This window comes from Micromonospora sp. Mcm103 (assembly GCF_024519755.1).
Lineage (GTDB): Bacteria > Actinomycetota > Actinomycetes > Mycobacteriales > Micromonosporaceae > Micromonospora > Micromonospora aurantiaca.
Map to the genome: position 1 here is coordinate 57,299 of NZ_JALJRJ010000021.1, position 55,794 is coordinate 113,092.

Annotated in this window: 56 protein-coding genes (2 of these 56 only partly in view); 35 read left to right on the top strand and 21 right to left on the bottom strand. The window is 72.8% G+C overall.

Annotated features, from left to right (window positions below; translation table 11 throughout):
* Both OC439_RS23735 and OC439_RS23740 read left to right on the top strand, forming a co-directional pair.
* Positions 1–721: the 3' portion of an SDR family oxidoreductase gene (locus OC439_RS23735; protein WP_262015360.1), read on the top strand. The gene continues 2 nt to the left of window position 1, outside the view; 721 of the gene's 723 nt are visible here — the last part of the coding sequence; its start codon straddles the left edge of the window (only 1 of its three bases is visible, at position 1); it ends in the stop codon at positions 719–721.
* 1 nt (position 722) lies between these two features.
* Complete coding sequence (locus OC439_RS23740; protein WP_262015361.1) at positions 723–1,145, top strand: Atu4866 domain-containing protein; 423 nt, start codon at positions 723–725, stop codon at positions 1,143–1,145.
* A 54-nt stretch (positions 1,146–1,199) separates the two neighbouring features.
* Here the strand turns inward: OC439_RS23740 and OC439_RS23745 are convergent, their stop codons facing one another.
* Positions 1,200–2,027 carry a TrmH family RNA methyltransferase gene (locus OC439_RS23745; protein WP_262015362.1) on the bottom strand — a complete coding sequence of 276 codons (828 nt, stop codon included), beginning with the start codon at positions 2,025–2,027 and terminating at the stop codon, positions 1,200–1,202.
* A gap of 128 nt (positions 2,028–2,155) precedes the next feature.
* Between OC439_RS23745 and OC439_RS23750 the strand changes: the two genes are divergently transcribed.
* Both OC439_RS23750 and OC439_RS23755 read left to right on the top strand, forming a co-directional pair.
* Positions 2,156–4,330, top strand: a complete 2,175-nt coding sequence (locus tag OC439_RS23750) for an acyltransferase family protein (protein WP_262015363.1) — start codon at positions 2,156–2,158, stop codon at positions 4,328–4,330.
* A 43-nt stretch (positions 4,331–4,373) separates the two neighbouring features.
* Complete coding sequence (locus OC439_RS23755; protein WP_262015406.1) at positions 4,374–4,982, top strand: DUF3592 domain-containing protein; 609 nt, start codon at positions 4,374–4,376, stop codon at positions 4,980–4,982.
* 43 nt (positions 4,983–5,025) lie between these two features.
* On the opposite strand, the gene OC439_RS23760 is transcribed toward OC439_RS23755, so the two are convergent.
* Positions 5,026–5,646, bottom strand: coding sequence for a pyridoxamine 5'-phosphate oxidase family protein (locus tag OC439_RS23760; protein ID WP_262015364.1), 621 nt, complete (start codon positions 5,644–5,646; stop codon positions 5,026–5,028).
* A gap of 165 nt (positions 5,647–5,811) precedes the next feature.
* On the opposite strand from OC439_RS23760, the gene OC439_RS23765 reads away from it, so the two are divergent.
* The 3 genes from OC439_RS23765 to OC439_RS23775 are packed head-to-tail and all read left to right on the top strand — an operon-like array spanning position 5,812 to position 8,022.
* Complete coding sequence (locus tag OC439_RS23765; RefSeq protein WP_262015365.1) at positions 5,812–6,318, top strand: DUF2231 domain-containing protein; 507 nt, start codon at positions 5,812–5,814, stop codon at positions 6,316–6,318.
* Positions 6,315–6,851 (top strand): Hsp20/alpha crystallin family protein, encoded by a 537-nt coding sequence (locus OC439_RS23770; RefSeq protein ID WP_262015366.1) that lies wholly within the window; start codon positions 6,315–6,317, stop codon positions 6,849–6,851. The genes OC439_RS23765 and OC439_RS23770 overlap by 4 nt, the downstream gene beginning before the upstream one ends.
* Positions 6,852–6,858: 7 nt before the next feature.
* A complete protein-coding gene (locus OC439_RS23775; protein ID WP_262015367.1) occupies positions 6,859–8,022 on the top strand; it encodes a glycosyltransferase family 9 protein in 1,164 nt (387 codons plus the stop codon).
* Here the strand turns inward: OC439_RS23775 and OC439_RS23780 are convergent.
* Both OC439_RS23780 and rfaE2 read right to left on the bottom strand, forming a co-directional pair.
* On the bottom strand, positions 7,997–8,869 hold the full coding sequence (locus tag OC439_RS23780) for a glycosyltransferase (protein ID WP_262015368.1): 873 nt from the start codon (positions 8,867–8,869) through the stop codon (positions 7,997–7,999). The two genes, OC439_RS23775 and OC439_RS23780, sit on opposite strands and share 26 nt — an antisense overlap.
* On the bottom strand, positions 8,866–10,692 hold the full coding sequence (gene rfaE2, locus OC439_RS23785; protein WP_262015369.1) for a D-glycero-beta-D-manno-heptose 1-phosphate adenylyltransferase: 1,827 nt from the start codon (positions 10,690–10,692) through the stop codon (positions 8,866–8,868). Before rfaE2 ends, OC439_RS23780 begins: the two co-directional genes overlap by 4 nt.
* 120 nt (positions 10,693–10,812) lie before the next feature.
* Here rfaE2 and OC439_RS23790 point away from each other — a divergent pair, with 120 nt between their 5' ends.
* Complete coding sequence (locus OC439_RS23790) at positions 10,813–11,370, top strand: type 1 glutamine amidotransferase domain-containing protein (RefSeq protein WP_194798915.1); 558 nt, start codon at positions 10,813–10,815, stop codon at positions 11,368–11,370.
* 53 nt (positions 11,371–11,423) lie between these two features.
* On the top strand, positions 11,424–13,091 hold the full coding sequence (locus OC439_RS23795; protein ID WP_262015370.1) for an MDR family MFS transporter: 1,668 nt from the start codon (positions 11,424–11,426) through the stop codon (positions 13,089–13,091).
* A gap of 7 nt (positions 13,092–13,098) precedes the next feature.
* On the opposite strand, the gene OC439_RS23800 is transcribed toward OC439_RS23795, so the two are convergent.
* Positions 13,099–13,590, bottom strand: a complete 492-nt coding sequence (locus OC439_RS23800) for an NUDIX domain-containing protein (protein ID WP_018785677.1) — start codon at positions 13,588–13,590, stop codon at positions 13,099–13,101.
* A 100-nt stretch (positions 13,591–13,690) separates the two neighbouring features.
* Here OC439_RS23800 and OC439_RS23805 point away from each other — a divergent pair, with 100 nt between their 5' ends.
* Positions 13,691–15,325, top strand: a complete 1,635-nt coding sequence (locus tag OC439_RS23805) for a fatty acid--CoA ligase (RefSeq protein ID WP_262015407.1) — start codon at positions 13,691–13,693, stop codon at positions 15,323–15,325.
* A 180-nt stretch (positions 15,326–15,505) separates the two neighbouring features.
* Here OC439_RS23805 and OC439_RS23810 read toward each other — a convergent pair whose 3' ends face one another.
* The 4 genes from OC439_RS23810 to OC439_RS23825 form a co-directional block, all read right to left on the bottom strand.
* Positions 15,506–16,519 (bottom strand): NADPH:quinone reductase, encoded by a 1,014-nt coding sequence (locus tag OC439_RS23810; protein WP_262015371.1) that lies wholly within the window; start codon positions 16,517–16,519, stop codon positions 15,506–15,508.
* Positions 16,520–16,570: 51 nt separating this feature from the next.
* Positions 16,571–17,239, bottom strand: coding sequence for an HAD family hydrolase (locus OC439_RS23815; RefSeq protein ID WP_262015372.1), 669 nt, complete (start codon positions 17,237–17,239; stop codon positions 16,571–16,573).
* A gap of 31 nt (positions 17,240–17,270) precedes the next feature.
* The gene (locus OC439_RS23820) at positions 17,271–18,119 is read right to left on the bottom strand and encodes an SCO6745 family protein (protein ID WP_262015408.1); all 849 of its coding nucleotides are present in this window, start codon (positions 18,117–18,119) and stop codon (positions 17,271–17,273) included.
* A gap of 139 nt (positions 18,120–18,258) precedes the next feature.
* Entirely contained in the window at positions 18,259–19,008 is a 750-nt protein-coding gene (locus tag OC439_RS23825; RefSeq protein WP_262015373.1) for an FKBP-type peptidyl-prolyl cis-trans isomerase, read from the bottom strand.
* Between the two features lie 63 nt (positions 19,009–19,071).
* Here OC439_RS23825 and OC439_RS23830 point away from each other — a divergent pair, with 63 nt between their 5' ends.
* Entirely contained in the window at positions 19,072–19,464 is a 393-nt protein-coding gene (locus OC439_RS23830) for a PPOX class F420-dependent oxidoreductase (protein ID WP_120572015.1), read from the top strand.
* Between the two features lie 49 nt (positions 19,465–19,513).
* On the opposite strand, the gene OC439_RS23835 is transcribed toward OC439_RS23830, so the two are convergent.
* On the bottom strand, positions 19,514–20,521 hold the full coding sequence (locus tag OC439_RS23835; protein WP_262015374.1) for a Ku protein: 1,008 nt from the start codon (positions 20,519–20,521) through the stop codon (positions 19,514–19,516).
* Between the two features lie 87 nt (positions 20,522–20,608).
* On the opposite strand from OC439_RS23835, the gene ligD (OC439_RS23840) reads away from it, so the two are divergent.
* From ligD (OC439_RS23840) to OC439_RS23875, 8 genes are all read left to right on the top strand, one after another.
* Positions 20,609–21,547 (top strand): non-homologous end-joining DNA ligase, encoded by a 939-nt coding sequence (gene ligD / locus OC439_RS23840; RefSeq protein WP_262015375.1) that lies wholly within the window; start codon positions 20,609–20,611, stop codon positions 21,545–21,547.
* Positions 21,537–22,451 carry a non-homologous end-joining DNA ligase gene (gene ligD / locus OC439_RS23845; protein ID WP_262015376.1) on the top strand — a complete coding sequence of 305 codons (915 nt, stop codon included), beginning with the start codon at positions 21,537–21,539 and terminating at the stop codon, positions 22,449–22,451. Before ligD (OC439_RS23840) ends, ligD (OC439_RS23845) begins: the two co-directional genes overlap by 11 nt.
* Positions 22,452–22,560: 109 nt before the next feature.
* On the top strand, positions 22,561–23,259 hold the full coding sequence (locus tag OC439_RS23850; RefSeq protein WP_262015377.1) for a TIGR03089 family protein: 699 nt from the start codon (positions 22,561–22,563) through the stop codon (positions 23,257–23,259).
* Positions 23,260–23,570: 311 nt separating this feature from the next.
* Positions 23,571–24,428 carry a GNAT family N-acetyltransferase gene (locus tag OC439_RS23855; protein WP_262015378.1) on the top strand — a complete coding sequence of 286 codons (858 nt, stop codon included), beginning with the start codon at positions 23,571–23,573 and terminating at the stop codon, positions 24,426–24,428.
* Entirely contained in the window at positions 24,421–24,720 is a 300-nt protein-coding gene (locus OC439_RS23860; RefSeq protein ID WP_262015379.1) for a hypothetical protein, read from the top strand. Before OC439_RS23855 ends, OC439_RS23860 begins: the two co-directional genes overlap by 8 nt.
* 92 nt (positions 24,721–24,812) lie before the next feature.
* Positions 24,813–25,154, top strand: a complete 342-nt coding sequence (locus tag OC439_RS23865) for a type II toxin-antitoxin system HicB family antitoxin (RefSeq protein ID WP_262015380.1) — start codon at positions 24,813–24,815, stop codon at positions 25,152–25,154.
* A 144-nt stretch (positions 25,155–25,298) separates the two neighbouring features.
* On the top strand, positions 25,299–26,255 hold the full coding sequence (locus OC439_RS23870; protein ID WP_262015381.1) for a zinc metalloprotease: 957 nt from the start codon (positions 25,299–25,301) through the stop codon (positions 26,253–26,255).
* Between the two features lie 150 nt (positions 26,256–26,405).
* Positions 26,406–29,312 carry a hypothetical protein gene (locus tag OC439_RS23875; RefSeq protein WP_262015382.1) on the top strand — a complete coding sequence of 969 codons (2,907 nt, stop codon included), beginning with the start codon at positions 26,406–26,408 and terminating at the stop codon, positions 29,310–29,312.
* Between the two features lie 47 nt (positions 29,313–29,359).
* On the opposite strand, the gene OC439_RS23880 is transcribed toward OC439_RS23875, so the two are convergent.
* Positions 29,360–31,039 (bottom strand): DNA repair helicase XPB, encoded by a 1,680-nt coding sequence (locus OC439_RS23880; protein WP_262015383.1) that lies wholly within the window; start codon positions 31,037–31,039, stop codon positions 29,360–29,362.
* Positions 31,040–31,255: 216 nt separating this feature from the next.
* On the opposite strand from OC439_RS23880, the gene OC439_RS23885 reads away from it, so the two are divergent.
* Together OC439_RS23885 and OC439_RS23890 are read left to right on the top strand one after the other, a co-directional pair.
* Positions 31,256–32,131 (top strand): L,D-transpeptidase family protein, encoded by an 876-nt coding sequence (locus tag OC439_RS23885; RefSeq protein ID WP_262015384.1) that lies wholly within the window; start codon positions 31,256–31,258, stop codon positions 32,129–32,131.
* Positions 32,132–32,276: 145 nt separating this feature from the next.
* A complete protein-coding gene (locus OC439_RS23890) occupies positions 32,277–32,513 on the top strand; it encodes a hypothetical protein (RefSeq protein ID WP_262015385.1) in 237 nt (78 codons plus the stop codon).
* 1 nt (position 32,514) lies between these two features.
* Here OC439_RS23890 and OC439_RS23895 read toward each other — a convergent pair whose 3' ends face one another.
* Positions 32,515–34,977, bottom strand: coding sequence for a helicase C-terminal domain-containing protein (locus OC439_RS23895; protein WP_262015386.1), 2,463 nt, complete (start codon positions 34,975–34,977; stop codon positions 32,515–32,517).
* A 37-nt stretch (positions 34,978–35,014) separates the two neighbouring features.
* Here OC439_RS23895 and OC439_RS23900 point away from each other — a divergent pair, with 37 nt between their 5' ends.
* Complete coding sequence (locus OC439_RS23900) at positions 35,015–35,638, top strand: HAD family hydrolase (protein WP_262015387.1); 624 nt, start codon at positions 35,015–35,017, stop codon at positions 35,636–35,638.
* Positions 35,639–35,666: 28 nt separating this feature from the next.
* Positions 35,667–36,053: a cold-shock protein gene (locus OC439_RS23905; RefSeq protein WP_026267952.1), complete on the top strand. Its 387-nt coding sequence runs from the start codon at positions 35,667–35,669 to the stop codon at positions 36,051–36,053.
* On the opposite strand, the gene OC439_RS23910 is transcribed toward OC439_RS23905, so the two are convergent.
* Positions 36,014–36,844: a 1,4-dihydroxy-6-naphthoate synthase gene (locus OC439_RS23910; RefSeq protein ID WP_262015388.1), complete on the bottom strand. Its 831-nt coding sequence runs from the start codon at positions 36,842–36,844 to the stop codon at positions 36,014–36,016. The two genes, OC439_RS23905 and OC439_RS23910, sit on opposite strands and share 40 nt — an antisense overlap.
* A 34-nt stretch (positions 36,845–36,878) precedes the next feature.
* Entirely contained in the window at positions 36,879–37,589 is a 711-nt protein-coding gene (locus tag OC439_RS23915; RefSeq protein WP_262015389.1) for a TetR/AcrR family transcriptional regulator, read from the bottom strand.
* Between the two features lie 116 nt (positions 37,590–37,705).
* On the opposite strand from OC439_RS23915, the gene OC439_RS23920 reads away from it, so the two are divergent.
* Positions 37,706–38,689 (top strand): NAD(P)-dependent alcohol dehydrogenase, encoded by a 984-nt coding sequence (locus OC439_RS23920; protein ID WP_262015390.1) that lies wholly within the window; start codon positions 37,706–37,708, stop codon positions 38,687–38,689.
* Positions 38,690–38,746: 57 nt separating this feature from the next.
* Here the strand turns inward: OC439_RS23920 and OC439_RS23925 are convergent, their stop codons facing one another.
* Together OC439_RS23925 and OC439_RS23930 are read right to left on the bottom strand one after the other, a co-directional pair.
* Positions 38,747–39,442, bottom strand: a complete 696-nt coding sequence (locus OC439_RS23925) for a futalosine hydrolase (RefSeq protein ID WP_262015391.1) — start codon at positions 39,440–39,442, stop codon at positions 38,747–38,749.
* Positions 39,439–41,055: an MFS transporter gene (locus tag OC439_RS23930; protein ID WP_194798893.1), complete on the bottom strand. Its 1,617-nt coding sequence runs from the start codon at positions 41,053–41,055 to the stop codon at positions 39,439–39,441. Before OC439_RS23930 ends, OC439_RS23925 begins: the two co-directional genes overlap by 4 nt.
* An 87-nt stretch (positions 41,056–41,142) precedes the next feature.
* On the opposite strand from OC439_RS23930, the gene OC439_RS23935 reads away from it, so the two are divergent.
* Positions 41,143–41,982, top strand: a complete 840-nt coding sequence (locus OC439_RS23935; RefSeq protein ID WP_135242967.1) for a DUF3027 domain-containing protein — start codon at positions 41,143–41,145, stop codon at positions 41,980–41,982.
* Positions 41,983–41,986: 4 nt separating this feature from the next.
* On the opposite strand, the gene OC439_RS23940 is transcribed toward OC439_RS23935, so the two are convergent.
* Positions 41,987–42,250 carry a DUF2530 domain-containing protein gene (locus tag OC439_RS23940; protein WP_135242968.1) on the bottom strand — a complete coding sequence of 88 codons (264 nt, stop codon included), beginning with the start codon at positions 42,248–42,250 and terminating at the stop codon, positions 41,987–41,989.
* 92 nt (positions 42,251–42,342) lie between these two features.
* Here OC439_RS23940 and OC439_RS23945 point away from each other — a divergent pair, with 92 nt between their 5' ends.
* The 5 genes from OC439_RS23945 to thpR all read left to right on the top strand — a co-directional run bounded on the left by OC439_RS23945 (position 42,343) and on the right by thpR (position 46,846).
* Positions 42,343–43,824: an NCS2 family permease gene (locus tag OC439_RS23945; protein ID WP_030274922.1), complete on the top strand. Its 1,482-nt coding sequence runs from the start codon at positions 42,343–42,345 to the stop codon at positions 43,822–43,824.
* A 61-nt stretch (positions 43,825–43,885) separates the two neighbouring features.
* Positions 43,886–44,335 carry a MarR family winged helix-turn-helix transcriptional regulator gene (locus OC439_RS23950; RefSeq protein WP_030274920.1) on the top strand — a complete coding sequence of 150 codons (450 nt, stop codon included), beginning with the start codon at positions 43,886–43,888 and terminating at the stop codon, positions 44,333–44,335.
* Between the two features lie 68 nt (positions 44,336–44,403).
* Entirely contained in the window at positions 44,404–45,690 is a 1,287-nt protein-coding gene (locus tag OC439_RS23955) for an MFS transporter (protein ID WP_262015392.1), read from the top strand.
* A 75-nt stretch (positions 45,691–45,765) separates the two neighbouring features.
* Complete coding sequence (locus OC439_RS23960) at positions 45,766–46,275, top strand: hypothetical protein (protein WP_013283716.1); 510 nt, start codon at positions 45,766–45,768, stop codon at positions 46,273–46,275.
* Between the two features lie 4 nt (positions 46,276–46,279).
* Entirely contained in the window at positions 46,280–46,846 is a 567-nt protein-coding gene (gene thpR, locus OC439_RS23965; protein ID WP_262015393.1) for an RNA 2',3'-cyclic phosphodiesterase, read from the top strand.
* Between the two features lie 64 nt (positions 46,847–46,910).
* Here the strand turns inward: thpR and OC439_RS23970 are convergent, their stop codons facing one another.
* The 3 genes from OC439_RS23970 to serC form a co-directional block, all read right to left on the bottom strand.
* Positions 46,911–47,897 (bottom strand): aldo/keto reductase, encoded by a 987-nt coding sequence (locus OC439_RS23970; RefSeq protein WP_262015394.1) that lies wholly within the window; start codon positions 47,895–47,897, stop codon positions 46,911–46,913.
* Positions 47,898–47,959: 62 nt separating this feature from the next.
* Positions 47,960–49,048, bottom strand: a complete 1,089-nt coding sequence (sepH, locus tag OC439_RS23975) for a septation protein SepH (RefSeq protein ID WP_013283719.1) — start codon at positions 49,046–49,048, stop codon at positions 47,960–47,962.
* Between the two features lie 191 nt (positions 49,049–49,239).
* Positions 49,240–50,367: a phosphoserine transaminase gene (gene serC / locus OC439_RS23980; RefSeq protein ID WP_262015395.1), complete on the bottom strand. Its 1,128-nt coding sequence runs from the start codon at positions 50,365–50,367 to the stop codon at positions 49,240–49,242.
* Positions 50,368–50,600: 233 nt separating this feature from the next.
* On the opposite strand from serC, the gene OC439_RS23985 reads away from it, so the two are divergent.
* Positions 50,601–50,999 carry a DUF3592 domain-containing protein gene (locus OC439_RS23985; RefSeq protein ID WP_262015396.1) on the top strand — a complete coding sequence of 133 codons (399 nt, stop codon included), beginning with the start codon at positions 50,601–50,603 and terminating at the stop codon, positions 50,997–50,999.
* Between the two features lie 66 nt (positions 51,000–51,065).
* Here OC439_RS23985 and OC439_RS23990 read toward each other — a convergent pair whose 3' ends face one another.
* A complete protein-coding gene (locus OC439_RS23990; protein WP_262015397.1) occupies positions 51,066–52,172 on the bottom strand; it encodes a citrate synthase 2 in 1,107 nt (368 codons plus the stop codon).
* 273 nt (positions 52,173–52,445) lie between these two features.
* Between OC439_RS23990 and pdxH the strand changes: the two genes are divergently transcribed.
* The 4 genes in view from pdxH to OC439_RS24010 are tightly spaced (at most 16 nt apart) and all read left to right on the top strand, a layout consistent with a single transcriptional unit that may run on beyond the window.
* On the top strand, positions 52,446–53,075 hold the full coding sequence (gene pdxH, locus OC439_RS23995; RefSeq protein WP_209310504.1) for a pyridoxamine 5'-phosphate oxidase: 630 nt from the start codon (positions 52,446–52,448) through the stop codon (positions 53,073–53,075).
* A complete protein-coding gene (locus OC439_RS24000; protein ID WP_262015398.1) occupies positions 53,072–54,364 on the top strand; it encodes an MFS transporter in 1,293 nt (430 codons plus the stop codon). Before pdxH ends, OC439_RS24000 begins: the two co-directional genes overlap by 4 nt.
* Before the next feature lie 16 nt (positions 54,365–54,380).
* Positions 54,381–55,307, top strand: coding sequence for an aldose 1-epimerase family protein (locus OC439_RS24005; RefSeq protein WP_262015399.1), 927 nt, complete (start codon positions 54,381–54,383; stop codon positions 55,305–55,307).
* Between the two features lie 2 nt (positions 55,308–55,309).
* A protein-coding gene (locus OC439_RS24010; protein WP_262015400.1) for a nitroreductase family protein crosses the window boundary here: on the top strand, positions 55,310–55,794 show its 5' portion. Its footprint extends 118 nt past the window's final position; the window shows 485 of its 603 coding nt (coding positions 1–485); the start codon lies at positions 55,310–55,312; its stop codon lies beyond the right edge, outside the window.

Consider the following 55,794-nt stretch of genomic DNA (forward strand, 5'->3'; position numbering starts at 1 on the left):
GGAATCCACACAGAAGGTCGTTCTGGTCACGGGCGCGAGCAGCGGGATCGGTGAGGCGACCGCGCTGCGTCTGGCCGCCGAGGGGCACGCCGTGGTCGCGGGCGCGCGGCGCCGCGAGCGGCTCGCCGCGCTCGCCCAACGGCACGACAACATCAGGGTACGGCGGCTCGACGTGGCCGACCGTGAGGACGTCGCGGCGTTCGTCGGCAGCGCAGTGGCTGAGTTCGGGCGGGTCGACGTGCTCGTCAACAACGCGGGTCTGATGCCGTTGTCCCGGCTCGACGCCCTGCTGGTGGACGAGTGGGACCGGATGATCGACGTCAACGTCCGGGGTCTGCTGCACGGCATCGCGGCCGTCCTGCCGGTCTTCCAGCGACAGGGCAGTGGCCACCTGATCACCGTCGCCTCCGTCGGCGCGCACGAGGTGGTGCCGACCTCCGCGGTGTACTCGGCGACGAAGTTCGCGGCGTGGGCGATCACCGAGGGTCTGCGACTGGAGGCCGATCCGAGCCTGCGGGTCACCACGATCACGCCCGGCGTCGTCGAGTCGGAACTGGCCGAGTCGATCACCGACCCGGTGGCCCGGGAGGCGATGCGGGAGTACCGCCGGAACGCGATCTCGCCGGACGCGATCGCGCGGGCCATCTCGTACGCCGTCGACCAGCCGGCGGACGTGGACGTCAACGAGATCATCATCCGTCCGACCCGGCAGCGAGGCTGACATGTCCGGCACCAACCACCGCAAGGCCGCCACCGTCTTCCTGACGGCGGCGCTCACCGCCTGCGGCACGGAGACACCGCCCGCGCCGCGGTCCGCGCCGTCCGCGACGCAGGCGCGGCCCCCGGCCTCCGGGACCGTCCATCCGTACGTCGGGATGTGGGTCACCGCCGACGGCTACATCCGGCAGGAGCTGCTGCCCGACGGCCGGTACGACGAGGCGCGTGGCGACCGGGCGAGCGCCTACACCGGCCGGTACGAGGTGACCGGCGAGCACATCGACTACTGGGACGACAGCGGGTTCACCGCCGATGGCCGCTTCGACGGCGACGTCCTGCACCACGGCGGCTACCTGTTCTACCGGGAGGGCAGCGCTGCCCACCGGCAGGCGGCCTCGCAGCGGGCGTCCACTCGCCCGTCCGGATAGAGGAGCGCGCCGACCGACAGGGGAGCGCCGGGCGCCCCGGTGGCGGCGCGCCCGCTACCGGCGCCCGGCGCGCTGCCGGGCGGCCTCGTACAGCGCCACCGTCCCGGCCGCCGCCGCGTTAAGCGAACTCGCCGCCCCCACGATCGGGATGCGTACGGTCCGGTCACTGGCCTCCTGCCAGCCCTTGCTGAGTCCGTGCGTCTCGTTGCCGATGAGCAGGAGAGTGGGGCCGGTCAGGTCGTGCGCGGCGACGTCGACGTCGCCGTGCTCGTCCGTACCGATGATCTGGACCTGCGGAAGTCCGTCCGCGCGCACCGCGGCGACCCAGTCCAGGACGTCGCGGTGGCCGGCGACGCGCACCACCGGTACGGCGAACAGCGACCCGGTGCTGGCCCGGACCGCCTTCGGGTCGTACGGGTCGGCGGCGTGGCCCGTGATGATCACGCCGGATGCGCCGAAGGCGTCGGCGGAGCGGACCAGCGTGCCGATGTTGCCAGGGGTCTTGGGGCGATCGAAGACCACCACGAGCATCGCCGGCCCGGCCGGGATGCGGGCCAGGTCGTCGGCGGGCTGCGCCACCACTGCGAGCAGCTCGGGCGACTCCTCCTCCTTGCCGCTCAGTTCCCGCATCAGCTCCGGCGCGAGCGCGACCCGCCGGGCGTCGGCGCGGTCGAGCAGGTCACGGCACCAGCGGGACAGCGGCTGCCGGTCCGGGTACAGGAGCGCGCGGATCTCCCAGCCCTGCTCCAGGGCCACGGTGATCGGGCGTACCCCCTGGACCAGGAACTCCCCCGTACGCTGCCGCTTGGTGCGGTTGGTCAGCAGCGCCTGCCACTGCTGGAAGCTCGCGTTGCGGGTGGTGATCGTCAGGGTCTTCGCCACGCAGCCGATTCAACCGCATCAGGTTTCGAGGCCACGCGCCGGTGAGGTGGTGACGCGGCGCGATTGTCCCGCCGAGTGACCAGCCGCTATCGTTCCCTCGCCCCCAGCCGCAGAGTTTGAGGATCGCGATGACTTCCCCGCCGTTGACGAAGGTTGCCGATCGGGAAGGTGCACCCTCCGAGGAGCCGGGCGGTACGGCGACCGCGCGCGAGCCGGGCAGGGAGGCGACGCCGAGCCGGTTCCGGGCCGACGTCGCCGGGCTCCGGGCCGTCGCCGTGGGGCTGGTGCTGCTCTACCACGCCGGGCTGCCGTTCATCCCCGGTGGCTTCGTCGGCGTCGACGTCTTCTTCGTGATCTCCGGCTTCCTCATCACCGGGCAGCTCATCTCGGAGATCGAGCGCAGCGGCCGGGTCTCGCTTGTCGGCTTCTACGCGCGCCGGGCCAAGCGCATCCTGCCCGCCGCCACCGTGGTGCTGGCGGCCACCGCCGTCGCGGTCCGGCTGTTCGTACCCCGGAGTGAGTGGCAGGGCGTCGGCGGCGACATCGCCGCCGCGGCGACCTATATCGTGAACTGGCGGTTCGCCGACCGCGCAGTCGACTACCTGGCCGAGGACGTCGCGCCGTCGCCGGTCCAGCACTTCTGGTCGCTCGCCGTGGAGGAGCAGTTCTACCTGCTCTGGCCGCTGCTGATCGTGCTGGCCATCCTCGCCGCGCGCAAGCTCCGGCGGGCGAACGTACGGCCGGTCCTGTGGGTCGGTCTCGCGGTGCTGGCGGTGCCGTCGTTCGTCTGGTCGATCGTCGAGACGGCGAACTCGCCGCAGCGGGCGTTCTTCGTCTCCACCACGCGGTTGTGGGAACTCGGGGTCGGCGCCGCCATCGCGCTGCTGGCGGTCCGCGCCGCCCGGATGCCCCGGTCCGTCGCGGTCGTCCTCGGATGGCTCGGCCTCGCCGCGATCGTCGCGGCGGCGCTGCTGGTCAGCGGGAAGACCGCATGGCCGGGGTACGCGGCGGCGCTGCCCACGCTCGGTGCGGCGGCGGTGATCGCGGCCGGCGCGGCAGCGGGCCCCCGCGGCCCGGTGATGGTGCTCGGCACGCGTCCGTTCCAATGGATCGGTGACCTGTCGTACTCGCTGTACCTGTGGCACTGGCCGATGCTCGTGGTGGCCGCCGCGCACTTCGGTGACCTGTCGCTGACCGAGGGCCTGCTGGTGGCGCTCGCCTCGGTGATCCCGGCCTGGATCACGTTCCGGCTGGTGGAGAACCCGCTGCGCTACTCGCGGAAGATCTCCACGTCGCCGCGTCTGGCGTTGAGCCTGGGCGGCAACTTCACGCTCGTCGGCATCTGCGCCGGCATGGTCCTGGTGCTGATGGGCGCGTGGGCCGCCGCCGCGACCACCACCAAGGGCCAGTACGCCCCGGGGGCCGCGTTGCTGTCGACGGCGCCCGGTACCGCCCCGATCGGCCCGGTCCCGGAGCGGTTCGACGTGATCAAACCGGATCCGCTGCAGATCCGGCAGGGCTTCATGGACGTGCCCGACACCAACCGGGACAAGTGCTTCCAGCAGGTCGACGGCGCCGAGGTGCTGTCCTGCACGTACGGCAACCCGAACGCGGCCACCACCGTCGCGCTCGTCGGCGACTCGAAGATGGACCAGTGGCTGCCCGCGTTCCAGGTGCTGGCCGAGCAGAACGACTGGAAGATCCTGATCGCCGCGAAGGCGTCGTGCCCGTTCACCAGCGCGCCGGCGGTCCGGGCGGACGACCCGAGCAAGCTCTACACCGACTGCATCGACTGGAACCGGTCCCTGATGCGCAAACTGGTCGAGGAGCGGCCCGACTACCTGGTCACCTCGCAGGGCGCGGCGCGCGCCTTCGACAGTGACGCCGAGGAGCCGACGGTCGAGGCGATGGTCGCCGGGGTCCGGTCCGCGTGGAAGAAGCTCGACGCCGTGGGCACGCAGGTCGTCGTGCTCGCCAACAACCCGGGCCCCGGCCCGGCGGTGACGTGCGCCGACAAGAACCGCAAGCGCCTGTCCCGGTGCGCGTTCGACAGGGAGCGGCACGACCAGGACCCGGCGTACCGGATGCAGCGGCAGGCGGTGTCCGGCGCGCCGAAGGTCAAGATGATCGACCTGTTCGACGCCGTCTGCCCGACCGACAGGTGCCCTGTGGTGTTCGGCAACGTGCTCATCTACCGGGGTGGCTCGCACATCGGCGCGGCGTACGTGAAGACGACCGCGCCGCACCTCGCCCGCGCCCTGTCCGACGTCGGCGTGCCGGCGCGCTTCAGCCCGGCCGGGTAGCTCGGCGGGGGTTGCGGCGCCCGGTCACGATGGCGGCGTGATCATGCGTCGGCCGCTCTGGCTCAGTCTCGCGTACGCGCTGCTGGCGGTCGCCGGTGCCGCCCTGCTCTGGCTGCCGTTCCACACCCAGTCGGCGCTCGACGACTGGGCGGTGACGCTGCGCGAGCGGGGTACGCCCGCCCGGGCGACGGTGGTCGACCAGGTGACCGAGAGTGGCGGTAACAAGGGTTCCTCGTCGAGCACCATGTACTTCAGCTACGTGGTCGACGGCCGGACGCACGCGCAGGAGGTGGCCTGCTTCGAGGTGTGCCGGGCGGCGGGCACCGAGGTGCCGATCTGGGTCAACCCGGCGGACCCGGGCGACTTCGTCACCGACTTCGGGCAGCTCAGCGGGCATCGCGGGCGCGTGCAGGGCGTACTCGGTGCGGTCGGGCTGGCCGCCCTGGGCACCGGCGTGGTGCTGACGCTGTCCCGCATCCGGCGCGCCGCCCGACCAGGCGACCGCGCCGGCCGGGCGGGTCATGACCGCGCCGCCCGGCCAGGCCGCGACGCGGCGCGCCCCGACCGGCCGCGCCCGGTGGCGTCGGCACCGGTCGGAGACGGCCGCCCCTACACCGGCCGGGGCAAACGCAAGCGCAACGTCCGGCGCTGACGCAAGCGCACCGCTCGGCGCCGACGCGGTCAGCGGTCAGCGGTCAGCGGTAGAGCGTCTCCAGGTAGGCCGGGCCGTAGTGGCGCTCCAGGTCGGCCAGGCTCTCCGCCGGGGCCTCCACCTCCTTGATCAGCCGGGCCCGCGTCGGCAGCACGTCCGGCTGCCAGGTCTCCGGCTGCCACAGCTCGGAGCGCAGGAACGCCTTCGCGCAGTGGTAGAAGATCTGCTCGATCGCGACCTCGACCGCGAGCAGCGGCCGGTGACCCTTGACCTCCATGCCGGCGAACCACGGCGCGTCGGAGATCAGCCGGGCCCGGCCGTTGATCCGCAGCGTGTCGGTGCGGCCGGGGATCAGGAAGATCAACCCGACGTGCGGGTTGGCCAGGATGTTGCGGTAGCCGTCGGCCCGCCGGTTGCCGGGCCGCTCCGGAATCGCGATCGTGGTGTCGTCGAGCACCAGCGCGAAGCCCGGCGGGTCTCCCTTGGGGGAGACGTCGCAGGTGCCGTCCGCGCCGGCGGTGGCGATCAGGCAGAACGGCGAGGCGGCGAGCCACTCCCGGTCGCGTTCGTGCAGCGTACGGCGGTCCTTGGCGGCCGCCCGCGGCATCGGTGTGCCGATCAGTTCGCGTAGCTCGGCCTCGCTGGTGATCTCCCGGGTCGTCACGTCTTCCTCCCCCGTCCGTTGATCGTCACGACGGTTCCGGCCCGCGACGGGCTGGTTTCCGCCACTGTCAGCCTAGGAGACGCGTCGAGTGCCGGTTTGCCCCCGGGACCGGCGGGTAGGGACCGGTTCGCAGCGTGCGTCCGGACGTGACGGATGGAGGCCGAGATGGAGAGCCGACTGAAGGTACTCGGCCATCCCGTGCATCCGATGCTCGTGATGTTCCCGGTGGCGCTCTTCGTGACCGCGGTGATCTTCGATGTGGTGGACACCGTGGGCGGGCCCGGCTTCCTGGCCGAGGTCGCGTACTGGAACATCACGGTCGGTCTGATCGGCGGCCTGCTGGCCGCGGCGGCCGGGGCGTTCGACCTGCTCGCCCTGCCGGCCGGCACCCGCGCCAAGCGGGTCGGTGTCACCCACGCCGCCGCCAACGTGGCGGTGATCCTGCTGTTCGCCGCGGTCTGGGCGGTCCGGCTCAACGCCGACTCCCGCGCGGCCGGCGGCGCGCTGATCGCCATCGAAGTGGTCGCCCTGGCGATCCTCGGCGTCAGCGCCTGGCTCGGCGGTGAACTGGTGGACCGGCTCGGTGTCGGCGTCGACCCGGAGCACGATCTGAACGCGCCCAGCTCGCTGCGACCCCCCTCGGCGACACGGCGGATCGGAGACGCGCGATGACCGAACAGGGCAGCGGACGGGGCTGGCGTGGCCGCCAGCAGGGTTGGGATCCGATGGGCGAGCTCCAGTCGCTGCGCTCCGAGCTGAGCCGGCTGGTCGGCGGACGGTCCGGCAGCCAGGACGTGGATCTGGCCGAGACGGCCGACGGCTGGGAGGTGGTCGTCCGGCTTCCCGGAGTGGCGCCGGAGGAGGTCGCCGTCGAGCTGGACGACCGGGAGCTGTGCGTACGTGCCCGGTCGGAGGCCGAGGTGAACGCCGACCACGGCATCGCTGGCGGGTTCACCACCCGGGGCTTCGAGTACCGCGTGGACCTGCCGTCCCGCGTGGACCCGGACCGGATCGACGCGGTGATGGACCACGGCCTGCTCCGGGTACGCCTGCCCCGGGCGTCCCGGCCCGCGCCGCGCACCATCACCGTCGGTCGTACCGGCCCGCGACCGGGCGCCGGCCGTACGCAGATGCCCGCCGACCCGGCCGCGGACCGGGAGCTGCACCACCCGGACACCGCGCTCGACGAGATCGACAGGCCGTAGGGACCGCGTGACCAGCCCGTCGGGCGACTCCGACTCGCCGCGCCGCGACCTGGGGCCGTCGTCGGTGCTCGGACCGGTCGGCGAGCGAGTCCCTGACGTCGAACGGATCGCCGTGCTGCGCGCCAACGCGCTCGGCGACTTCATCTTCGTGCTGCCGGCGCTGGACGCGCTGCGGTCGGCGTACCCGTCGGCGGAGATCGTGCTGCTCGGCGCGCCGTGGCACGCGGTGCTCTGGCGCGACCGGCCCGGCCCGGTGGACCGGGTGCTGGTGGTGCCGGCGGTGCCCGGCATCCGCGACCCGGGGCCCGGCGAGTCGCCGGGTGACGTCCCGGCGTTCCTGGCCGCCGCCCGCGCCGAACGGTTCGACCTGGCGTTGCAGGTGCACGGCGGCGGCGGCAACTCGAACCCGTTCGTGGCCGGGCTCGGCGCGCGGGTCACCGCCGGTCTGCGGGCCGAGGGAGCGCCGCCGCTGGACCGGTGGCTGCGCTACGTCTACTACCAGCACGAGGTGATCCGCTACCTGGAGGTGGCCGCCCTGGTCGGCGCGCCCGCCACCACGATCACCCCGGCGCTGGAGGTCACCGCCGCCGACCGGGCGGAGGCCGCCGCCGTGCTCGGCGAACCCACCCGGCCGCGGGTCGCGCTGCACCCGGGCGCCACCGACACGCGGCGGCGCTGGCCGCCGGAACGCTTCGGCGAGGTCGCGCGCGAGCTGACCGGAGACGGGTACGAGGTGCTGGTCACCGGCACCCCCGCCGAGCAGGAGACGGTCGACGCGGTGGTGGCGGCGGCAGGCGTTCCGGTGCGTCCCCAGGTCGGCACGCTCAGCCTGGGCGCGCTCGCGGCCGCGTACGCGGACTGCGCGCTCGTGGTCTCGAACGACACCGGCCCGCTGCACCTGGCCGCCGCGGTGGGCGCGCCGACAGTCGGTGTCTTCTGGGTCGGCAACCTGATCAACGGGGCGTCGCCGCTGCGCGGGCGGCACCGCCCGATCGCTGCCTGGACCACCCACTGCCCGGTCTGCGGCATCGACTGCACACCCGGGATCTACCCGCACCGGCCCGGCGACGGCGAGTGCCCGCACCGGGTGTCGTTCGTGGCCGACGTGCCGGTGGCCGAGGTGGTCGAGGCGGCCCGCGAGCTGCTCACACCTCCGCCGGCGACTCGCTGAGCACCACTTCCCACGCCTCCACGTCGCGTTCGGTGACAGTGGTCGGCGACTCCAGGTGGTAGGCCCCGCTGGGCAGCACCCCGGCGCCGCCGTGGCGCTCCAGCACGGCGAGCTGCGCGGCGACGTCCTCGCCCTGGTGCCGCTCGGGCAGCCGCTCCCAGAAGTCGAAGCCGCCGGCGTCGACGAGCTTGGCCCGGTCGTAGAGCACGCACCCGCCGACCCAGGAGACCTTGTACGCGCGCCACTCGCCCGCCGCCAGGTTCAGCTTCTCGGTGATGTGCAGCAGGTTCGCCGCCGGGTGGATGGACGCCCTGTGCCACTCCGGCGTGCCCGGCATGATCCGCTCCGGCACCGGCGGCCCGGTCCACTCCTCGTAGTGCTGGTGCGTGTCCGGGCGGACGTCGTCGGCGTAGGAGAGGCCGTGCACCGCGTTGCCGACGAACCCGCAGCCCAGCTCGTCCAGCGCGGTGACCAGGCGGGACAGCGCACCCGGCTCCAGCCACACGTCGTCGTCGAGGCAGAGCACGGCGTCGGCCGCCGACTGGGCCAGCAGGTAGGACCGGTGCTCGGCCAGGCCGCGCCGGGGCAGCCGCCGGGTCAGCAGCACCGGGTGCCCCCGGTGGCGCAGCGCCCGGACCATGGTGGCCGCCGCCGGGTGCGCGTACGCGGGCTCACCGTCGGACTGGTCGCTGACCACCACCCCGAACCCGGGTATGCCCTCCTGAGCGGCCAGCCCGGACAGGGTGACCGCCAGTTCGGCGGGCCGGTTGCGGGTGGGGATCAGCACGTCGAGCCGCCGGTGGTGCCGGAACCGTCCGGGCGTGCCCGGGTCGAGCGGACGGGTCACGCCGGCCTGCTCTCGCCGACCGTGTCAGTGACCGGGTGGGCGCGGATCCGGTCGATGATCGCCGAGGTGGAGCGGTCCGGCACGTACCCGAGTGTGCGCACCTGCCCGCCCAGCCGCCGTACCAGCGGCGCCTCCGGCACCATCTCCGGCGGGTAGTCGCCGCCCTTGACGTAGACGTCGGGCCGGACCGCCTCGATCAGCCGGGCCGGCGAGTCCTCCTCGAAGACCACCACGTGGTCGACACAGGCCAGCGCCGCCAGTAGCGCGATGCGGTCCTCGACCGGGTTGACCGGCCGGTCCGGGCCCTTGAGCCGGCGGACGCTGCCGTCCGAGTTGACCGCCACGATCAGCAGGTCGCCGAGCGCACGGGCCTGGGTCAGGTAGCGGACGTGCCCGGGGTGCAGCACGTCGAAGCAGCCGTTCGTGAACACCACCGAGCGGCCGGCCTGCCGGTGCTCGTCCACCAGCGCGGCCAGTTCGTCGGCGCCGACCAGCGCCGGGTGCCCGCCCTCGTCCGGGCCGGTGCCGAGCGCGGCCAGCAGGTCCTGCCGCCGGCACACGCAGGTGCCGGTGTCGGCCACAGTGATGGTCGCGGCGAGCTGGGCGAGCTGGGCGGCGGTGGGCAGGCCCGCGTCGGCGGCGAGCGCCAGCGTCATGGCCGCCAGGTACGCGTCCCCGGCGCCCACCGCGTGGCTGGCCGGGACCGGGGTGCTGTGGCTGCGCCGGGGCTCGCCCTCGGCGCCGCCGACCACAGCGCCCTCGGTGTCCAGGGTCACCGCCACCACGTCGGCGCCGGTGTGCGCGCGCAGCTCGGGCAGGCGTGACTCGGCCAGCACGGCCCGGTCCACGCCGGCGCCGGCCGCCGCGCTCACCGTCACGCCGGTCCCGGTGACGCTCAGGCCGTCGCCGGTCAGCGCCACCCGCTCCTCGCCGGGCATCGGCTCGCCGGTCGGGCCGGAAGGGGCCTCGGCGGCGGGCGTACCGGAGGTCGGGTGCGGGCTGCCCGGTACGCGCTCACCGGACCCGCCGGGCGCGGCGCCCACCATCAGCTCGGACGGGCCGTCGGCCTCGGCCGGGTGGTCCAGGTGCACGTCGCCGCTGGGGACGGCACCCCGTTCGGCGTGCGCGAACCCGGCGGCGGCGCGGGCCAGCAGCCGGGTCGCCTCGGCGAAGCTCGGCGTCACCACTGTCGGGTTCAGTCCGCGCCAGTCGGCCAGGTCGTGCGCGTCGAGCGCCACAGTGCCGTACCGGTCGCGGTTGGCGACCAGCCAGGCGCGCACCGCCGACGGCAGCGCGCCCAGGCCGTAGTCGCAGACCACAAGCGTGAGCGGCTGGCCGGCGGCCACCGCGCGCAGCTCCTCGGTGGCGCAGTGCAGCGCGGTCAGCAGGCGGGCCACGCCGTCGGCGTCCAGCCCTTCCTCCGGGCCGCCGGAGTCCTCGCGGAGCAGGATCTGGTTGCCGGCGAGCATCCGCCGCTTGACCGGCGTGGGCCGGCCCGGCTGGCTCACCGTACGGTCCCAGACCGCCGCCCGGTCCAGGCAGTCGTGTAGTTCGTCGCCGGCCACGTCGGCGCCGACCGGGGCGACCAGCGCGGCCCGGCCGCCGAGCGCCGCCACGTTCACCGCCGTGTTGGCGGCGCCTCCCGCGGCGGAGATCCGCCGCCGCAGGGTGAGGACCGGTGCGGGCGCCTCCCGGCAGAGCCGCTCCGACTCGGCGAACCGCCACTCGTCCAGCATGGCGTCCCCGACGACCAGCACGGGGCGCTGCTGCCAGCTCGCCACGACTGTGGCGAGCCGGCGCTCTTCCGCTGCTGCTCCTGCCATGCCCCTGCGGATCCCCCCGGGCCGTCGGGCCAAACGCGACGCGGGCCACCCGATGCGTCCGGTTTCGCGGCATCGGGCGGGGGAACCGTCTCAGACGTACCCCGGAGAGGAGAGAACAGCATGGCAGCGACACTTCAGGGCAAGCGCATCGCCTTCCTGGCCGCCGACGGCGTCGAGGAGGTCGAGTACACCAAGCCCCGGGAGGCGGTGGAGAACGCCGGCGCCCAGGTCGAGCTGGTCTCCATCGAGTCCGGCACGATCCAGGCCTTCAACCACCTCGACCACGGCAAGCAGTACCAGGTCGACGTCACCACCGAGGAGGCGGACGCCGGGGCGTACGACGCCCTGGTCCTGCCCGGTGGCGTGGCGAACCCCGACTTCCTGCGGACGGACCCGGAGGCGGTCCGGTTCGTCAAGGCGTTCTTCGACGCCGGCAAGCCCGTCGGGGTGATCTGCCACGGCCCGTGGACGCTCGTCGAGGCGGACGTAGTGCGGGGCCGCACCATCACCTCCTGGCCGAGCCTGCGCACCGACCTCACGAACGCCGGCGCGAAGTGGGTCGACCAGGAGGTCGTCACCGACAACGGGCTGGTCAGCAGCCGCAAGCCGGACGACCTGCCGGCGTTCTGCGCGAAGATCGTCGAGGAGTTCGCCGAGGGGCGACACGCCGCCCGCTGAAACTCGTACGCCCACCGGGGGCATGATCCGCCCCCGGTGGGATAGGAAGCGGGATGACCGCCCAGGCCGCCCGTCCCGCATTGCCCGCCCGACAGATCCGCCTGCTGATGTTCGGTCTGATGACCGGCATGCTGCTGGCGGCGCTGGACCAGACCATCGTCGGTACCGCGTTGCCGACCATCGTCGGCGAACTGGGCGGCATCAACCACTACTCGTGGGTGGTCACCGCGTACCTGCTGGCCTCGACCGCCTCGACGCCGCTGTACGGCAAGATGGCCGACCTGTACGGGCGCCGGCCGGTCTTCCTGTTCTCCATCGGGATGTTCCTGCTCGGCTCGCTGCTGGCCGGGCTGTCGCAGGACATGACCCAGCTGATCGTCACGCGGGGCGTGCAGGGCCTGGGCGCGGGTGGCCTGATGACGCTGGCGTTCACCATCATCTCGGACGTGGTGTCGCCCCGGGAGCGCGGCCGCTACCAGGGGTTGTTCGGCGCGGTGTTCGGCGTGTCGTCGGTGGCCGGACCGCTCGTCGGCGGTTACTTCGCGGAGAACAACTGGCGGTGGATCTTCTACATCAACGTGCCGCTGGCGATCCTCGCCATCGTGGTCTGCTGGCACGTGATGCGGCTGGTGCCGTTCGAACGGCGGGAGCACACGGTCGACTGGATCGGCGCGGCGCTGCTGGTCGCCGGCGTGAGCTGCCTGCTGCTGGCGCTGAGCTGGGGCGGCGCCGAGTACGCCTGGGGCTCCGGCGTGATCGTCGGGCTGTTCGCCGCGGGCGCGGTGCTGGGCGTGCTGTTCGTCGTCCAGGAGGCCCGGACCAGGGAGCCGATCCTGCCGCTGCGGCTGTTCCGCAGCGCCACGTTCGCGCTCGCCAACGGCGCGGGTTTCGTGCTCGGTCTGGTGATGTTCGGGTCGATCATCTTCATCCCGCTCTACCTGCAGATCGTCAAGGGCGCCTCGCCGACCCGCAGCGGTCTGCTGATGCTGCCGATGATGGCCGGCGTCATCGTCACCTCGGTGCTCACCGGCCGGGCGATGAGCCGGATCGGCAGGTACAAGTGGTTCCCGGTGGCCGGCGCGGCCGTGCTGGTGGCCGGCATGCTGCTGTTCCAGCAGCTCCAGGTGGACACCTCGCTCTGGCTCGCGTTCGGCTACATGGTGGTGATCGGCGTCGGGCTGGGCCTGTGCATGCAGTCGCTGATCCTGGCCGTGCAGAACGCGGTGAGCGTCCGCGACCTGGGCGCGGGCACCTCGTCGGCGACGTTCTTCCGGTCGCTCGGCGGCTCGTTCGGCGTGGCCATCCTCGGTGCGGTGCTGTCGTCCCGGCTCACCTCGGAGATGTCCGCGCGGCTGCCGGGTGCGCTGGCACAGCTCCCGCCGGAACAGCGCGCCGCGGTGACTGCAGGCGGGGACTTCTCGATCAACGATCCGGCGGCGATCCTCGCCCTGCCCGCCCCGGTACGCGCCGCCGTCCAGGCCGCGTTCGTCGAGTCGCTGCACCTGGTCTTCCTGACCACCGGGCTGATCGCCGTGATCGCGGTGCTGGTCACGCTGGCCATGCCGAACCTTCAGTTGCGCGGCACCGGCCCGCAGGGCGCCACCGGCGGCGCCGACCCGCTCGGCGGGAAGGCGCCCGCGCCGGGCGGCAAGCCGCTGACAAAGGAGTCGAAGGACGAGGCCGCCGCCGACATGGAGGCGAAGTCGCAGACGATGCTGTGACCGGCGGCTACTTGAGGATCAGCCGGTTGGTCTGCTCGAACACGTCGAGGTCGGCGAGCGTCTCGTGCACGCTCGACGACAGCGGGTGCGGGAAGTCCGCCGGGTGGAAGAACCCGGAGTCGGTGGTCTCGTCGGTGAACCGGGCGAGTTCGCCGTCCCACTCGTCGACCCGGAACGCCGTGGTGAAGACCTGGTACGTGTGCCCGTACATGTTGGTGTGGGTGCGATCAGGGCCGGTGTAGAGCGCGAACGCGCTGACCCGCAGCGCCCGCAGCCCGGTCTCCTCCCGGACCTCCCGGACCGCGCAGTCGGCGATCGACTCGCCGAGTTCCATGGCACCGGCGGGCAACGCCCACTGGCCGTTGTCGGAACGCTGGATCAGCAGCACCCGGGCGGCGTTGTCGCGCACCACGGCGCGCGCGCCGACGAACATCAGGGTGCGGTCACCGGCCAGGGCGCGGAGCTGCCCCACGTACGAGTCGGCCCACGAGATGCTCACCCGGACAATCTACGCATCATCCGTGATCACCTCGCCGATTCCGGGGGGTTCCGCAGATGTGACCGCCGCCACTACCTTGTTACCCATGCGTAGCACGATGATGGATGCCCCTCTCCAGGTCGCCCGGATCCTCGAACACGGCTCCACCGTGCACGGCGCGGCGGAGGTGGTCACCTGGACCGGCGCCGAACCCCGCCGGTTGACGTACGCGGAGGTCGGCCGCAGCGCCGCCCGGCTGGCCCACGCGCTGCGCGACGAGTGCGGGGTGACCGGCGACGAGCGGGTCGGCACGTTCATGTGGAACAACAACGAGCACCTGGTGGCGTACTTCGCCGTGCCGAGCATGGGCGCGGTGCTGCACACGCTCAACATCCGGCTCTTCCCCGACCAGGTCGCCTACATCGCCAACCACGCGCAGGACCGGGTGGTGCTCGTCGACACCACGCTCATCCCGCTGCTCGCCCGGGTGATCGGCGAGATGACCACAGTGGCCCACGTGGTGGTGGTCGGCGGTGGCGACCCGGCGCCGCTGCTGGCCGCGGCCGGCGACCGGATCACCGTGCACCACTGGGACGCGCTGCTGGCCGACCGCCCGGACCACTTCGACTGGCCGGAGGTGGACGAGCGCGACGCCGCCGCCCTCTGCTACACGTCGGGGACCACCGGCAACCCCAAGGGCGTCGCCTACTCGCACCGCTCGATCTACCTGCACTCGCTCCAGGTCTGCATGCCGGAGGGCTTCGGGCTCGGCCCGAACGATCGCGAGCTGGCGATCGTGCCGATGTTCCACGCGATGTCGTGGGGCCTGCCGTACGCGGCGTTCCTCTCCGGCGCGTCGCTGATCATGCCGGACCGATTCCTCCAGGCCGAGCCGATCGCCGCGATGATCGCCGCCGAGCGGCCCACGCTGGCCGGCGCGGTGCCGACCATCTGGACCGACCTGCTGGCCTACCTGGACGCGCACGAGGTGGACCTCTCCTCGCTCAGGGAGGTCATCGTGGGCGGGTCGGCCTGCCCTCCGGCGCTGATGCACGCGTTCCACGACCGCTACGGCATCGACGTCATCCACGCCTGGGGCATGACCGAGATGTCGCCGCTGGGTTCCGTCTCCCGGGCGCCGGCCGGCGCGACCGGCGACGACGCCTGGCGCTACCGCTACACGCAGGGCCGCGTCCCGGCGGGCGTGACCGCGCGGATCGTCGGCCCGCTGGGCGAGCCGCTGCCGGCCGACGGGACGTCGGTGGGTGAGCTGGAGGTACGCGGGCCGTGGGTGACCGCCCGCTACATCGGCGACGACGCCCCGGACGAGGAGAAGTTCCGGGACGGCTGGCTGCGGACCGGTGACGTCGGCACGCTGTCGCCGGACGGCTACATCACGCTCACCGACCGCGCCAAGGACGTGATCAAGTCGGGCGGGGAGTGGATCTCCTCGGTCGAGCTGGAGAACGCGCTGATGGCCCACCCGGCGGTGCTGGAGGCCTGCGTGGTGGGCGTACCGGACGAGCGCTGGGACGAGCGGCCGCTGGCCACCGTGGTGGTCCGCGAGGGCGCCTCGGTGACCGCGGAGGAGCTGCGGGACTTCCTCGCCGGCTCGGTGGCGCGCTGGCAGCTGCCGGAGCGCTGGGCGTTCATCGACGCGGTCCCGAAGACCAGCGTCGGCAAGTTCGACAAGAAGGTGGTGCGCTCGCGGTACGCCGACGGCGGCCTCGACGTGCGGGAACTGACCGCGTCGTAACGTTTCGCGGCGTACCGTCGCCTACACGGGTAGGAACGCGTTCCCAACGGACATTCCTCCCAGAGGGCGGCCCCGGCGTTCGCACCGCGCCGGGGCCGCCCGTCCGTTACGGGGTGACCCGCACCGTCATTGTTGCGAAACTTGTTCGCGTCTGTCCGGCTGTCGGGGAAATCCGGTCGCCTACTCGTCGGCGGTGCTCACCAGCACCTTGCCCACCACACTGTCCTGCACCGCCTGCTGCGCGGCCGCGGCCTCCGCCAGCGGATACCGGTGCAGCGGCAGGCCCGCCTCCGCACCGACGCGGATCGCGCCCTGCGCCACCGCCGCCGCGATGTCAGTGACCGCCTGCGCCTTCGCCACCTTCGGCGCGGTGTAGATCAGCACGAACTGCCAGCGCGCGTTCGGGCCCATCAGCGGCCGGATCGGCAACGTCACCTCGTCGCCGCCGTCGTCCGCGTACACGCACACCGCCCCGCCGGTACGCAGCATCCGGACGTCGGCGGCGGCGTTGCGGGCGGCGGACACCTCGACGATCGTGTGCACCCCGTCGGGCGCGACCTTGCGGACCTCCTCGACCACGTCCTGCTCGCGATAGTTGATCACGAAGCTGGCGCCCGCCGCCGCCGCGAGCTGCGCCTTCTCCGGGCTGCTCACCGTGGCGATCACGCACGCGTCGGCCCAGCGGGCGAGCTGGATCGCCGCGTTTCCCACCGCGCCCGCACCGCCCTGCACCAGCACCACGTGGTCGCTCAACGCACCGGCGTGCAGCTTGTCCGGCATGAACTCACCGGCGGTCAGGCAGCGGTGCGCGGTCATGAACGGGATACCGAGCGCCGCACCCAGGTCGAACGAGGCCGGACCGAGCGGCACCGCGTGCCGGACCGGCACCAGCGTGTACTCGGCGGCAGTGCCCCACGGGCGCTGCCACGCCGCCTCCCACACCCAGACCCGCTCACCGATCAGCGTCCGGTCCACGCCCTCACCGACCGCCTCGACCACCCCGGCGCCGTCCTGGTGCGGGATCTGCCAGCCGGCCGGCAGCGGCCACGCCTGGCGTGCCTTCCAGTCGGTCGGGTTCACCCCCGACACGGCCATCCGCACCAGCACCTCGCCCGGCCCGGGTTCCGGCACCGGCCGCTCCACCACCTGGAGCACCGAGGCGTCCCCGCTGCGCTCGTACACGATCGCCTTCATCGCCGTCCCCTCACCGTCGTCGCGTGATGGCGCTACCCCGCCGCCTACCGATCATTCCGCCGTACCGCGGTCGAGTGACTCGACCACGTCGGGAGTGAGCGCGCCGATCGAGGGGAGCAGCACGGCCGCGAGCGCCTCGGCGTCCGGATCGAGCGGGTACGACGCGTGCGGCACCGCCACCACGCGGCACCCGGCGGCGGCCGCCGAGCGGACCCCGTTCGACGAGTCCTCCACCGCCACGCACCGCGCCGGGTCGACGCCCAGCCGCTGCGCCACGGCGAGCCACACGTCGGGCGCGGGCTTGCCCCGGGCGGTCTCCTCGGTCGACAGCGTCGCACCGAACGCGCCGGCCAGGCCCGTCTCGTCCAGCGCCGCCGCGATCAGCCGGGTCGGCGAGGAACTGGCCAGCCCCAGCGGCCACCGCGCGGCCATGCCGCGCACGACCGCGTCGGCGCCGTCGATCAGCGGTACGCGCTGCGCGTACCGCCGGGCCATCTCGGTCACCACCTCGGTGGCGACCTGCTCGGCCGACCTGTCGACGCCCAGCTCACCGCTCAGGTAGGCGGCCCACTCGCCGGTGCTCATGCCCATCAGGCGGCGCTGCGTGTCCGGTTGCCAGACGCCGCCGTGCTCGGCGACGTACGCCCGCCGGACCTCCTCCCACACCGGCTCGGAGTCCACGATCACGCCGTCCAGGTCGAAGAGCACCGCGTCCACCATTCCGCCATCCTGCCCCAGTCGGCGGCCCGGTTCAGTGCGGCTGCGCCGCCTTCGCCGAACGCTGCGCCGGAAGGCCGATCGGGGCCTTGGCCGGGATGATCGTGCGGCAGCGCGTCGCGATCGGTTCCAGCAGCTCCCGCAGCCGGGCGGTACGCTCCGCGCCCAGTGCCCGCCACGGACCCGACGCGGCCCGGTCGGTGGCCTCCTCGACCACGCGGAACGTCTCTGTGGCGTACGCCGTGGGGTCCAGGTCGTCGGTCAGCCAGCCCTTGTCCACCAGGCGCTGCTCGGCGGCGGTCCACTGCTCGTCGGTCCAACCCCGGGCCGGCTGGTGGAACTCGCGCGACTGGTCGACCCGGCACCGCCAGGCCACCACCTCGACCGGTTCCAGGCCCGTGGTCACCAGCGCCGCCACGTGCCCGTCGCCTCGGTGCTCGCGCAGCGTCGCGGCGGCCTGCCAGAGCCGGGCCAGCGGGTATTCGCCCCGGGGCAGGGCGGCGTTCACCGCGCCGAGCACCCGCCCGGCCGTGTCCACCCGCCCGGCCGCCTCCTCCAGCAGGTCGGCGGCCTCGACCAGGTGCGATTCGGGCAGCTCGTAGGTGAACTCGGCGAGCGCCTGCACACCACCGGTGAGCCGGGCCCGCAGCGCCTCCTCCGGGGTGGCCAGACGCCACACCGACGGCAGGGCGCGGGCCACCATGGCCGGCGCGAAGCTGAAGAACGCCGCAGTCACCGCCGGCGCGTCGACCGCCCCGAGCGGCGCGGCCCGGCCGGCGAAGTAGCCGCGCCAGTAGCCCCGCAGCCCGACCGCCTCGAACGCGGCCCGGGCCCGGGGGTGAAAGTAGGTCACCGCGTGGACCGGCTCGTAGAGCGTCCACATCTGCCGGGTCACCCCGGCCTCGTCCAGCGCCGCCACGTGCACCTCCGCGTCGGTGGGCAGATCACCACGGACGGACGTGCCGCCCGTGGTGACCATGAACCTACTGCCGCTGGGTGACCGGACGGAAGCCCGGAGTGATCTACTGCGCAGCCAGCACGTCGACGACGAAGCGCAGCGGGCCGGCCGGGCGGCCGCCCGCGGCGTCGTTGCCGTACGCCAGCTCGGCCGGGAGGTCCAGCTGGACCCGGCTGCCCACCGGCACGCCGACCAGGCCCTGGTCCCAGCCCTTGATGACCTGGCCCACGCCGATCTGGAAGGTGGCCGGCTGGCCGTTGTCCCAGGACGCGTCGAACTGCTTGCCGTCCTTGTAGAACACGCCCACGTAGTTCGTGGTGATGTTCTGACCCGCCTTCACCGCCGGCCCGGTGCCCTTGACGAGCGTGGTGACCGTGAGCTTCTTCAGCTCACCGGTGCCGGCCTGCACGGTCGGCTTGGTCTTCAGCGCCGGGTCGATGCCGGCGGGCAGCTCCTGGGCGGGCGCGGTGGGCTCGGCCGGTGCGGTGGGGCTGGCCGAGGAGCCGGCGGTGGACGCCTTGTCGTCGTCCCCGCTGTTCAGCCAGACCAGGCCGCCGACCAGGGCCACCACCGCGAGCACGCCCACTGCCGCGCCGAGGATCGACTGCCGTCGGCGACGCGCCTCGGCTGCCTTCTTCTCGGCCAGCTGGGCGGCCAGCCGCCGCTGTGCCTTGGTGGCCGGGGCCTGGCCCGCCGACCGGTTCTCCACACGCTCGCTCACGTCGACTCCCTGCAGGGTGGGTGGGTGCGCCCCCGGCGGGCCGCCGCCGAGGCCAGCGCACACGGTACCCGCCCGGAGCCCCAGCGTGCCCATACGGCCACCACGATCCAGACACGAAGCCCGATACGAGGGCACCGCGCGGGGTAGTTTCCGACCATGGCGATCCTCAACGAAGAAGACCTGGCCCTGCTCGGCGAGCCGCAGCTAGCGCACGTGGCGACGGTCGAGGCCGACGGCACCCCGCACGTCACCCCGGTCTGGGTGGACACCGACGGTGAGCACGTCGTGTTCAACACGGCCAAGGGCCGGCAGAAGTACCTGAACATGTCCCGTAACCCGGTGGTCGCGGTGTCGGTGGCGGACAAGGCCGACGACTACCGCACTCTGTGGATCAAGGGCACCGTCGAGTTCGTCACCGAGGGCGCCGACGAGCACATCGACCGGATGGCGAAGAAGTACCTGGGCCAGGACACCTACCCCTGGCGCCGCCCCGGCGAGGAGCGCGTCATCGTCCGCGTCACCCCGACCGAGAAGCTCGGCCGCGGCTGAGCGGTGCGGGCCCCGCCGTCCATCGGGGGCGGGGCCTTCGCCGTACGCGTCAGGCGCTCTTCTTCTTCGCGGGCGCCTTCTTGGCCGCGGTCTTCTTGGCCGGCTCGGCCTTCTTCGCCGCCGTCTTCTTCGCCGGTGCCTTCTTGGCAGCCGCCTTCTTCGCCGGTTCGGCCTTCTTCGCCGCCGTCTTCCCGGCCGGCGCCTTCTTCGCGGCCTTCTTCGCCGATCGGGCCGACGAGATCGGGGTCGGCTCGGCCCCGCCGCCGGACGGCGCCTCGCCCCGGGCCGCCCGGGCCCGCTCGACCGACGCCTTCAGCGCGGCCATCAGGTCCACCGCGGCGGCGGGCGCGGCCTCTTCCTCCTCCGGCTGCACCACCTCGCGGCCCTCGACCTTCGCGTCGATGACCTCCTGCAACGCCGCCCGGTAGTCGTCGGTGAACGCGTCCGGCTCGAACTCCCCGGCCATCGAGTCGATGAGTGAGCTGGCCATCGCCAGCTCCGGCGGGCGTACCTTCAGGTCCTCGTCCAGGAAGCCGAAGTCGGGCCGGCGGATCTCGTCCGGCCACAGCATGGTGTTGAGCAGCAGTACGCCCTCGCGGACCCGCAGCGTGGCCAGCTGCTCGCGCTGGCGCAGCGCCACCTTGACGATCGCCACCCGTTCTGAGTCGGACAGCGCGTCGCGCAGCAGCACGTACGGCTTGGTCGCCGAGCCCTCCGGCTCCAGGAAGTACGCCTTGTTGTAGAGGATCGGATCGACCTGCTCGACCGGTACGAACTCCAGCACGTCGATCGCGTGCGACGTGCTCAACGGCAGGTCGGCGAAGTCCTCGTCGGTGAGGATGACCATTTCGCCGCCGCCGATGTCGTACCCCTTGGCGATGTCGTCGTAGGTGACCTCCTCGCCGCAGACCGAGCAGGTGCGCTTGTAGCGGATCCGGCCGCCGTCCTCACGGTGCACCTGGTGGAAACGGATGTCCTTCTCCTCGGTGGCCGAGTAGACCTTCACCCCGATCGACACCAGGCCGAACGACACCGCTCCTTTCCAGATCGCCCGCATTCCCGCGCTCCTCTCCCCGGTTGACCACCAGAATCGCAAACGATCGAACGGGACGCACGCGCTTCCGTGCCCAACTACAGTCAGGAGGTGCCCGGCGCGCCGTTGAAGCCGATGCTCGCGACGACCGGGCCGCTCCCGGCCGGCGCCGCCTGGTCGTACGAGTTCAAGTGGGACGGCGTCCGCGCGCTCGCCGACATCTCTCGCGGCGACAGGCACTTCTACGCCCGCTCCGGCGTCGAGATCACCACCGCGTACCCGGAACTGCTGAACCTGGCCGAGCAGGTAGGCGACGCGCTGCTCGACGGCGAGGTCGTCCTCTTCACCGACGGGCAGCCCTCGTTCACCGCGCTCGCCGAGCGGATGCACGTGCGTAACCCGGTCAAGGCGGCGCGGCTGGCGGCGACCGTACCCGTCACGTACATGATCTTCGACCTGTTGCGGCTGGACGGCGTCGACCTGACCGCCCGGCCGTGGCGGGAGCGGCGGGCGGCGCTGGAGTCGCTCGGGCTCGGTGCCGCCCGGTGGGCGGTGCCGCCGGTCTTCGGCGACGGCCCGGCCACCTATGCGGCGGCCGGCGAGCACGGGCTGGAGGGGGTGATGGCCAAGCGGGTCGACTCGCTCTACCGGCCCGGTGTGCGCTCGCCGGACTGGGTGAAGGTCAAACTGGAGGTCACCGGCGACTTCGTGGTCGGCGGCTGGCGACCGGGCGCGCGGCGTATCGGCGGTCTGCTGGTCGGCGTGCCCGGCCCGGACGGGCGGCTCGTCTACCGGGGGCGGGTCGGCGGCGGGATCGGCGCGGCCATCGAACGGGAACTGCTGCGCGAGCTGGAGCCGCTGCGCGCCACCGACTCGCCGTTCGCGGCCGGCGTGCCGCGCGAGGATGCCCGGGGCGCGATCTGGGTAACTCCCCGGATCGTGGTGGAGGTCAAGTACGGCCAGCGCACGCCGGACGGCCGGCTGCGCTTCCCGCGTATCCTGCGCCTGCGCCCGGACAAGCCGCCCGAGGAGGTCGACGATGCCGTCTGACCGGCTCAAGGTCGAGGTCGAGGGGCGCTCGCTGGAGCTGTCCAACCTGGACAAGGTGCTGTTCCCGAAGGCCGGGTTCACCAAGGGCGAGGTGATCGACTACTACACCCGGATCGCCCCCGCGCTGCTGCCGCACCTGAGCGATCGCGCGCTGACCCGGATCCGGTTCCCCAACGGCGTCGACGGCGGCTCGTTCTTCGAGAAGAACGCACCCGCCGCGACCCCCGGTTGGGTACGCACCGAGAACCTGCCCGCCCCCGGGTCGACGAAGGGGCGGGAGACCATCGACTACGTGGTCTGCGACGAGCTGCCCACGCTGGTGTGGCTGGCGAACCTGGCCGCGCTGGAGCTGCACACACCGCAGTGGAAGATCGGCGCGCACCCGGACATGATGGTCGTCGACCTGGACCCGGGCGCCCCGGCGGCGCTCAAGCAGTGCTGCCAGGTCGCGCTGCTGATGCGCGACCGGCTGGCTTCCGACGGGATTTCCTCGTTCCCGAAGACGTCGGGGAAGAAGGGCATGCAGCTCTGCTGCCCGATCGCCGGCACGCAGGACGCCGAGATCGTCTCCGACTACGCCAAGCGCATCGCGCAGGAGCTGGAGCAGGCGCACCCGAAGCTGATCGTGTCGAAGATGGCGAAGAACCTGCGCCCGGGCAAGGTCTTCATCGACTGGAGTCAGAACAACGCGGCGAAGACGACTGTGGCGCCGTACTCGCTGCGGGCCCAGCCGGTGCCCTCGGTGTCCACGCCGCTGACCTGGGACGAGGTGGAGGCCGGAGCGGCGGGGAAGCGGCCGTCCACGCGGCCGTACACCGCCGGCGAGGTGCTCAAGCGAGTGGAGAAGCAGGGCGACCTGCTGGCGCCGCTGCTCGACGGTGGTCCCGAACTGCCCGCGCGCTGAACGGGGCTGCTTCATCTGTCCCTGCCGGCTCGGTGTCGGCGTGCTCGGCTGTCCCGGCCGGCTGGCTCCCGCGGTTAGGGTGAGCGGACCGACAGACAGGAGTCCGCGCATGGCCCACCAGACAACCGTCGCCGTCGCGCCCGACGCGGTCGGATACCCGCTGCTCAGCTACCACGACGACGCGACCGGGGAACGCACCGACCTCACCGCCGCGCAGCTCGGTGAGTGGACCGCCCGCAGCGCCGGGCTGCTCCGCGACGGGTGCGGGCTGCGCCCCGGTGACCGGGTGGCGGTGCTCCTGCCGCCGCACTGGCGTACCGCCGCGGTGCTGCTCGGGGCCTGGTCGGTCGGGCTGTCCGTCTCGTTCCGGCCCCGCGCGCTGGCCGGGCTGCCGGTGCTGGAACCGGACGCGGACCGGCCGTACGACGCGGTGTTCGTGACGCCGGAACGCCTCGACGACTGGCTGGAGGACGTACCCGAGGGGACGCACCGCTACCTGGTGGGCACCGGGCCGGGGCCGCTCGCCGAGGTGCCGCCGGGCTGGCTGGACTGGTCCGCCGAGGTGCTGCGCCACCCGACCGACCCGCCGGACTACACCGCCGTCGACCCGTCCGACCCGGCCACGCCGGACGGCACCAGCTTCGGCGCGTGGCGGCGCCTGGCCGCCGAGATCGCCACTCGGATGGACCTGCACCCGGGCGACCGCCTCGTGGTGAACCCGACCGAGGACGAGCAACCCCTGAAGTGGCTGCTGGCCCCGTTGTCCGCAGGCGCCACAGTCCTGATCCACGCCACCCCCACCCCGTAGCCCTCGCCCGAGCCCTCCGAGCCCCCGTCGATCTTGCGGTTTCGGCCCTCCTGGTGCCCGGGTTGCGGCTTCTGTCGGGGCAGCGACTGCATGATCGACAGGGTGGTGGGGGCGCTTCTGCCGATCTTGGAGTTGTGGCGCCCAGATGGTCGGATCGGCGGCCTTTGTGAGGTGCCACAACTCCAAGATCGCGGTGGGCGGGTGGGTGGGGTGGGGCGGGTGGGGAAAGTGGTTGACCGTGGGGGGCGGGGTGGGGCCTACTGCGTCGGGGTGCCGGACCGTGAGGGTCGGGCGGGGTGGCGGGAGTGGGCGTGGGCGGGATCGATGGGCTGGTGTGGCGGGAGTTCGGCGAGGAAGACCTGCCCGCCTTGACCGGCCTGGCGCAGGCGTGCCTCGCTACTGACGGCGGGTTGCCGCTGTTCGGGCGTACCCCGTTGGCGCGGGCGCGGCTGCTGCACACGCGTACCCACGGCGCCTGGTCCGGCGACGACCTGGTCGCGGCCGTCGGGGTCGGCACCGGGCGGACGCCCGCCACCGCCACCGGCCTGGTGCACCCGGCGTGGCGCGGGCGCGGACTCGGCGGCGCGCTGCTGGACCGGGCCGAGAAGCACGCCGGCGACGGGGGCCTGCTGGTCACCACGGAGACGTGGAACGTGGCAGCGGAGGAGTTGTTCGCGGCGCGCGGTTACACGCGGACGTTCCTGGAGTGGGTGCTGCGGCACGACCTCGACGTGCTGCCCGAGGTCGCCGCGCCGAACGGCGTGGCTGTGGAGCCTGCCACGCTGGGGCCGGAGTTGTTCACCATCTACCGCGCGTCGTTCGCCGACCGGCCCGGATTCGTGGAGCCGGAGGCCGACGAGTGGCTGGGCGACCTGCGCGACGACGAGGACTTCCGCCCGGAGCTGACGCTGCTCGCACGCGGCCCGGACGGTGCGGCGGCCGGCTTCGTCACCGTGCTCGACAACTGGATCGACCAGGTCGGCGTGGTGCCCGGGTGGCGCGGGCGACGGGTCGGCGCGTACCTGGTGGCGCGCGTCCTGCGCGGCCTCGCCGACGCGGGCGCGGACGCCGCATGGCTCTGCGTCAACGACGACAACCCGGCCGCCGGGCTGTACCGGCGGCTCGGCTTCCGCGACTTCGGCCGCCGCGCCCGCTACCTCCGTGACTGATCCGGCGCGGGAGGCGATTCTGCGGGCCCTCGCCGACCTGTGGGCGAACGGCTGCCCGGTGCCCGCGCCTGAGCTCCACGAACGGATCGCCGACGTCGGACTGCGGCGCTGGCGCAGCGTCGCGCGCCGGCACCGGGGGCGGCGGCTCGGCCCGGACGACCGGCTCAGAGATCTGGTACGCGGACTGGTCGCCGCGTTCGAGCCGGACCCCGGGCTGGTCGGGCCGCTGGTGCGCGACTACGAGTGCGTGGCGCGGGTGATCGTCGACGCCGTGACGTCTACGACTCGTTGATGGTACTACTTGCGGTACCATTGACGTTGTGCCGTCCATAGCCAGGCTCGTCGAAGCGATGCGCAGGAGCCAGCCAAGAAGGAGGCCATGTGATGTCCGAGTCCCGTCCCGAGATCTCGCACTACACCTACCGCGTCACGTGGTCCGTCGAAGACCAGGAGTTCGTCGCCACCTGTGCCGAGTTCCCGTCTCTGTCGTGGCTCGCCACCACACAGATCGAGGCACTCCAGGGGCTCCAGGAGATGCTGCGTGAGGTGATCGCCGACATGGCGGAACAGGGCGAGCAGATCCCGGAGCCGCTGTCCGAGCGGAGCTACTCGGGCAAGTTCAACCTTCGGGTCGGCGAGAGCCTGCACCGCGAGCTGGCCCTCCATGCCGCCGAGGAGGGCATGAGCCTCAACCAGTACGTGCTACGGAAGCTGAGCGCCGCCTGACCCGCCCCAGGGCGAGCCTCCCCCGCCGGGGGCTGTTGCGGATGCTCGGTGACGTGGTCTTATGGCGGGACGACGACGTCATCGACCCGCAGCTTTGACAACCCCGCGTCGGTACTCCTTTCATGCCTCTCGAAAGGTGCAACGATGCACAGGAAACCGACGATCCACCTGGCAGTGCTCGTCGCTGCCGCAGCCGCGTTCCTGACCGCCGGCGGAGCCCCCGTCGCGGCCACGGCCGCACCCGTGACCGCCTCTCCCGCCGCCGAATGTGAGCCGGGCGCCGACACGCACAGCGCCGCCCGGGTACGCGAGGGCGCCACCGCCAAGGAGCCCGAGCTCTACTCGACGAACGAGGCCAAGGCGTACGGCGTCATCAAGGACTCGCCGCGCCTCGCGAACGGCAGCGTCACCGTCCCGACGGTCTTCCACATGATCTCGGACCACGAGCTGAGCGCGGCCGAGAAGGCCCGCTGGAACACGCTCATCTCGGCCCAGATGACGGTGCTCAACGACTCGTTCGCGGGTCGTACCGCGGCCGACGCGTCGGACACGCCGTTCCGCTTCTCGCTCGTGGACACCACCTGGACCGTGAACAGCGCCTGGTACACGGTGGTGCCGGGCAAGAACGAGCGGGACATGAAGAAGGCGCTCTACACCGGTGACTCCCGCACGCTGAACGTCTACGCGGCGAACATCGGTGACGGGCTGCTCGGCTGGGCGTACTTCCCGAAGGGCTACAACAACGGCCGTGACTACATCGACGGCGTGGTGATGCTCGACGAGTCGATGCCGGGCGGTACGGCCGGCAAGTACGCGCTCGGTGACACGCTGACGCACGAGGTGGGCCACTGGCTGATGCTGGAGCACACGTTCGCGCACGGCTGTTCCGCGTCCGGCGACTTCGTGGCGGACACGCCGCGTGAGGCGGCGCCGCAGTTCAACTGCCCGATCGGGGCGGACACCTGCACCGCGCCGGGGCTGGACCCGATCCACAACTTCATGGACTACACGCAGGACTCCTGCATGAACATGTTCACCCCGGGCCAGGCCGACCGGATGAGCGACGCCTGGGTCGCGTTCCGGGCCAGCGGCAAGGGCTGACCGTCGGACCGGGCGGGCCGCGCCGATGCGGTCCGCCCGGTCGGCTCAGGCCAGCCGAATCGGCGTACGCCTCTGTCGTCCCCCTTCGATACCCTCATGCGACTCGACGGCGATGCACGCCGTTGTCCTACGGGGGGAAGGGGCATCGTCGTGCGCGCACGAAGAATGCTCGCCGCGTCACTGGGCATAGTGCTCGGTGCCGGCCTGATCAGCGTCGACACCGCTCCGGCGCAGGCCTACGAGCACCGGACCACCGGCAAGTCCGGCTGGGCCTACACGGATTCGCAACAGCCGAGGAAGTCGTTCGTCAACACGGACGGGGACGCGCCGGTCGGCGCCTGGACGGACGCGACCGGCACGAAGCACAAGTCCCGGTCCTACTTCACCTTCGACGTCTCGCGTTTCCGCGGGACCGTCATCCACAAGGCGGACCTGGTCGTCGCGGAGCGCTCCGCGGCGGACTGCTCGATCGCCCAGCCGGTCGAGCTGTGGCGTACCGACCCGATCACCGCGACCACGAGCTGGGCGTCGAGCCCGCGCCGTCGCGAGCTGCTCGGCACGGTCCAGGCCGGCGGGGAGGCGGCCTGCCCCGGCTATCTGGCGTGGGACATCATGCCCGCCCTCCAGAAGCTCGCGGATCAGGGCAAGCAGACGCTCACCGTCGAGATCCGGCTGCCGCACGGCTCCGAGGGCAAGCTCTCCCACGGTCGTAAGCTCCGTCCGTTCCCGGTGATCAACAGTGAGGCGAACCACGCGCCGACGGTCGGGCAGATCGGGATCGACTTCCCGGCCTGGGCCTGCGGGACCAAGACGAAGCCGCAGCCGGTGGGGCCGCGCAACCACGGCCTGATGGTCAAGGGCGCGGACGCGGACAGCAACGACGCCAACTACCGGGGGCAGTTCGCGGCATGGCCGGTCGGCCACGAGGAGCAGCGTGCCGAGCAGTTCGGATACAGCTACGGCGGCGCCCTCTCGAAGCTCGACTGGGACATGTCGCAGTACCCGCACGGCACAGTGGTGGCCTGGACCGCCCGCGCCTACGACGATCACGACTTCTCGCCGTGGGCCGAGCCGTGCTACGTCAAGGTGGACGCGCAGCGACCCGCCGCCCCCGTGGTGACCTCGGAGAAGTACCCGAACGACGGCCTGCCGCACGGTGGGTCGGGGGTGCCGGGGACGTTCACGTTCAAGGCCAACGGCTCGCCGGACGTGGTCGGCTACTACTGGGGCCGCTTCGGCGACGCGTACCACTACATCCCCGCGCCGTCGCCCGGCGCCGACGTGACACTCGAATACACCCCGACCTCGTTCTCCGACTCGCTGAGCGTGCGCAGCGTGGACAGCGCGTCGAACTCGTCCGAGACGGTGCACTACGAGTTCCGGGTGAAGTCGACCGCGCCGCAGGTCGAGGTGACGATGGCCGGCGTCGGGCTGCCCAGCAAGCTTGCCTTGTCGACGAACGTGGAGGGGGTCACCGAGTTCGGGTACCGCATCGGTGACGGCGCTGAGACCCGGGTGCCGGTGAACCCCGACGGCCCGACCGAGATCCCGGTGACGTTCGCCGAGGGGGGCCTCGTCAAGGTCGAGGTCCGCAGCTATGCCGGGAGCGAACTCGTCGGCGGGTACACCGAGAACGTATCGGTCCGCGACCTCCCGACCGTGGAGTCGGACGACTTCGACTTCCCCGAGCACGACGGGGTGGTGGACCGTCCCGGCACCTTCACGTTCCGGCCCGGCCGGACCGGTGTGGTGGCGTACGAGTACACGTTCGGTGGTGGCGATCTGCTGCGCATCGACGCGGCCACGGACGGTACGGCGGTGCTGCGCTGGACGCCCACCGAGGGTGGCTGGCACGTGCTGAACGTCCGGAGCATCAGTGCCGACGGCACTGTTTCGGAGACGCAGGAGCAGCAGTTCAACGTCATCGACACCAAGCCGTACGTCTCCTCCAGCACCTACTACGAGAACGGCGCCTGGGGCGGCGTGGGCATCCCCGGTGAGTTCAACTTCGACACCGGCATGCCCGACGTCGACGCCTACCTCTTCCGCCTCAACGACGGGCCGGAGCAGGTCGTCGACCCGGACTACAGCTGGGCACGGGTGACGCTCACCCCGGACCGTTCCGGCAGCAACACGCTGACGGTGCGTACCCGGTTCCAGGACGGCTCCTTCTCCCCGACCCGGACGTACACGTTCGAGGTCAGCGACGCGCCGGTGGTGACGTCCGAGGACTACCCGGAGAACGGTGAGGGCGGCCAGCCCGGGCAGACGGGCCGGTTCACCTTCAACCCGGGCCGTTCCGGCGTGACCGAGTACCGCTACGTGCTGGAGTACGCCGGCGAGGAGCAGGTGGTGGCCGCCGGCGCGGACGGCCGGGCCACCGTCGAGATCACGCCGACGCACTCCGGCTACACGCTGCTGACTGTCACCAGCCGGACGGCCGACGGCACGGTCAGCCCGGAACGCCGGTACTACTTCCGGGTCCGCGACGCCCGGGTGAACGTGAGCAGCGCCTACGACGAGTACAGCCCGCGTGGCGGGATCGGGTCGGTCGGCACGTTCGGGGTCTACACCGAGATCAGCGAGGTGACGACCTTCGAGTACCAGCTCAACGGCGGCGCCTGGCAGAGCGTGCCGAAGAAGCCTGATGCGCTGGTCACGGACATCACGGTGACCATGGACCGCAACGGCGCCAACCTCATCTCGGTACGGGGGCGTACCGCCGCGGGCGACTACACGCCGCAGACCGACTACCCGTTCCTGGTCGGCACGGCGCCGCTCGTCAGCTCGGGCACCTACCCGGCCGGTCAGTGGTCCGGCGGTGTGGGCGTGGCCGGTGAGTTCACCTTCACCCAGGGCAGCCCGGGTGTGACCGAGTTCGAGTACACAGTCGAGGACGGGCAGCCGGTGACCGTGGCCGCGAACGCCGCCGGAGTCGCCACGGCGACCTTCACGCCGACCTCGGCCGGCTCGTACAGCATGCGGGTGCGCGGCCGGACCACCGACGGCGCGTGGACCGACACGACGAGCTACTACTTCCTGGTCAACTACTCCTGACCCGGTCGTGACGGTGGGTCGCCCGATAGGGGCGGCCCACCGGTCGCTCAGTCGACTGTGGGCAGCGACGGCCCGAGCACGTCGTCGGCGTCCACGATGGTGTACGCGTACCCCTGCTCGGCCAGGAACCGCTGCCGGTGCGCGGCGTACTCGGTGTCGATGGTGTCCCGCGAGACCACCGTGTAGAAGTGCGCCTGCCGGCCGTCGGCCTTCGGGCGCAGCACCCGGCCCAGCCGTTGCGCCTCCTCCTGCCGCGAGCCGAACGTGCCGGACACCTGGATCGCCACCGCCGCCTCCGGCAGGTCGATGGAGAAGTTGCCGACCTTCGAGAGCACCAGGGTCCGCAACGAGCCGGAGCGGAACGCGTCGAACAGCCGCTCGCGTTCCTTGTTCGTGGTGGAGCCCTGCACGATCGGCGCGTCCAGGTATTCGCCGAGCTGGTGCAACTGGTCGAGGAACCCACCGATGACGAGGACCTGCTCGTCCGGGTGCCGGTCCACCAGGGCCCGCACCACGGGCAGCTTCGTGCGGGCGGTCGCCGCCATCCGGTAGCGCTCCTCGGCCTCCGCCGTCGCGTACGCGAGCCGTTCCGCGTCGGTGAGCGTCACCCGTACCTCGGTGCACTCCGCCGGGGCGATCCAGCCCTGCTGCTCGATGTCCTTCCACGGCGCGTCGTACCGCTTCGGGCCGATCAGGCTGAACACGTCGCCCTCGCGGCCGTCCTCGCGTACCAGAGTCGCGGTGAGGCCGAGCCGGCGACGGGCCTGAAGGTCGGCCGTGAAGCGGAAGATCGGCGCGGGCAGCAGGTGCACCTCGTCGTAGACGACCAGGCCCCAGTCGCGGGCGCCGAACAGGTCCAGGTGGGTGAACGCGCCGCCGCGCCGCGAGGTGAGCACCTGGTACGTGGCGATGGTGACCGGGCGGATCTCCTTGCGCTCGCCCGAGTACTCGCCGATCTCCTCCTCGGTCAGCGAGGTGCGGGCGATCAGCTCCCGCTTCCACTGCCGTCCCGCCACCGTGTTGGTGACCAGGATCAGCGTGGTCGCCTTCGCCTCGGCCATCGCCGCCGCCCCGACGAGCGTCTTGCCGGCACCGCAGGGCAGCACCACCACGCCGGACCCGCCGGCCCAGAACGCCTCGACGGCCTCCCGCTGGTAGGACCGCAGCGTCCACGGCTTGCCGCCGTCCTTGCCGGCCTCGGCCAGCTCGATCGGGTGCGCCTCGCCGTCCACGTACCCGGCCAGGTCCTCGGCCGGCCAGCCCAGCTTGAGCAGTGCCTGCTTGAGCCGCCCCCGCTCGGACGGGTGCACCGCGATCGTGTCGTCGTCGATCTTTGCGCCGAGCATACCGGCGAGCTTCTTGCTCTTGGCGACCTCGATCAGGACCACCCGGTCCAGCGCGCGCAGCACCAGACCGTGCACGGGGTCGTTGGCGAGCTGCAGCCGGCCGTACCGGTCCATCGTCTCGGCCACGTCGACGAGCAGTCCGTGCGGCACCGGGTAGCGGGAGTACTTGATCAGCGAGTCGACCACGCCCTCGGCGTCGTGGCCGGCGGCCCGGGCGTTCCACAGGCCCAGCGGCGTGAGCCGGTACGTGTGCACGTGCTCGGGGGAGCGTTCCAGCTCGGCGAAGGGCGCGATCGCCATCCGGCACGCCTGCGCGTCGGGGTGATCCACCTCCAGCAGCAGCGTCTTGTCCGACTGCACGATCAGTGGTCCACCGCTCACGCCAGCGTCCTCTCGCATCGCCCGGAACCCGCTGCCCGGAAACTCGTCGCCCGGAACCCGGTCGCCCGGCATCCCGTCCACACCCCGGCTGACCTGCCGCAGGCCGACCATCCAGTGTTGCACGCCGGAGGGCGCCGCAAAAAAGTCTCGCTGGACAGGCAACGTCATACTCGTCCCACACGTCTAGCAAGCGGGACGACTGTCCAGGGAGGGCCCATGCAGCGTGTCCGGTTTCTCGCACGGGCCACCGCCCTGGCGGTGGTCGTGCTGGTCGGTGTCGGCGCCTGCGCGCTCGATCCGCAGGCGGAAGGCGCCGGGGGCAGCACCCCCGGCCCGGTCGGGCTGACGGAGGGAGCATCGGGGGCGAGCGCGTCGCCCGCGCCGGAACAGCCGGTCACGTCCCCGTCGGCGCAGCCGAGCCGGACGGCCTCGCCGAAACCCTCCCGGTCGCCGGAGGCGACGAGGACGACGAAGCCCAAGCCGAAGCCGAGCGCGTCCGCCGGGTGCCCGCAGGGGGAGCACCAGCGGGCGGTGGAGACGTACCTGACGCGGCTGGGCGGCTTCGGGACGCTGACCGTGGACGGCGAGCAGTCCGCCGCCGACTGCGCGGCGATCAAGAAGTTCCAGATCCGGTACGGGATCAGCCCGTCCTCGGGTCGGGCCGGCCCCACCACGTACGACGTGGCGAAGCGGCTCGCCGCCACCGACACCGCGCGGTGCAAGGCCGGTTCCCGGCTCACCTTCTGCGTCGACCTGACCCGGCAGACGGTCTGGGCGATGCGCGGCGGGAAGGTGGTGATGGGCCCGACGGTGACGCGCACCGGCATGTCCGGCTACGCCACTCCGGCCGGCACGTACTCGGTGGGCCGGAAGAACCCGCGCGAGTGGTCCAACCCGTACGAGGTGTGGCTGCCGTACTGGCAGCAGTTCAACGGCGGGATCGGCTTCCACGAGACCACCACCTACCTGCACAACGGCGCGATCGGCTCGCACGGCTGCGTGAACCTGCTGCACCGTGACGCGGTACGCCTCTGGGAGCTGGGTTCGGTCGGCACCCGCGTGGTCGTGATCGGCCGCCGCCCCGGCACCTGAGCCCGCCGCCCCGGCACCTGAACCGGCCCGGAACCCGCCCCACCCGTGACCGGACCGCCCGGATCAGGGTTTTAACCCCTGTCCGCGCGCTCCGGTTGGTGTAACCCTGGAAGCCGGGTCCATGCCGGGACGGGGAGGGACTGCCATGACCGTTGACCAGGACGTGCTTCCCGAGGACGAACGGACGCGGCAGCAGGAGGTGCCCACGGCGGTGGTGCTCGCCTACGCGGCCGCCGCCGCCGGGGTGTTCGGCTGGTTCCTGTTCGGGCTGCTCGTGCAGCAGCAGGGCTTCGTCGACTCGGTGGGTGAGGCGGCCGGTACCGCGTTCGCGTTGCTGCTGGCCGTGTCGGTGATCGGCACGCTGCGCCGCAACGGGGAGTAGCTCACTCCTCCAGCACGGCCGCCGTGATCCGGTGCAGCGCGAACGTGTGCAGCATCTCCGTCCGGTCGTCCTCGGCGCGCAGGTAGCCGGCACCGATCGACACCGGCCGGACCAGCCGGGACGCCGTCGCCCCGTGCGCGTCGACGTAGCCCACCCAGACCAGCGCCTTGTCCCGTACCGCCTGTTGGAGCACCGCCAGCGCGTCGCCGTGCCCGGACACGGGCACCGGCCCGCCCGCCGCCGGGGCGCCGCGGACCACTGCCGGGGCCCGCCGGGCCGCCCTCGCCGCCGCCTCGCCCCGGCGGATCTGCTCGACCACGCCGAGCAGGCGGGGCATCGGCAGCTTCGGCGTGGCGAGCGGGTCGACCGCACGACCGATAGCGGTACGCGCCGGTGCCCGCCGGGTCTTCGGGCGCGCCACCACCGTCGCGCCGCCGGCGTCCTCCGGCACCGGGGCGTACCCGGCGTCGCGCAACGCGGTGAGCATCCGGTTGACCTGGTACGGGGTGACCAGCACCGTCGGCGCGAGCCGGCGGAACGCCAGCGGCTCCAGTCGCCGGTCCGCCTGCACCTCGGTGAGCAGTGCCTCGTCGTCGCTGCGCACGTACGCGCCGGCCGACCCGACGCGCAGGCCACCGTGCTTGCGGGCCACGTCGTCGACCAGATAGGTCAGGCCCTGCGGCACCGGGGTACGCGAGCGGCGGCGGAACAGCGCGTGCAGGTCGTCGGCGGTGTAGCCGGCGTCGAGCGCCCGCCTGATGCTCCCCGTGGTGACCCGGTGCACGCTGGCTCCGCCCGCCGACTCGTGCTCGGCCACCACGTCGAGTTCGGCGGCGAGCGCCGGGTCGGGCGGGCCGGGCACCACCACCGTCAGGTCGGCCTGCACCAGCACGTGGTCGACCGGGGCGGGCAGCAGCCCGTCCAGCGCCCGTACCGTCGTCGAGGCGTCGCCCGACTCGGCGTCGGAGCGCAACCCGAGGGGGTCGTCGCCGCGCTCGTCGGCCTCGGTCAGCTCGGCGAGCAGCAGCCGCCCGTACGTGGTGAGCGCGCCGAGCCCGGTCACGCCCAGCGTGGCGGCCTCGGCGAGCACCTCCCGGTGCGCCGTCTCCCGGCCCCGGGCCCGCCGGGGCGCGCGCCAGTCCAGCAGTTCCAGCACCTCGTCGGTGGTCGGCGCGGTGCCGGCCGGCAGGTCGGCCAGCACCGCGAGCACCGCACGCCGGGCGGCGGGCGCACCGGCTCGTTCCGCCTCGGCGGAGAGCACCGAGATGGGCCGGTCCCGGTCGTCGCGCTGCCCGATCAGGCCGGCCTGCCGGGGCATCGACATCCAGGCGCGGGCGAGCTGCTCCCAGCGCTGGGCCAGCGACACCGCACGCCACACCTCGTACCCGCCGGTGGGCAGGATCTGCTGGTCGCCGCCGTACCGGGTGGTGACCGCGCCGGTCAGCTCCATCTCCCCGGTCAGCCCGGCCGCGTACGCGACCTCGAACAGCAGCGCGGTGGTCGGCTCGTCCAGCCCGAGGCCACGGGCGAGCCGCCGCAGGTCGCGGACACCGACGCCGCCGGAACGCAGGACCGGTGCGGGTTCGGCGGTCAGCGCCTCCAGCATCGCCTCGGTGTGCCGGACCACCTCCATGGTCTGCCCGGCGCCGGCCGAGTCGACGGACTTGACCTCGCGGGGCGGGCCGGACACCACCGGCGGGCTGGTGCGCAGCGGGCCGAGCGGACCGGCGTCGCGGCGCAGCACCAGCCCCACCTCGCGGGGCAGTTCGACGGTGCCGTTGCGGCCGCCGGACATCCGGACCAGCAGCCGGTGCTCGACCAGCCAGCGGATCGGTGAGCCGGTCGGCGCGCCGCCGTTCACCAGGTCGGGCGGGAGGACGTCCTCGGTGCCGGTGGCGGGGGCCTCCAGCGCGCCGGGCGCCACGGTCCCGACCGGCGGCCCGGCGGCGAGCCGGTCCAGGACCGCCCGGGCGGAGGGCGGCGCGGAGAGCAGCGTCCGCCGCAGCTTCGCCGGGTCCGCGCAGAGGGCCGCCGCGCGCGGGTCCAGCTCCGCCGCCGGTCGGCCCAGCCCCGCCGGGTACGGGGACACCTCGTCGATGCCGCCGGCCACGCACAGGTCGTGCTCGGGGCCGTACAGCAGGAACCGGGCCCGGAGGCGGTCGACGGCGGCGCGGACCGCTGTGGGTGCGGGCGGGTGCGGCCCGGCGGCGGCCATGGCGAGGATCTGGTCGGTGGAGGTGGCGCCCTCGGGGCCACGGGTGAGGCGGGCGGCGTCGAGGATCTGGAGGGTGAACTGGTCCAGCCCGTCGAGCGCCCGGGCCACGGAGACCCGGGACTGGGCGCGCAGGGCGAGGGCGGACACGTCGGCCGGCACCGGCACGACGAGGTCCGGCCGCAGCTGGAGCAGGGCGGCAAGCGACTCGTCGGGGAGGGCCCGCAGGTGGTCGGCGAGTGAGGTGGTCATCGTCGTACCACGCTAGCCCGCTGGGTAGGTTCTCGGCATGCCTCCGCTGATGGTCGGCTTCGACCTCGACATGACACTGGTCGACTCCCGCCCCGGGATCGCCGCCGCGTTCCGTGCGCTCACCGCGCGCACTGGGGTGCACGTGGACGGGGAACTGGCCGTCTCCCGGCTGGGCCCGCCGCTGCGTACCGAGCTGGCGCACTGGTTCCCGCCGGAGCGCGTCGAGGAGGCGGTGACGCTCTACCGGGAGCTTTATCCGGCGTACGCGATCACCCCGACCGTGCCGATGCCGGGTGCGGAGGCCGCGCTGCGCGCGGTGCAGGCGCGCGGCGGGCGGACGATGGTGGTGACCGCGAAGATGGGCCGGCTGGCGAAGCTGCACCTGGACCACCTCGGGCTACCGGTGGACGAGCTGGCCGGGGACGTGTTCGCCGAGCAGAAGGCGGTCGCGTTGCGGGAGCACGGCGCGACGCTGTACGTGGGCGATCACGTGGCCGACATGGCCGCCGCGCGAGCCGCGGGAATCCCGGGCGTGGCAGTGGCGACCGGCCCGTGCTCGGCCGACGAACTGACCGAGGCCGGGGCGTACCTGGTGCTTGATGATCTCGTCGAATTCCCGAGGGCGCTGGACCGGATCATCGGGCTAGCCTTGGAGGGGTAGACGGTTCGAGTGGAGCGGGGTTCAACAGGTGCCGACGGGTCGAGTGAAGTGGTACGACGCCGCCAAGGGGTACGGGTTCGTCACCAGTGACGAGGGTGGCGACGTGTTCCTGCCGAAGGGCGCGCTACCGGCGGGTGTCGCCGACCTGAAGGGTGGCCAGCGGGTCGATTTCAGCGTGGTCGACAGCCGGCGGGGCGCCCAGGCGATGGGGGTCAAGCTGCTGGAGGCGCCGCCGTCCGTGGCGGAGCTGCGCCGCCGGCCGGCCGAGGAACTCCACGGCCTGGTCGAAGACATGATCAAGGTGCTGGAGGCGAAGGTCCAGCCGGACCTGCGCCGGGGTCGCTTCCCGGATCGGAAGACCGCGCAGAAGATCGCTCAGCTGGTCCACGCGGTGGCGCGCGAGCTGGAGGTCTGAGGGACGAGCCCGGCGTCGGCGGCCCGGCCCAGCAGCGCCTCCACGGCGGCGAAGCCGGCCTCTCCCAGGTCGGCGGTGAACTCGTTGACGTAGAGGCCGATGTGCCGGTCCACCACGTCGGGCTCCATCTCCTGCGCGTGCGCGAGGACGTACTCGCGGCTCGCCGCCGGGTCGGCCCACGCCTGGCGTACCGACTCGCGGATCCAGGCGGCGGCCTCGACCGGGTCGACAGCGCCCCGGCGGGCCAGGATCGCGCCGAGCGGGATCGGCAGCCCGGTGTCGCCCTCCCACCACTCGCCCAGGTCGACCAGGGCGGTCAGGCCGTGCCGCGGGTAGGTGAAGCGCGCCTCGTGGATGACCAGGCCCGCGTCGTACCGGCCGGCGGCCACGCCCGGCATGATCTCGTGGAACGGCACCACCTCGATGCGCGCCGGTGCCTGGCCGGCCGCCCAGAGGCGGAACAGCAGGTACGCGGTGGTCCGCTCGCCGGGCACCGCCACCGTCGCGCCGGACAGGTCGGTCCGGTCGCCACGGGTCAGCACCAGCGGGCCGCAGCCCCGGCCCAGCGCGCCGCCGCAGGGCAGCAGGTGGTAGTCGTCGAGCAGCCACGGCAGCGCCGCGTAGCTGACCTTCACCAGGTCGAACGCACCCCGCTCGGCGGCGGTGTTCGTGACGTCGACGTCCGCGTAGGTCACCTCGACCGGCGGCGCGCCCGGCACCCGGCCGTGCACCAGGGCGTCGAAGACGAACGTGTCGTTGGGGCAGGGGGAGATCGCCAGGGAGAGCGCCACGGTCCCACCGTAACCCCGGCGGCCGGGCGGCCCGTCACCCCGTCCGGTGTGACGTCCAGCCGTTCCGGTGCAGCCGCTCGATGCCGTCGAGCAGCAGGTCCAGCGCGAATTCGAACTCGAACTGGTCGTCGCAGCCCGGCCCGACCACCGAGTCGTCGTCGTGGGACGCGGCGGTGGCGATGGCCGCGAGGTGCGGGAACCGGGCGGCCGCCTCCGGTGGCAGGTCCGCCGGTGGGTCGGCGCTCGTCGCGCCCGACCGGCCCGCCTGCCGGGAGGTGTCGAACAGTTCCTGGCTGAAGCCCAGCACCCGGCTGCCCAGCGCGTGCATGACGTGGTGGGCCAGGTCGGTGGAGAACCCGCCCGCCCGCAGCGCGCCCACTGTCGAGTCGAGGTACGCCAGGACGGCCGGGGTGGGCGTGGTCCGGGACTCGATCGCCAGCGACGCCCAGGGGTGGCGGAGCAGCATCTGCCGCGCCGACAGGATGCGGCGGCGGATCGCCTGCTTCCAGTCGCCGGCCGCCGGCGGTTCGATCTCCGCGACGACGATGTCGATCATGCCGTCGAGCAGTTCGTCCTTGTTCGCGACGTGCTTGTAGAGGGCCATCGGCACGACGCCCAGGTCCTGCGCGAGGTTGCGCATGCTCAGCGACTCGATGCCGGTCCGGTCGGCGAGCACGACTGCGGTACGCAGGACGCGATCCCTGGTCAGGGGTGCCCTTCGCGCCGTCTCCACCCGCTCCGCCATGTCGTCCCCAGTCCTCCCGAAGGCCGTTGACACAGTAACCGTCTTGACTGGTGTACGGCGTACACCTAGCCTTGCCTCATGAAGGTGTACGCCGTATACCTGGGAGGGAGTGCGACATGAAGGCGATCGTCCAGGACCGGTACGGCCCCCCGGAGACACTCGTGCTCGCCGAGGTCGAGACGCCCGCGCCCGGCCCCGGCGAGGTCCTCGTCCGGGTCGAGGCCGCCGCGCTGAACGCGTACGACTGGCACGTCATGCGCGGCGACCCCCGGCTGTCGCGGCTGGCGCTCGGCCTCGGGCGGCCCCGCGCCCGCATCCGTGGCCGCGACTTCGCCGGCCGGGTCGAGGCCGTCGGCGCCCAGGTGCGGCAGGTACGCCCCGGCGACGCCGTCTTCGGCGACCTCGGCGAGGCCGACGGCGCGTTCGCCGAGTACGTCTGCGTGCCCGAGCACCTGGTCGCGCCGCGGCCGGCGAACCTGACCCCGGCGCAGGCGGCGGCCCTGCCGCTGGCTGGCGTCACCGCGCTCCAGGGCCTGCGCGACGCCGGGCAGGTCCGGCCCGGCCACCGCGTCCTGATCAACGGTGCCTCCGGCGGCGTCGGCACGCTCGCCGTCCAGCTGGCGAAGGCGCTCGGCGCGACGGTGACAGGCGTGTGCCGCACCCGCAACGTCGCGCTGGTCCGCTCGCTGGGCGCCGACCACGTGGTCGACTACACCCGCGACGACTTCACCCGCGACGGGCGCCGCCACGACGTGGTGTTCGACCTGGTCGGCAACCGCTCCCTGACCGCGTTGCGGCGGGCGCTCACGCCGGACGGGACGCTCGTGCTCTCCGGCGGAGGCGTCTACCGGGGCGGCAGCCTGCTCGGCCCGATCGGGCTGCTGGCGCGCGGACGGCTGGTCGCGCCGGTCGTCAGGCAGCGCGTCGTCGTCCTCGCCACCTCACCCGGCCGGGCGCACCTCGACGTGCTGCGCGAGCACGCCGAGGCGGGCCGGCTCACCCCTGTGGTCGACCGGACGCATCCGCTGTGCGAGGTGCCCGAGGCCGTCCGCTACCTCGAAACCGAGCACGCGCGAGCCAAGGTCGTCATCACGATCTGACCCTGGCCGTCCCCAGCCCGACGACTTCTCCACAGGGTTATCCACAGGTGGACGAGATCAGTGGAGGGCGGCCGCCGCGGCGGTGAGCGCGGCGAACGCCTCCCGCATCCGCCACGCGCTCCGGTCACGCGGTCCGATCGGGTTGGAGACGGTACGCAGCTCGGCGAAGGGCACACCGGCCTGAGCGGCGGCGACCGCCACGCCGTACCCCTCCATCGCCTCGGCCACCGCGTCCGGGTGCCGTTCGGCGAGGGCCGCGGTGCTCGCGGCGGTGCCGGTCACCGTGCTGACGGTGAGCACCGTGCCGACGGTGGCCCCGGGCAGCGCGGCGCGCAGGCGGGCCAGCAGGACCGGGTCGGCGGGCACGATCCGGCCGCCGCCCAGCAGTTCGGGAGGCATGCCCAGGTCCTCGACCGGGATGAACCCGGCAGGTGACTCGGCGCCCAGGTCGGCGGCGACGCTGCGGTCGGCGAGCACCGTGCCGCCCACCGCGACCCGGCCGACGAAACCCCCGGCGATGCCGGCGCTGACCACCGCCCGGTACGGCCGCCCGGCCGCCTCGGCCAGCGCCAGCAGCCGTGCCGTGGCCGCCCCGGCGACGGCCGGGCCGACCCCGACCGGCAGCACCGTCACGTCCGGCGGCACAGTCCCGTCCGGCGATGCTGTCCCGTCCGGCGCTGCCGGTGCGGTGAGGCCGGCACGGATCGCCTCGGCCTCGGCCGGCACGGCCGTGACCACGAGCAGACCGGTCACGCCACCGGCCCCCGGGGATCGCGCCGCTCGGTGTCCTCGACGCCGCCCGGCCCGCCCACCGAGGAGGACGGCCGGTAGATGTGGAAGCCGGGCGGGGCCAGCCCGTCGTCGTCCGGCGGCGGGCCGGAGCGCTGGGGCGCCGGCGACGTGGGCGCCGGGTCGTCGAACGAGGTGGTGGCCGGTTTCTCGTCGCGGGTCGCCTGCTCCGCCGCCAGTTCCTCGTCGCCGAGCGGCCGGCCGGCCAGGTGCTCGCCGCGCAGCTTGCCGGCGACGAGCACGCCGCGTACGGCCACCAGCGCGGCCACCGCGGCGGCGACGGTCACCCCGATCAGGCCGGTGAACGGCACCAGCCCGAGCCCGCCGCCGGCCACGAACGCGAGCATCAGCGCGGTCTCCGAGTGCGCGAACGAGCTGGCGCGCAGCCGCTCCGGGATGCGTTCCTGGATCGACGCGTCCACCGCCAGCTTGGCGATCCCGCTCATCATCGCCGCCACCAGGCAGAGCAGCGCCACCATCGGCAGCGAGAACTTCAGCGCGGCGAGCACCGCCACACCGGCCACCACGATCGTGCCGCTGGACTGGAGCGCTGTCGGCCGGTGGATGCGCAGACGGGTGCCGAGCGCGGTGGCCAGGAACGTGCCGACCGCCAGCGCGCCGCCGACCAGGCCCAGCGCGCCCTGGGCGCCGAGGTCGCGGCCGAAGAAGTCGGTGGTCAGGTCACCGGCCTTGATCGCGAAGGCCAGGAACAGCAGCAGGAAGCCGTAGAGCCCGCGTAGCGCCGCCGCGCCGATCAGCGTGGCGATCACCAGCCGGCCACTGGGGCGACCCCGGCCCAGCGGGCGCTCGCCGTCGCGGCGGCGCAGCGCGCGCAACGGGTGCGGCATCCGCTCCGGCGGCTCGGAGTCGGCCTTGGGCGGCAGCCGGAGCGAGATCACCATGCCGATCAGGAAGATCACCGAGGCGACCCGCAGCGGCCACTGCGGCCCGAACCAGAACGCGGCCAGCCCGATCGGCGCGACGAGCGCGCCGGCCACCGTGCCGTAGACGCTCGCGCGCGCCCCGACCTGGGACAGCCCGAGCCCTTCGGGGAGCAGCCGGGGGACAGCCGCCGAGCGGGCCACGCCGTACGCCCGGGAGAGCGCGAGAACGCCGAACGCCGCCGGATAGAGCCCGAAGCTGCCGATGTAGTCGGAGATCAACCAGGCCAGGAACGCCCGGCCGAGCATGGTGGTGGCCAGCGCGTACCGCCGGCCGTGGCGGAAGTGGTCGAGCAGCGGGCCGACCACCGGGGCGAGCATGGCGAACGGGACCATGGTGACCAGCAGGTAGAGGGCCACCTTGTTGCGCGCCTCGCCCAGCGGCACGTCGAAGAAGATCGTCCCGGCCAGGCCGATCGCGATGAGCGTGTCACCGGCGCAGGAGAGCGCGTGCAGGTCGAACAGGCGGACCATGCCCACCTCGTTGCCGGCGCTGCGGGCCCGGGCGGTGCCGGCCCGCCGGGTCATCCAGCGTCCGCCGTGCATCGAGCCCCGCAGCAGCAGCCGGGTGGCGCGGATGCCGGTGCCGACGGTCCGCCCGAGGAAGGAGCGGCCGGAGCGGGAGGACAGCGCCATGCGTCCCATCCTCGCCCATCCTTTCCACGTGCGCCGCATCACCCGGAGAGAATGACTCCGGGGAGTGCCTGTCGCCCGTGGACGGGCATGGGGAACAATGGTCCGGTGACCAGGCCCGCCTCCGCCCGCGCTCCCCGGCTCGACCAGGTCTGCGCCGCCGCCGTCGAGGTGGCCCGCGACGCGATCACCGAGGTGGAGCCCACCGACATCGGCGATCATCTCCAGGCGGTCGCCGAGGGCGATCGGGTCGTCACCCACTACTTCGAATGCCGGATGGCCGGTTACCGCGGCTGGCGCTGGGCCGTCACGGTGACCCGGGTGCCGCGCAGCCGGCACGTCACCATCTGCGAGACGGTGCTGCTGCCCGGCCCGGACGCGCTGCTCGCACCGGGCTGGCTGCCGTGGCAGGAGCGGCTCAAGCCGGGCGATCTGGGCCCCGGCGACCTGCTGCCCACCCCTGCCGACGACGAGCGGCTCGCCCCCGGCTACCTGCTCTCCGACGACCCGGCAGTGGAGGAGACCGCCTGGGAGCTGGGCCTGGGCCGGCCCCGGGTGCTGTCCCGGGAGGGCCGCGCCGAGGCCGCCCAGCGCTGGTACGACGGCGACCACGGCCCGGACGCCGCGATCTCGGTCGCCGCGCCGGCCGCCGCCCGCTGCGGCACCTGCGGTTTCTACCTGCCGCTCGCCGGTTCGCTGCGCCTGGCCTTCGGCGCCTGCGGCAACTTCTTCGCCCCGGACGACGGCCGGGTGGTGAGCGCCGACCACGGGTGCGGCGCGCACTCGGAGACGCTGGTCGAGGCGGCCGAGACGCCCGTCGACGAGCTGCCGACCGTCTACGACGACAGCGCGGTCGAGGCCATGACCGTCAGCCGGGCCCCGGGCTCGGTGGAGTCGGCCGAGCCGGCGGAGCCGTACGGCCACCCCTGACGGGTCAGCGCTGTCGCTGCGCGGCGGCAGCGCGTCGGCGACGCCGGTTGGCGTCGTGCCGCATCATCACCGCCAAGCCGGGAAAGCCCCACAGAAAACCGGCCAGGCAGGTCCAGAGCCAGTTCTGACGCCCGGACTCGGTGAGCCAGTCCCGGAAGAAGATCAGTAGCACCAGGCCGGCCACCGCCCAGGCGATCAGCCCGGCGACGGCGAACGGCACCATCGGCGGGTCGAGCGGCTCCGGCCGCGGCTGTTGCTCCTGTGACACCGGCCCAGCCTACGTGATCGTTCTTCCCTGCCCGCCAGGTGATCTGGGACGATGCGCGCGACAAAACCCGGCCGATGACCAGATGAGGAACCATGTCCATTGCCCCGCCGCCGGATCACGGCACTCCGCCCGATCCCGCACATCCACGTAACGCCTTCGACCGCTACTTCCTGATCTCGGCACGCGGGTCCACGCTGAGCCGAGAGCTGCGAGGCGGCTTCGCCACGTTCTTCACGATGGCGTACATCGTGGTGTTGAACCCGCTGATCCTGGGCAGCGGGAAGGACGGCGACGGCCGTTCGCTTGCGATTCCGGCGCTCGCCGCGGCGACCGCGCTGGTCGCCGGCCTGATGACCATCCTGATGGGCGTGGTGGCCCGGTTCCCGATCGCGCTCGCGGCCGGCCTGGGCGTGAACGCGCTCGTCGCGTACGAGATCGCGCCCCAGATGACCTGGGCGGACGCGATGGGCCTGGTGGTCATCGAGGGTGTGCTGATCGGCATCCTGGTGCTCACCGGCCTGCGTACCGCGGTGTTCCGCTCGGTGCCGACGCAGCTCAAGACCGCGATCGGCGTCGGCATCGGTCTGTTCCTGACCATCATCGGCCTGGTCGACGCCGGTTTCGTCCGGCGCGTGCCGGACGCCGCGAACTCCACCGTGCCGGTCGGCCTGGGCATCAACGGCAAGATCGTCAGCTGGCCGATGCTCGTCTTCGTGGTCGGCCTGCTGATCACGCTGGTCCTGGTGGTACGCCGGGTCCGGGGCGCGATCCTGATCGGCATCCTGGCCTCCACCGTGCTGGCCATCGTCGTCGAGGCGATCGCCAACGTCGGCCCGTCCTTCGTCGACGGCAAGCCGAACCCGAAGGGCTGGGCGCTGAACGTGCCCGAACTGCCCAAGCAGATCGTGGACCTGCCCGACCTGTCGTTGCTGGGCCAGTTCAACGTGCTGAACTCGTGGAGCCGGGTCGGCTGGCTGGTGCCGCTGATGTTCATCTTCACGCTGCTCATCACGGACTTCTTCGACACCATGGGCACAATGGTCGCGATCGGCCAGGAAGGGGACATGCTCGACGAGACGGGCACCCCGCCGAAGGCCAAGGAGATCCTGCTCGTCGACTCGATCGCCGCCGCCGCGGGTGGTGCCGCCTCGGTGTCCAGCAACACGTCGTACATCGAGAGCGCCGCAGGCGTCGCGGAGGGTGCCCGGACCGGCGTGGCCAACCTGGTCACCGGCGCGTTGTTCCTGCTCGCCATGTTCCTGGCGCCGCTGTCGCTGATCGTGCCGTTCGAGGCCGCCTCGACGGCGCTGGTGGTGGTCGGCTTCCTGATGATGACGGCGGTCCGCACGATCGACTGGACCGACTACGAGATCGCCATCCCGGCGTTCCTCACCATCGCGCTGATGCCGTTCACCTATTCGATCTCGAACGGCATCGGGGCCGGCGTGATCAGCTTCGTGCTGCTCAAGGTGGCGAAGGGTAAGGCCCGGGAGGTCCACCCGCTCCTGTACGGCGTCGCCGTGCTGTTCATCGTGTACTTCCTGCGCGGGCCGGTCGAGTCCGTGTTGCTCTGACGCTGGTGAGCCTGGTCATAACGCATGTCGTTAGCCAGGCTCATTAGTTAAGCTAACTAGTGTGACGGAGCGGACGGTGACGGCGAAACGCGTGCCACCGGCGCAGCTGGCTCCTCAGCTGCGAGATGCGATCACCCGGCTCAACCGGCGGGTCCGACAGGCCCGGCCGGTCGGCGACCTCACGGTCACCCAGCTGTCGGCGCTCACCAGCCTCAATCTGGCGGGCGCCCTCACGCCACGGGAACTCGCTGATGTCGAACGGGTGCAGCCGCCCACGATGACGAAGATCGTCGCGAAGTTGGAGGAGCGCGGCCTCGTGCAGCGCACCCCCCATCCGACCGACGGACGGCAGGTCATCCTGGCGGCGACCGAAGGGGGAAGGGCCGTACTCGACCAGTTCGAGCGGGCCCGCAACGAGTGGCTGGCCACCCGGCTGGCCGCGCTGACCGAGGACGAACGCGAGACGCTACGGCGTGCAGCGGACATCCTCCAGGGCATCGCTCGCGCCTGACACCGCCGCCCGCGGTTCGCTTCGTCAGCTGTGGATGAAGCGTACCGACGCAAGGAGGCGCACCTAGAGTGCAGGCCAAGCTGAGCACGATGTTCCAGTCCCTACGAGTCCGCAACTATCGACTCTTCGCCACCGGGCAGCTGATCAAACTGATCGGCGTCTGGATGATGTTCATCGCCCAGGACTGGCTCGTCCTCGAGCTCAGCGACAACTCCGCGACCGCGCTCGGCGTGGTCACCGCGTTGCAGTTCACCCCCGTACTCCTGCTCACGCTGCTGTCCGGCCGGCTCGCCGACCGCTACGACAAGCGGATGCTGCTCTTCGTCGCCAACGCGTTCTGGACCGTGCTCGCGCTGGCCATGAGCATCCTGGTCCTCACCGGCCTGGTGCAGCTCTGGCACGTCTTCACGTTCGCCGCCCTGCTCGGCGTCTCCAACGCGGTCGAGACGCCGGTCCGCCAGGCGTTCGTCTCCGAGCTGGTCGGCATGCCGCTGCTGCCGAACGCGCTCTCGCTCAACGCAGCAGTGTTCAACTCCGCCCGGATCGTCGGCCCCGCCGTCGCCGGCCTGGCCATCGCCGTCGTCGACGTCGGCCCGGTCTTCCTGGTCACCGCGCTCAGCTCGATCGCCCCGCTGGTGAACGTGGTCCGGATGCGTACCGACGAGCTGCACCGCAAGGACCTGCCGCCGGTCGGTGAGCGCGACCAGGCCCGGGTGGTCGACGGCCTCCGGTACGTGGCACGCCGCCCCGACATCCTGCTGCCGATGGTCCTCATGTCGGTGATCGGGATGAGCCTGTTCAATTTCCAGCTCACCCTCGCCGCGCTCGCGAAGACCGTGTTCAACACCGGCGCCGCCTCGTTCGGCCTGTTCAGCACCGCCCTCGCGGCCGGCGCGCTGGTCGGGGCGCTGGCCGGCACCGGACGGCGCAGCCGGCCCTCGGTCTGGCTCGTGCTCGGTGCCGCGATCGGCTGCGCGGTCTTCGGCACGCTCGTCGGGCTCGCCCCGGCGTACTGGCTGGTCGTGACGCTGCTGCTGCCCGCCGGGTTCTTCATGATCTACTTCGCCCAGGCCGCAAACCAGCGCGTACAGCTCGGTGTCGACGCCTCCTTCCGGGGACGGGTGATGGCGCTGTGGGTGCTGGTGTTCCTGGGCACCAACCCGGTCGGCGCGCCGCTGATCGGCTGGGTCGCCGAGACGTACGGCGCCGGCGCGAGCATCTGGGCCGGCGGCCTGATCTCGCTGACCGCCGCGTTGCTGGCGCTCACCTGGCAGCTGCGCCGCTCCGGCGCCCGGCTGCGGATGCGGGTGCTGCCGATGCCCCGCTTCTACGTGGTGTCGCCCGGGGCGAAGTAGCCCCGATAGCCGGTCGTACCGGTCCGATTACCCAAACGGGTGGCGGGCCGGTGCGGCAGGGCTTAGCGTCGATGTGTGGAAGTGGGGCAGGGACTGCTGCTGGCGCTGGCGATCCTCGCCGTCTGCTGCCTGCCCGCCCTGTTCGCGCTGCTGTTCTGCGCTGACGAGATCATCGACCGGGTCGCGTGCGGGTGGGCCGAGTGGCGGGAGCAGCGCCGGGAACGCCGTACCATCGCGCGGCTCGATCGGGCCATCGAGGCCGAGGCGCTGACCCGCGACATCGACCTCACCGAGTTCGACAAGGACGGCCGCCGTCCGCTGGAACAACTCGCCACCGACCTGCGCCGGCTCGGCGGCCACCGGCTCGCCGCCGCCGACCGCAGCGTGGTGTGGCACGGCGCGGTCATCGAGGCGTACGACGAACGGCTGCGCGCCGCCTGCCACGCGCTCGGCATCGCCGAACACCTGGCCGAGCTGGACGGCGTCGACCGGGAGATCGAACGGGTACGCGTCGAAGGGTTGCTGCACGCCGCCGGGCTGACCCTGCCGGCCGCCCGCGCCGCGCACCACCAGCGACACCGCTGACCGGGTGCGTCTCTTCGCGGCGATCTACCCGCCTGCCGTGGCGGTCGCCGACCTGACCGCCCGGATGAAGGGCCTGCGGGTCGCGTCCGCCCGCCACGCTCGCCTGGCCGACCCGGCGAACCTGCACCTCACGCTCGCCTTCCTCGGCGAAGTGCCGGACGACCGGCTGGCCGATGTGAAGTACGCGCTCGCCTCGGCCGCCCGGACGGTTCGCTGCCCACTGCTGCGCCTTTCCGGCGGCGGCTGCTTCGGTGCGGGCCGGTCCACTGTGCTCTGGGTCGACGTGCGCGGCGAGGTCGAGGTGCTCGACGCGCTCGCCCGGTCGATCCGCGGCGGGCTGCGCGAGGCCGGGCTGCCGTGCGACGACAAGCCGTTCCGGGCGCACCTGACCATCGCCCGCCCCGGTGATCGGGTGCCCGAGTCCGACGTCCGCTCGGACGTGCACACGCTGCACGACTACGCCGGGCCGCAGTGGGCGGCCGGCGAGTTGCTCCTGATCCGCAGCCACCTGGGCCGTACGCCGCCGCGCTACACCCGCGTCGCCGTGTGGGCGCTGGCGGCGGGGAGTTGATGCGGGCGGGGCGTTAAGAAGGGGCCCCTCCTCTACCGGAGGCGTTAAGAAGGGGCCCTTCCTTTCACCAGGCCCAGGCTTCGGGGCCGGGGCCGCCGTTGCCCACCGGCGGGAACAGCTCGTCGAGGCGGGTCAGCGTCGACTCGTCCAGCTGGACGTCGAGGGCGCCGAGGTTGCGGTCGAGCTGGTCCATCGTGCGCGGGCCGACGATCGGGGCGGTCACGCCCGGCCGGGACAGCAGCCACGCCAGCGCCACATCCGCCGGGTCGTGGCCGAGGTCGGCGCAGAGCTTCTCGTACGCCTCGATGGTGTTCCGGTGCTCGGCCAGCGCGTCGGCCGAGCGGCCGCTGGTGCCGCGCGCCGCGCTGCCCTCGGCCATCTTGCGGATGATGCCGGAGAGCAGCCCGCCGTGCAGCGGCGACCAGGGGATGATGCCCAGCCCGTAGTGCTGCGCGGCCGGTACGACCTCCAGTTCGACGTACCGGGTCAGCAGGTTGTAGATGCACTGCTCGGAGACGAGCCCGAGGAAGTTGCGCTTGCCGGCCGCGGCCTGCGCCTGCGCGATGTGCCAGCCGGCGAAGTTGGACGAGCCGACGTAGATCACCTTGCCCTGGGCGACGAGCGTCTCCATCGCCTGCCAGATCTCCTCCCACGGCGTGGTCCGGGAGATGTGGTGCATCTGGTAGAGGTCGATCGTGTCGGTCTGGAGCCGGCGCAGCGAGTCCTCGCAGGCCCGGATGATGTGCCGGGCGCTCAGGCCCTGCTCGTTGGGCCACTCGCCCATCTTGCCGTACACCTTGGTGGCGAGGACGACCTTGTCGCGGCGCCCGCCGCCCTGCGCGAACCAGCGGCCGACGATCTGCTCGGTGACGCCCTCACCGAGCTTCCAGCCATAGACGTTCGCGGTGTCGAAGAAGTTGATCCCGTGTTCGAGCGCCCGGTCCATGATGGCGAAACTGTCCGGCTCGTCGGTCTGCGGACCGAAGTTCATCGTGCCGAGGCAGAGTCGGCTCACGGACAGACCGGTGCGTCCCAGGTTCGTGTACTCCATGACTCCACCCTGGCACGCCGGCACTTAGAGTGCCCTCTCAACGAGCCAGGGTGGAGTGTGGATCAGGAGGATTCGCGGGCCGCCGGGCCGGTGCCGAACAGCACGTCGTCCCAGCTCGGCAGCCGCTTACGCGGCTTGCCACCGGCGTCGGTGGACTCGGCGGCCGCACCGCCGGTCGCCGCCGCGGGGCCGGTGCGGCGGGGCCGCAGCACGGCCAGCGAGGGTACGGCCGGGATCTCCTTCGGCGCGTCCGAGTCGTCGTCGAAGGCCGAACCCTGCCCACCACCGAGCAGCGCGGCGGCACCACCGGCGACGGCCCGCTGACGGGGCGCCTCCTGCCCGGCCAGCGCGGCCGGGGAGCGGGTGTCGAGACCACGCCCGGACGTGCCGCCGAGCGGACGGTCCAGCGAGGCGAGCAGCGCGTCCCGGCCGGCGCGGATCGGGTCACGCCCCGGACGGGCGTGCTCGGAGGCGGCCGGCAGACCGTGCCCACCCCGGCTCGGCTCGCCGCGCGACGGACCGGGCAGTGCGTGACCGCCCCGCTCCGGCGCCGGCTCCTGGCCGAGGATCGGCGTGGGCCGCTCGGCGCACAGGTATTGCGCCATGTCGTCGTGCGGGGCGACGTTCTGCCGGGTCTTGTCCAGATCCCACACCGCCTGCGCGGTGGCCTTGCCGGACGGCCAGGTCGCGATGATCCGCCAGGTGCCGTCGTCGCGGCGGTAGGCGTCCCACGAGATCTTCTCGGTGTCGATGCCGTGCTGGGCCAGCCGGCCGTTGACGACCTCGGCCAGCGGGGTCGGCTTCTCCGCGCCCTTGAGCCGGGTGCGGCGGGCGTGCTGGGCGAGCATGGCCCGCTCCTGGAGCACCGGACCGGCGTAGCGCAGCACCCGGTCGACCGGTACGCCGGCGATGCGGGCGACGTCCTCCGCGGACTCGCCGGACCGGATCCGGGCCTGGATGTCCCGTGGGGACAGCGACGGCGTCGGGTCGGTGGCGCTCGGCACCACCGCGAGCGGCGGGGCGCCCGGCTCGGCGTGCAGCGCCGACGCGATCCGCTCGTCGATGGGCAGCGCCAGCAGGCGCCCCACCTCGTCGGCGAGCACCAGGGCCTGGCCGTCCTCGGAGAGGGCGACGAAGCGTACTGGGCGCATGGGCTTGCCTCCGTCCCGCTTCGCTGGCCGTCACGCCACGGGAGCCGGCCACCCGGGCGTCTCGCACCACCGTACGCTCATCTACCCGCCGATGGGGACTGCGACACCCCGGCATGTCGTGACTGAGCTGCGGTAACGATCACGGTGGGTGGCCGCCGGAGCCCCGACGGCCACGCACCGTGACGACGTGATCAGAGTCGCTCTACCACGTAGTCGATGGACGCGGTGAGCGCCTCGACGTCGGCCGGCTCGACGGCCGGGAACAGCGCCACCCGCAGCTGGTTGCGGCCCAGCTTGCGGTACGGCTCGGTGTCGACGATGCCGTTGGCGCGCAGCGCCTTGGCGATCGCCGTCGCGTCCACCTCGTCGGCGAAGTCGATGGTGGCGACCACGTTGGACCGCAGCGCCGGGTCCGACACGAACGGCGTGGCGAACGACGAGCGCTCGGCCCAGCCGTACACGATGCCGGCGCTCTCGGCGGTGCGCTTGGCCGCCCAGGCCAGCCCGCCCTGGGAGTTCATCCAGTCGGTCTGCTCCGCGGCCAGGAAGATGGTCGCCAGCGCCGGGGTGTTGTACGTCTGCTCCAGCCGCGAGTTGTCGATCGCGGTGACCAGGTCGAGGAAGGCCGGGATGTAGCGGCCCGACTCCTTGACCTCGGTGGCCCGGGCCAGCGCGGCCGGCGACATCAGGGCCAGCCAGAGCCCGCCGTCGGAGCCGAAGCACTTCTGCGGCGCGAAGTAGTAGACGTCGGTCTGGGCGACGTCCACGTCCAGGCCGCCCGCGCCGGAGGTGGCGTCGACCAGCAGCAGCGAGCCCTCGTCGGCGCCCGCGACCCGGCTGATCGGCACCGCGACACCGGTGGAGGTCTCGTTGTGCGGGGTGGCGTAGACGTCCACGCCGGCCTCGGCCACCAGCGACGGGGCGCTGCCCGCGTCGGACTTGCGCACCGTCGGCTCACCGAGGAACGGCGCGTCGGAGACCGACTTGGCGAACTTGGCACCGAACTCGCCGAAGCTGGCGAACTGGGCCCGGTCGCGGATCAGGCCGAACGTGGCGACCTCCCAGAACGCGGTGGTGCCGCCGTTGCCGAGCACCACCTCGTACCCCTCGGGCAGGGAGAAGAACTCGGCCAGGCCGCGGCGCAGCCGGGCCACCTGGTCGCGGACCGTCTTCTGCCGGTGCGACGTGCCCAGGTAGCTGGTGGCGACGTCGGAGAGGGCGGAGACCGCGGCCGGACGGACCTTGGACGGGCCGCAGCCGAATCGTCCGTCGGCGGGCCTGATCTCGTCGGGAATCCGGATGGTCGGTGCGTCAGCCACGGTCTTGAAGATCCTTCCGCATGGGCGAGAGGTGAGCTGGCAGGCGCGGACGATGTCCTGCCGCGTGGCGGCGGGCGGCGTCCGAGCCCGTTCCGGCGACACTGCCACGGCCATCCTCGCACCTGCCCGGGCACGTCCGGCGGGCTGTCCCACCCCGGTCGGTGAGGCGTCCGCCACACGGGCGGCGACGGCGGGTTGCCCGCGTCCGCGATCATGAGTGACGGAGGTGACGGATGAGCCGAAGACACCGCCGCCCGTTCGGGGAGTGGCTGGCGCTGGCGTTCGGCGCCGTGGCGGCGACGGTCTTCCTGATGCTCGCCATCCAGAAGGTGGATCAGGACGCGCGCCTGTTCCACGCGGAGCACACCGCCACCGGCATCGTGCTGGGATTCAAGGGCGACCCGGCGCGGGTGGCCTTCGTCGCCGCCGACGGCCGCAGGGTGGTCGCCGAGATCGACGTCTACTCCGGCACCCGGGTCGGCGACGAGGTGCCCCTGCTGTACCACCCGGACGACCCGTCCTGGTACGCCATGGACACCCGCACCCACCACGTGCCGTTCCTCCTGCCGGCCATCGCGCTGACCGGGGCGGTGGTCATGGGCGTGATGACCTTGGGCCTGTGGCGGCGCTGACCGAGGCGCCCCGGACGTGCCGGAGCCCCGCTCCACCGGCAGGGGAACGGGGCTCCGGGCGAGACGTCAGACGCCGTGCGGGATGGCGTCCCAGCCCTCGACCTGCTGCGGCTTGCGCGGGCCGTGGCCGACGTACGTGGCCGACGGCCGGACCAGCCGCTGCAGCTTCTTCTGCTCCAGGATGTGCGCGGACCAGCCGCCCATCCGGGCGCAGGTGAACATCGAGGTGAACATGTGCGCCGGCACCTCGGCGAAGTCGAGCACCACCGCCGACCAGAACTCGACGTTGGTGGCGAGGACGCGGTCCGGGCGGCGGGCCTGGAGCTCGGCCAGCGCGGCCTTCTCCAGCGCCTCGGCGACCTCGAAGCGGGGCGCGCCCAGCTCCTTGGCGGTACGCCGCAGCACGCGGGCGCGCGGGTCCTCGGCCCGGTAGACCCGGTGGCCGAAGCCCATCAGCCGCTCGCCCCGGTCGAGGACGCCCTTGACGTACCCGTCGGCGTCGCCGCTGCGCTCGACCGCCTCCAGCATGCTGAGCACCCGGGACGGTGCGCCGCCGTGCAGCGGGCCGGAGAGCGCGCCGATGCCGGAGGAGATGCAGGCCGCGGCGTCCGCGCCGGTGGAGGCGACGATCCGGGCGGTGAAGGTGGAGGCGTTCAGGCCGTGCTCGGCGGCCGAGATGAAGTACGCGTCGACGGCCTTGACGTGCCGCGGGTCGGGCTCACCCCGCCAGCGCTTCATGAACCGCTCGACGATGGTCTCCGCCTTGTCGATCTCCTTCTGCGGCACGGCCGGCAGGCCCAGGCCGCGCGCCGACTGGGCGACGAAGGACAGCGCGGTGACCGACACCCGGGCCAGGTCCTCACGGGCCTGCTCGTCGGAGATGTCGAGAAGCTGGCTGAGCCCCCAGTACGGCGCGAGCATGGCGACCGCGGACTGCACGTCGACGCGGATGTCACCGGAGTGCACCGGCACCGGGAACGGCTCGGCCGGCGGCAGGCCCGGGCCGAACCGGCCGTCCACCAGCAGCGCCCAGACGTTGCCGAACGAGACCTGGCCGATCAGGTCCTCGATGTCCACGCCCCGGTAGCGCAGTGAACCCCCCGCGCGGTCGGGTTCGGCGATCTCGGTCTCGAAGGCTACGACGCCCTCCAGGCCCGGTTTGAAATCGGACATGTCGTCTCCTGGCTTCGGCTCGGCGCGCCCGGGCGGGCTGATCGAGCCCCGCAGCTCAGGCGACCCTTCAGGGATGTGGTTCGGAACATCTTGCCCGCTGGGTAACAAGCTGCGCGACCCACAGCCACTGTGCGCCACGCGACATCCCCGCCGCTGGACGTCGGTGAGAGAGGGAGAAGACTGGGTACCGGGGCCTGGCCAGCGTCGGGGGACGCCGGCACGCCCGGGAGAGGGACAACCACAGTGACAGGCGACACACCCGCCCCGGCCGGCATGCGTAACGAGTACGCCGCCGACCTGGGCCTGACCGAGACGGACCTGGCACCGGACTGGCACACCCAGTTCGCCCGCTGGTTCGCCGACGCGGTGGCCCATCCGCTGCCGGAGCCGAACGCGATGGTGCTCGGCACCGCCGACGACCGGGGCCGGCCCAGCGGGCGCACCGTGCTGCTCAAGGGGTACGACCCGGAGGGCTTCGTCTTCTACACCAACCACGGTTCGCGCAAGGGCACCGAGGTGACCGGCAACCCGTGGGCCAGCCTGGTGTTCCCGTGGTTCCCGATGCAGCGGCAGGTGACGGTGACCGGCCGGGTCGAGCAGGTGGACCGGGCCGAGACCGAGGCGTACTTCGCCGGCCGGCCGCGCGGCTCGCAGCTCGGGGCGTGGGCCAGCGCCCAGTCGGCAGTGGTGCCGGACCGGGCCGCGCTCGACGAGGCGTACCGGGCGGCGGCCGAGCGGTTCGCCGACGTGGACCCGATCCCCGCGCCGCCGCACTGGGGCGGGTTCCGGGTCCGTCCGGAGACCGTCGAGTTCTGGCAGGGCCGGGCCAGCCGGCTGCACGACCGGCTGCGCTTCCGGCGTACCGGGGACGGGGTCTTCGTCGTCGAGCGGCTCGCGCCGTGACCGACGTCACGCAGGCCCGGCGGCGGGGTGCGCGCCGCTGGGCGATCGACCTGCGCCCGCTGCGCGTGCCCGCGTACCGGCGGGTCTGGACCGGCAACGCGATCGCCATGTTCGGCTTCCAGTTCACCGCCGTGGCGGTGCCGGTGGAGATGTTCGACCTGACCGGCGGCTCGCTCTGGGTCGGTCTGCTCGGCATCGCGGGCTTCGTACCGTTGCTGCTCTTCGGGTTGTGGGGCGGCGCGGTCGCCGACGCCCGGGACCGCCGCCGGGTGCTCCTCGTCGGCGGCTGCGTGCTCTGGGCCTCGACGCTCGGGCTGCTGGTGCAGTCGCTGGCCGGCGTGCGCAGCCCGCTGCTGCTCCTGCTGCTCGTCGCCCTCCAGTCGACCGCCTTCGCGATCACCTCGCCGGCCCGCAGCGCGATCCTGCCCCGGCTCGTGCCGGCCGAGCTGGTCCCGGCGGCCACCACGCTGAACTTCACCACGTTCACCGCCGCCGCCGTCTTCGGCCCGCTCGCCGCCGGCCTGATCTTCGCCGCCTGGCAGGTCGAGGTGGCGCTGCCCATCGCGTACGCGGCGGACGCGCTGCTGTACACGGCGGCGCTCTGGGCCACGCTGCGGCTGCCCGCGATGCCGCCCACGCCGGACCCGGACGGCGGCGTCCGCAAGGCCGGGTTCGCCAGCATCGTCGACGGCTTCCGTTACCTGGCCACCACGCGGGTGCTGCTGCTCTCCTTCGCCATCGACCTGATCGCGATGATCCTGGCCATGCCGCGGGCGCTGTTCCCGGAGCTGGCGCAGGATCGCTTCGGCGGTGCCTCGGCGGTGGGCTGGCTCTACAGCTCCATCGCCATCGGCGCGATGCTGGGCGGCCTGACCTCCGGGTGGATCGGCCGGGTCCGCCGCCAGGGCCTCGCGCTCACCGTGGCGGTGGTCGGCTGGGGCGTGGCGATCGCGCTCGCCGGGCTGGCCGGCCAGTTGTGGGTGGCAGTGGTGCTGCTGGGTGTCGCCGGCGCCGCCGACCTGGTCAGCGCCACGCTGCGCCAGTCGATGCTGCTGGTCTACGCGCCGGACCGGATGCGGGGCCGCCTCCAGGGCGTGAACACGGTCGTGGTGGCCGGCGGCCCGCGCCTGGGCGATCTGCGCGCCGGTGCGATGGCCGCCGGTTTCGGCACCGGCTTCGCCATGGTCGGTGGCGGTCTGGCCGCCGCCGTACTCGCGGTGCTGCTGGTGGTGGCGTTCCCGGCGCTGCTGCGCTATCGCTCGACCACCCCCGCCGAGGAGCGCCGCTGACGGTAGGGTCGCCGACATGGGGATCGACGCGCAGCCACCGTCCGGTGCACAGTGGACCATCGCGGCCGACGGCCACGAGGCCGTCGTGGTCGAGGTGGGCGGCGGGCTGCGGGCCTACCGCTACGACGGTGTGGACCACCTCGACGGGTACGCCGAGGACGAAGTCTGCCCCGGGTCGGCCGGGCAGGTGCTGGCGCCGTGGCCGAACCGCATCCGGGACGGCGTCTACACGGTCGGGGAGCGGTCGTTTCAGCTCGACCTCACCGAGCCGGAGCGGCACAACGCCCTGCACGGCCTGGTGAACTGGGTGCGGTGGCAGGCGATCGAGCAGTCGTCCGACAGCGTGACCATCGGCTACGACCTGCCGCCGAGCCCCGGCTACCCGTGGGCGCTGCGGATGCGGGCCCGGTGGAGCGTCGGCCCGGACGGCCTGCGGGCCGAGCACGAGGCGACGAACCTCTCCGACGAGCCCGCGCCGTTCGGCTTCTCCGTCCACCCCTATCTGCAACTGCCGAAGGTCGGCGTGGACGAGCTGCGGCTGCATCTGCCGGCCCGGCGGCGGGTGCTGGTGGACAGCCGCCTGCTGCCGGTCGCCGCCGCCGAGGTGACCGGCTCCGAGTTCGACTTCACCAGCCCGCGTCCGATCGGCGACCTGGTCCTCGACACCGCGTTCGGTGACGTCGAGCGGGACGCCGACGGCGGCTCGGCGGTGGTGCTCGGCGCGCCGGACGGCTCGTCCGGGCTGCGGATCTGGGCGGACCGCGAGTTCGGCTGGTGGCAGGTGTTCACCGGCGACACCCTCGGCGGGGAACGGCACCGCCGGTCCGTGGCGGTGGAGCCGATGACCTGCCCGCCCGACGCGTTCCGCTCCGGCAAGGACCTGATCATGCTGGAGCCGGGGCAGACCTGGCGGGGCGCCTGGGGCGTCCGCCCGGAGGTCTGAGCGTGGAGTTCGCCGAGGTCGTCCGGCGCCGCCGGATGGTGCGCAACTACGACCCCGACCGGCCGGTGCCGCCGGAGGTGGTGGACCGGCTGCTCGACCACGCCGTGCGGGCCCCGTCGGCCGGGTTCTCGCAGGGCTGGGGCTTCCTGGTGCTGGAGGAACCCGAGGACCGGGAACGGTTCTGGGCCGCCACCACGCCCGGTGGCGGCGGCCGGGAACGCTGGCTGGCCGGGATGCGCCGGGCGCCGCTGATCGTGGTGCCGCACGCCAACCGTGACGCCTACCTGGACCGCTACGCCGAGGCGGACAAGGGCTGGGCGGACCGCGACGAGGACCGCTGGCCGGTGCCCTACTGGTACGTGGACACCGGTTTCGCGGCGCTGCTGATGCTGCTCACCGCCGTGGACGAAGGGCTGGGCGCCTGCTTCTTCGGCATCCCGCCGCAGCGCATCGGGGCGTACCGGGACGCGTTCGGGGTACCGCCGGA

Excerpts from the sequence above, each read along its gene's own strand:
- OC439_RS23740 (WP_262015361.1), top strand. The coding sequence starts at position 723 with ATGTCCGGCACCAACCACCGCAAGGCCGCCACCGTCTTCCTGACGGCG.
- OC439_RS23750 (WP_262015363.1), top strand. The coding sequence starts at position 2,156 with ATGACTTCCCCGCCGTTGACGAAGGTTGCCGATCGGGAAGGTGCACCC.
- OC439_RS23755 (WP_262015406.1), top strand. The coding sequence starts at position 4,374 with ATGCGTCGGCCGCTCTGGCTCAGTCTCGCGTACGCGCTGCTGGCGGTC.
- OC439_RS23765 (WP_262015365.1), top strand. The coding sequence starts at position 5,812 with ATGGAGAGCCGACTGAAGGTACTCGGCCATCCCGTGCATCCGATGCTC.
- OC439_RS23770 (WP_262015366.1), top strand. The coding sequence starts at position 6,315 with ATGACCGAACAGGGCAGCGGACGGGGCTGGCGTGGCCGCCAGCAGGGT.
- rfaE2 (WP_262015369.1), bottom strand. The coding sequence starts at position 10,692 with ATGGCAGGAGCAGCAGCGGAAGAGCGCCGGCTCGCCACAGTCGTGGCG.
- OC439_RS23790 (WP_194798915.1), top strand. The coding sequence starts at position 10,813 with ATGGCAGCGACACTTCAGGGCAAGCGCATCGCCTTCCTGGCCGCCGAC.
- OC439_RS23795 (WP_262015370.1), top strand. The coding sequence starts at position 11,424 with ATGACCGCCCAGGCCGCCCGTCCCGCATTGCCCGCCCGACAGATCCGC.
- OC439_RS23805 (WP_262015407.1), top strand. The coding sequence starts at position 13,691 with ATGGATGCCCCTCTCCAGGTCGCCCGGATCCTCGAACACGGCTCCACC.
- OC439_RS23810 (WP_262015371.1), bottom strand. The coding sequence starts at position 16,519 with ATGAAGGCGATCGTGTACGAGCGCAGCGGGGACGCCTCGGTGCTCCAG.
- OC439_RS23815 (WP_262015372.1), bottom strand. The coding sequence starts at position 17,239 with ATGGTGGACGCGGTGCTCTTCGACCTGGACGGCGTGATCGTGGACTCC.
- OC439_RS23820 (WP_262015408.1), bottom strand. The coding sequence starts at position 18,119 with ATGTGGACGCTCTACGAGCCGGTCCACGCGGTGACCTACTTTCACCCC.
- OC439_RS23825 (WP_262015373.1), bottom strand. The coding sequence starts at position 19,008 with ATGGGCACGCTGGGGCTCCGGGCGGGTACCGTGTGCGCTGGCCTCGGC.
- OC439_RS23830 (WP_120572015.1), top strand. The coding sequence starts at position 19,072 with ATGGCGATCCTCAACGAAGAAGACCTGGCCCTGCTCGGCGAGCCGCAG.
- OC439_RS23835 (WP_262015374.1), bottom strand. The coding sequence starts at position 20,521 with ATGCGGGCGATCTGGAAAGGAGCGGTGTCGTTCGGCCTGGTGTCGATC.
- ligD (WP_262015376.1), top strand. The coding sequence starts at position 21,537 with ATGCCGTCTGACCGGCTCAAGGTCGAGGTCGAGGGGCGCTCGCTGGAG.
- OC439_RS23850 (WP_262015377.1), top strand. The coding sequence starts at position 22,561 with ATGGCCCACCAGACAACCGTCGCCGTCGCGCCCGACGCGGTCGGATAC.
- OC439_RS23865 (WP_262015380.1), top strand. The coding sequence starts at position 24,813 with ATGTCCGAGTCCCGTCCCGAGATCTCGCACTACACCTACCGCGTCACG.
- OC439_RS23870 (WP_262015381.1), top strand. The coding sequence starts at position 25,299 with ATGCACAGGAAACCGACGATCCACCTGGCAGTGCTCGTCGCTGCCGCA.
- OC439_RS23885 (WP_262015384.1), top strand. The coding sequence starts at position 31,256 with ATGCAGCGTGTCCGGTTTCTCGCACGGGCCACCGCCCTGGCGGTGGTC.
- OC439_RS23890 (WP_262015385.1), top strand. The coding sequence starts at position 32,277 with ATGACCGTTGACCAGGACGTGCTTCCCGAGGACGAACGGACGCGGCAG.
- OC439_RS23895 (WP_262015386.1), bottom strand. The coding sequence starts at position 34,977 with ATGACCACCTCACTCGCCGACCACCTGCGGGCCCTCCCCGACGAGTCG.
- OC439_RS23900 (WP_262015387.1), top strand. The coding sequence starts at position 35,015 with ATGCCTCCGCTGATGGTCGGCTTCGACCTCGACATGACACTGGTCGAC.
- OC439_RS23915 (WP_262015389.1), bottom strand. The coding sequence starts at position 37,589 with ATGGCGGAGCGGGTGGAGACGGCGCGAAGGGCACCCCTGACCAGGGAT.
- OC439_RS23920 (WP_262015390.1), top strand. The coding sequence starts at position 37,706 with ATGAAGGCGATCGTCCAGGACCGGTACGGCCCCCCGGAGACACTCGTG.
- OC439_RS23930 (WP_194798893.1), bottom strand. The coding sequence starts at position 41,055 with ATGGCGCTGTCCTCCCGCTCCGGCCGCTCCTTCCTCGGGCGGACCGTC.
- OC439_RS23935 (WP_135242967.1), top strand. The coding sequence starts at position 41,143 with ATGGGGAACAATGGTCCGGTGACCAGGCCCGCCTCCGCCCGCGCTCCC.
- OC439_RS23945 (WP_030274922.1), top strand. The coding sequence starts at position 42,343 with ATGTCCATTGCCCCGCCGCCGGATCACGGCACTCCGCCCGATCCCGCA.
- OC439_RS23970 (WP_262015394.1), bottom strand. The coding sequence starts at position 47,897 with ATGGAGTACACGAACCTGGGACGCACCGGTCTGTCCGTGAGCCGACTC.
- sepH (WP_013283719.1), bottom strand. The coding sequence starts at position 49,048 with ATGCGCCCAGTACGCTTCGTCGCCCTCTCCGAGGACGGCCAGGCCCTG.
- OC439_RS23985 (WP_262015396.1), top strand. The coding sequence starts at position 50,601 with ATGAGCCGAAGACACCGCCGCCCGTTCGGGGAGTGGCTGGCGCTGGCG.
- OC439_RS23990 (WP_262015397.1), bottom strand. The coding sequence starts at position 52,172 with ATGTCCGATTTCAAACCGGGCCTGGAGGGCGTCGTAGCCTTCGAGACC.
- pdxH (WP_209310504.1), top strand. The coding sequence starts at position 52,446 with ATGCGTAACGAGTACGCCGCCGACCTGGGCCTGACCGAGACGGACCTG.
- OC439_RS24005 (WP_262015399.1), top strand. The coding sequence starts at position 54,381 with ATGGGGATCGACGCGCAGCCACCGTCCGGTGCACAGTGGACCATCGCG.